The following is a 47,606-nucleotide window of genomic DNA, read 5'->3' on the forward strand; positions in this document are numbered from 1 at the left end:
GGCTCCTACAGGGGTTATGTGTTCACAGGAGTTTTTGTATGTCTCAACTCGTTAATCGCCGCGCCGTGATCACCGGCGCCGGCAGCGGCATCGGTGCCGCCATCGCCCGCGCCTACGCCGCCGAAGGCGCGCGCCTGGTGCTGGCCGACCGCAATGCCGCGAGCCTCGCCGAAACCGCGATCACTTGCCGCAACCTCGGCGCCGAGGTGTTCGAATGCCTGGCCGACGTGGGCACCGTCGAGGGCGCCCAGGCCAGCGTCGACCGTTGCGTCGAGCAGTTCGGCGGTATCGATATCCTCGTCAACAATGCCGGCATGCTCACCCAGGCACGCTGCGTCGACCTGTCCATCGAGCTGTGGAACGACATGCTGCGAGTCGACCTCACCAGCGTTTTCGTCGCCAGCCAGCGCGCCTTGCCGCACATGCTTGCGCAGCGCTGGGGGCGGATCATCAACGTCGCTTCGCAACTGGGCATCAAGGGCGGTGCCGAGTTGACGCACTACGCGGCGGCCAAGGCCGGGGTGATCGGCTTTACCAAGTCCCTGGCGCTGGAAGTGGCCAAGGACAATGTGTTGGTCAACGCCATCGCCCCCGGCCCGATCGAGACACCATTGGTCGGCGGTATCAGCGAGGAATGGAAGCGCGCCAAGGCCAAGGAGCTGCCTCTGGGCCGTTTCGGCCTGGCGGACGAAGTGGCGCCTACCGCCGTGCTGCTGGCCAGCGAGCCGGGTGGCAACCTGTTCGTCGGCCAGACCCTGGGCCCGAACTCCGGCGACGTCATGCCATGAGTGAGGTGTAGCCATGTGCGGACTCTGCGGATTGCTCGGCGAAGACCTGCACTGGAGCGACCCCCTGGGCGAGGAACTGCCCCGGCGCCGCGAACGTCTGCGCCGCATCGCCGCCATCAACCAGGTGCTGGCGGTGTTCCGGCTCAAGGTCGAAGACTTCCAGGGCGCGTCGTATCTGCTGTTGGGCGCCACCGGTAAACAGGCATTGGCCAACGGCTTGGATCAACTCTGGCAGGCCGCCGAGACCATGCTCGGTCGCCCGTTGGACCCCCTCGACCCGCACTTGCTGGATCACCTGGACTTGTAGGAGCCCGGCTTGCCGGCGATGGCATTCTGAAGGACGCCATCGCCGGCAAGCCGGGCTCCTACCGGGGCATCATTGAGGTAGTAAATAATGAGCATGGCTCTGAATGTGATCACCGGCTTCCTCGGCAGCGGCAAGACCACCTTGCTCAAGCGCCTGCTGCAAGGCGAAAGCCTGTGCGACACGGCTTTGCTGATCAACGAGTTCGGCGATGTCGGCATTGACCACCTGCTGGTGGAAGAGGTGGCGCCGGACACCGTGCTGCTGCCCAGCGGTTGCGTGTGCTGCTCGATCCGTGGCGAGTTGAAAGACGCGCTGCTCGGCCTGTTGCAACGCCGCGAGCGCGGTGAAATTCCGGCCTTCAAGCGGGTGATCCTGGAAACCACCGGCCTGGCCGACCCGGCGCCGATCCTCGCGACATTGAACAATGATGTGCAGCTGCGCGGGCGTTTCCATATCGGCCTGGTGATCACCCTGGTCGACGCCAGCCACGCCACCCTGCAAGAACGCCTGCATCCGGAGTGGTTGGCCCAGGTGGCAGCGGCGGACCGCTTGCTGCTGAGCAAGACCGATCTCGCCGGCGACTGCGCGGCACTGCGCACGCACTTGCAGGCCCTGAATGCCGGTACGCCGATCCTCGATACCCACGATATCCACAGCGGTGATCAACTGTTGCTCGGCGAAGGCCTGCGCAGCGCCGAGCCCGCCGTGGAGGTCAGTCGCTGGCAGTTGCATCGCACCACCACCGCCACCCACGGCGCCGCACAAGTGTGCAGCCTGACCTTCGACCAGCCGCTGGACTGGGTGGGGTTCGGGGTGTGGTTGTCGATGCTGTTAAGATGCCATGGTGAACGAATCCTCCGAGTCAAAGGGCTGCTTAACGTGAACGCCAGTAACGCCCCCATCGTCATCCATGGTGTGCAGCATTGCCTGCATGCGCCGGTCCATTTGCCGGCGTGGCCGGGCAGTGACCGTCAATCGCGCCTGGTGTTTATCCTGCGTGGCCTGGACCCCATGCTGTTGCGGCGTTCCTTCGATGTGTTCTCACGGCGGTTCGCGGCATGATCACGCTTCGCGTCCTCGGCACCTCCGTTACCCTGCTGGAGTGCCTGCGCGTGCGGGCTGAGCAGGAACTGGGCATTCGCCTGGTATACCAGGTGCATGACGTCGAACAGGCCCAGCGAATCGCGGTGATGCAGCCCGAGAGCTATGACCTGTACGACCAGTGGTTTCACAACGTCGACTTCGTGTGGCCGGCTCGGGCGATCCAGCCCATCGACACCCGGCGCATTGCGCTGTGGCACGAAATCAATGACCTGCCCAAGCGCGGGCGCCTGTCGGCCGACGACCGTTTGGGCAGTGGCAGCGTGCCCAGCGAGCGACTGTTCGTGCAGCACGATGGCAGCCTCGGCAGCACGGTCACCGAGCGTATCAGCATGCTGCCCCTGACCCATAACGCCGACAGCTTCGCCTACCGCCCCGAACGGTTGCCCGAAGGTTTTTGCCACGGCAACGAAAGCTGGGGCTGGCTGCTCGACCCCGCGTGGCGTGCGCGTACCGCCTTGCAGAGCGACGCGGCCATCGGCGCCCTGGATGCCGCGCTGGCGGTGCAGGGCGCGGGGCTGGCGACGTTCAAGGACATCGGCAATATGAGCATCGAAGAGATCGACGTGCTGGCTGACATTCTCGTGCGCAAGCAGAAGGAGGGGCACTTCGCGGCGTTCTGGTCCGATGATGAAGAGGCGGCGCAGTTGATGCTCAGCCCGAGTATCGATATCCAGAGCCTGTGGTCACCGACCTTGATGCGCCTGCATCGCGCCGGGGTGAAATACCGCCTGGCGGTGCCGCGCGAAGGTTATCGGGCGTGGTTTGGTGGGTTGTCGTTGTCGCGGCATGCCAAGGGGCCGGTGCTGGATGCGGCTTATGCGTATTTGAATTGGTGGTTGTCGGGCTGGCCTGGTGCGGTGATGGCGCGGCAGGGGTATTACATCGGCAACCCGGCGCGCAGTCGTGATCACCTGAGCAGCGCGGAGTGGGATTACTGGTATGCGGGCAAGCCGGCACGGGAGGAGTTGCTGGGCAGTGATGGCTTGCCGTTGATTGAGGTGGGGGAAGTGCGGGATGGCGGGTCGTATGAACAGCGCATGGGGCATATTGCGGTGTGGAATTCGGTGATGGATGAGCATAATTATCTGGTGCGGCGGTGGGGGGATTTTATGCGGGCTCGGTGTTTTTGATTGATTTCTTGATTGATTGATTGAGTACATATCCGTTGCTGCGGTAACGGCCACTTAGGGTTCCGCCCTTACGTCGGCTCAATTTTGGCTGAACCATAAGCAGCCGTTGCCTAAATAACGGATATGCCCCCCTAGCCAACCCATTGTCGCCAAAAAACCGCCACGAAATTCCCAGGTTTTATTGGGTGCACTTACCCAAAGTCCCAGCTAATCTCCTAACACCCAATATTCAATCAAAATAGATATTTTTTTGACGCCAGGTCAGCAGTCGCAGGGAATGCACATGACAAAGGGACGTAGTGGCAGAGAGAGGCGAACGCTGCCAGAGGGCACTGCAATGAGGTGGCGCCATACGTTTCAGACCCGCATTGCCGGGGTGCTGGCGCTGTTGCTGCTGGTGGTGGTCGCCGCCACTTACTTCGCCGTCAAGACCGCTACCTCCCGTGCGGTGGAAAACCAGGCACAAGTCCAACTGCAAACCGGTAGCCAGGTGTTCGAGCGCCTGCTCGACCTGCGTGGGCGTCGCCTGCAATACGGCCTGGACTGGCTGACCGTCGATCTGCCGTTCAAACAGGCGGTGGCCGAAGGCAAGACCGCAGCGATTCTCGCCGCCCTGCGTCGCCACGGCACCGGCATTCGCTCCAGTGAAGTGGTTGTGCTGGGCCTGGATGGCAAGGTCATGGTCAGCACCTTGCCGAACCTGACGCGTGGCCAGGTCTTCCCCTATGACAATGCGTTGCGCCACGCGCGGCGCACGAGGCTGCAGATGCTGATCGTGGCCATGGATGGGCGCCCCTATTTGCTGGTGCAGGAGGAAGTGCTCGACCCGCTGCCCATCGCCCGGGTTGTCATGGGCTTTCCCATGGACAAACTGTTCGCCAATGAGCTGCGCTCCATGAGCAACCTGGAGGTGTCGTTTCTCAGTGTGCAAAACGGCAAGCCCGGGCCGTTGTTCAGCACGCAGCCGGACGCCTACCAGGCCGCCACCCTGAGCCTGTTGCGCGAGGGGCACGTTGATCCCGAACCGCAATTCCACCTGTTCTACGGCCAGCGCGTGCTCAGCCAGGTGCTGCCGCTGGCCAATACCGGCGATGGCGACGAAGTGCGGGTGTTGCTGCAAAGCCCGCTCGACCACGCCCTGGAATCCTTTGCGCCGCTGGACCGGCAGTTCCTCGGGATCGCCCTGGCGGTGCTGCTGGTGTCGTTGGCCGGTGCGTTGTTCCTGGCGCGGCGGGTGTCGCGCCCGCTCAATGCGCTGGTGCAGGCGGCCGAGCGCATCGGTGCCGGTGATTACCGCACGCCGGTGCGGGTGCGCAGCCACGATGAGTTCGGGCTGCTGGCCCGTGCCTTCAACGCCATGCAAAGCGGCATCGCCGTGCGCGAGCGGCAATTGGCGCACAACGCGCTGCACGACCCGCTCACCGGTCTGCCCAATCGAGCCCTGGCCATGGAACGCCTGGGCAGTGCGATCAGTGCGCAGCGGCCGGTGGTGTTGCTGTACCTGGGAATCGAGAACTACCGGGTGATCAACGAAGGTTTCGGCCCCCAGGGCGTGGAAGAAATGCTGCGCGAAGCCAGCCGCTGCCTGTCCATGAGCCTGTTGGCCAGCGACACGGCGGCGCGCATCACCGGCAGCGAGTTCCTGCTGTTGCTGGAGAACACCGAGATCGACCGCGCCGTGGCCCGCGCCGACCGTCTCTACGCGCTGCTCACCGAGCCCCAGCGCATCGGCAATGACGAACTGCGCCACGAAGTGAGCATCGGCATCGCCGCTTACCCCGCCGACGGTCAGCAGGTGGAAGAGTTGATCAGCCGCGCCGCCATCGCCCGGCATGACGCCGCAAGCCTGCCGGGGCATTTGCAGATCTACCAGCAAGATCGCGACCTCGCCCATCAACGCCAGATCACCCTTATCCGAGACCTGCGCCGTGCGGCCATCGAGGGTGAGTTGTTTCTGTGCTACCAGCCCAAGCTCGACCTCAAGCACGGCCATGTCCGCCAGGCCGAAGCCTTGTTGCGCTGGCAGCACCCGACCCTGGGGCAGGTGTCGCCCGCCGAATTCATCCCGCTGGCCGAACGCACGGGTAGCATGAGCAGCCTGACCCTGTGGGTGATCGAGGAAGCCATCCGCCAGATTGCCGAGTGGGCGCAGCGCGGCATGCTGATCCAGCTGTCGGTGAATATCTCGGTGGACGACCTGGCCGATGATGACCTGGCGATCCGCGTCACTGCGCTGTTGATGCAGTACCAGGTGGAGGCCGAGCAACTGATCTTCGAGATCACCGAGAGCGCGATCATGCACAACCCGCAACAGGCGCTCAGCGTGCTGGAGCAATTGCGCGGCTGTGGCATCAGCCTGTCGGTGGATGATTTCGGCACGGGCTATTCGTCCCTGGCGCAATTGCAGCGGCTGCCGGTGCAGGAGTTGAAGATCGACCAGTCCTTCGTGCGCAACCTCGACAGCACGAGCGGCGACGGGGTGATCGTGCGCTCCACCATTGAGATGAGCCACAACCTGGGGCTCAAGGTGGTGGCCGAAGGCGTGGAATTCGCCCCCAGCCTGAAGCTGCTCAAGCAGTGGAATTGCGACACCGCCCAAGGCTACCTGATCAGCCGGCCGTTGAACGCGATGGCGTTCGAGATGTGGATGCGCCGCGAGCGCTCCCCAGTCTGACCCCTCCCTTGTAGGAGCCGGCTTGCCGGCGATAGCGGCGTTGAATGTTGTGGTGATTGTTTGGACGCCATCGCCGGCAAGCCGGCTCCTACGGGTATGAAAAAGGCGGCTACCTGTGAGGGTAGCCGCCTTTGTCTGGCTGCCGGCCAATCTTAATCCGGCAGTTTGAACGCCATCACGTAGTCACCCTGTTTGGTACCCAGGGAACCGTGACCGCCGGCCATGACCAGCACGTACTGCTTGCCGTCCTTGCCGGTGTAGGTCATCGGGGTGGTTTGCGCGCCTGCAGGCAGGCGGCCTTCCCACAGTTGCTTGCCGTTTTTCACGTCGTAGGCACGCAGGTACTGGTCGAGGGTACCGCTAAGGAACGACACGCCACCGGCGGTGGTGAAGGTGCCGCCCAGGCTAGGCACGCCCATGGTCAGCGGGATCGGAACAGGCGAGCTGTCACGCACGGTGCCGTTCTTGTGCATCCAGATGGTTTTGTGGGTGGTCAGGTCGACCGCTGCCACATAACCCCATGCCGGTGCCTGGCACGGCAGGCCCATTGGCGACAGCATGGCTTCGAGGATCACACCGTACGGCGCGCCTTTGTTCGGCTGCACGCCTTCGGTTTCGCTGACGCGTGGACCTTGCTTGGCGATGTCGGCGGCCGGGATCAGTTTCGACTTGAACGCCATATAGCTTGGGTTCACGAAGGCAATCTGGCGAACCGGGTCGACGGAAATGCCACCCCAGTCGAACACGCCGAAGTTGCCTGGGTAAACGATCGAGCCTTGCAGCGAAGGTGGCGTGAAAGCGCCGTCGTAGCGCAGGGATTTGAAATCAATCCGGCACAGCATCTGGTCGAACGGCGTCACGCCCCACATGTCGCGCTCTTGCAGCGGCGGCGGCATGAAGTTCAGGTCGGACTTGGGTTGGGTCGGCGACGTGTGGTCGCCAGCGACTGCACCTTGCGGTACCGCCACTTCGTGGATCGGCACCACCGGCTGGCCGGTTGCGCGGTCCAGCACGTAGATGCTGCCTTGCTTGGTCGACGCCATCACTGCCTGCTTCACGCCTGCGTCGGTCTTGATGTCGATCAGCGACGGTTGGCCGCCCACGTCCATGTCCCACAGGTCATGGTGGGTGAACTGGAAGGTCCACTTCACGTGGCCGCTGTCGATGTCCAGGGCGGTCAGGCCGGCGCTGTATTTTTCCGAGTCTTCGGTACGGTCGCCGCCGTATTGGTCGGGCATCTGGTTGCCCATCGGCAGGTACAGCATGCCGAGTTTTTCATCCACGGCGAACATGGACCACATGTTCGGCGAGTTGCGGGTGTAGGTCTTGCCCTCGGCCAACGGGGTGGTGTCGTCCGGGTTGCCGCTGTCCCAGTTCCACACCAGCTTGCCGGTGTGCACGTCGAACGCGCGGATCACGCCGCTTGGCTCGTCGGTGGACACGTTGTCGGTGACGTGGCCGCCGATCACCACCAGGTTCTTGGTCACGGCCGGTGGCGAAGTGGAGTAGTAACCGCCTGGGGCGAAGCTGCCGATATTGGCACGCAGGTCGACCTGGCCTTTGTCGCCGAAGTCTTCGCACATCTTGCCGGTGTCGGCGTTGAGGGCGATCAGACGGGTGTCGGCAGTCGGTACGAAGATGCGTTTCGGGCAGGCATTCGGTGCAGCGGCGGGGCTGGCGCTGCCGGTCGGGCTCTGCTCGGAAGCGTAGGCAGCGTCATCGTGATACGACACGCCACGGCAGGTCATGTGTGCCCAACCCTTGAAGTTCTCGGCACCCTGGCTGCTGATCTTCGGATCGAAGCGCCAGATTTCCTTGCCGGTGTCCGGGTCCAGTGCAATCACCTGGCTGTGCGGCGTGCACACGTAGAGCATGCCATTGACTTTCAGCGGGGTATTTTCTGCGGTGGTTTCGCCTGGATCGTTCGGGCCAGGGATGTCACCGGTGCGGAAGGTCCACGCGGGTACCAGCTTGTGGGCATTTTCCGGGGTGATCTGTGCCAGTGGCGAGTAGCGATCGCCATGGGCCGAACGGCCGTAGGAATTCCAGTCGCCATCGGCCTGGGCCGGTGCAGCGCTGGCCATGCCTGGGACTGCATCGCGGTCCAGTTGGCCGGTCTTGACCATTTCACCTGGGGTGGTGAATTGGCTGGCCAGGGCGGTAGCACCCGCCAGCACCACGGCCACGCTCAGCGCGCCAGTGCCCAGTGGAGCAGGCTGGCCGCGCAGCAACGGACGGCGAAACCACGGGAGCAACATGACGATGCCCAGGGCGAACAACAGCGCCAGGCGTGGCACCAACTGCCACCAGTCCAGGCCGACTTCCCACAAGGCCCACACGGTACTGGCGAACAGCACCAGTGCGTACAGGCCCAGCGCGGCGCGGCGGGTGGCCAGCAGCAAGATGCCGGTCAAGGTGATGCCGATACCGGCCAGCAGGTAGTACAGCGACCCGCCGAGCATGCTCAGCTTGATACCCCCGGCCAGCAAGGCCAGGCCCATGATCAGCAGCAAGACGCCAAGCAGCCTGGGCAGCAGGCGGCTGGGTGTTGAGGCACCGTCAGTGCTCATAGTTGTGTTTCTCCGTTACGTTGGAATTATGTAACCCCGTGCTTCACTGTAGATGACGATTCAGCGCGGGCTTGGTTCAGCGTTAATTCGGTTTTTCTGGGGATAGCAGGGTTATCCACAGGCGGGCGATTTATCCCCAGGCGCAGGTCGATGTAAGACAGCGCTGTCTTTGAGGCGTGGAGAATTCGGCAAGATGGGGGCGACCGCGGAAGTGAAACGTTTCAGTTTGTTGCGGCAAGGATAAAGGGCTGACGCGCCAAGAGAAAGCGCAAATCGCAAGATGCATCATTTCAGATTTGGTAACAGTGACGAAGTGTCGCTGCAAAAATAGCCTTGTGATCTGGTTTTGTGGTGAGCGGGCTTGCACCCGCGCGAGGCAAGCTCGCTCACCACATGGGTTCCATTTTTCGCCGGGTGGCGGGGGTCAGAAGGTGGTACGCACGCCGAACTGCACGCTACGCCCAGGTGCTGGGGCGATATCGCGCAGGATCGAGCTGGCATAACGCACGGTCTGGTTGGTCAGGTTTTCGCCGTTCACAAACGCCAGCCACTGGCTGCCACCGACATTGAAGCGATACCCCGCGCTCGCACCCAAGGTGGTGTAGCCATCAGTGCCGCTTTCGTTATCCGGCACACGTCCTTGCCCGGCGGCATGTTCCACATCGATGCGCGCCTGCCAGCGGTCGAGTTCCCACAGCAGGCCGCTGTTCAAGCGCAGCGGTGCAATGCGCGGCAAGGCTTCGCCGGTGTCGAGGTTGGTGGCGCGGGTGTAGTCGCCCGACAGCTCCAGGGCGAACTTGCCGTAGGCACCTTCACCCAGCTTCCAGTGATCCTGGGCTTCGAAGCCGGCGAAACGGGCACGCACGCCGGAGTATTCGTACTCAGGGATGCCGGCCGCGTCCTCTTCACCTTCGTCGTTCAAGGTACGACCGGTGCCCAGCAAGCCGATGTAATTGGAGAAGCGGCTGTAGAACACACCGAAGCTGCCCTTGTGGGTGCCATTGTCAAAGCGCAGGGCCAGGTCGCTGGACACGGCTTTTTCTTTCTTCAGGTTGGCGTTGCCCAGTTCATAGGTGCCGGTGGCGACGTGGGCACCGTTGGCATACAGCTCATAGAAGGTCGGCGCGCGCTCGGTGTAGCCCAGGGTCGCGGCCAGGGACCAGATCGGCGTGAGGGTGTAGACCGCCCCCGAGGACAGGCTGCCGGCGGTGAAATCGTTGGATTTGTCCGCACCGGCAAAACGCTCGTTGCCCTTGGCGTCCGGGTCGACGCTGGTGTGCTCCACCCGCCCGCCGAGGCTGAGTTTCAGGCGCTCGGTGGCCTGCATCTCTTCGAGGATAAACAGCGCGCCGGCGTTGGTGTCGGTCTGCGGTACGAAGGCTTCTTCGCCCAGGGCCGAGAACTCGTTGCGGGTCACTTGGGCACCGACCACGCCATCGAATGGGCCGATTGGCTGGTGACGGGCTTCAACGCGGGCTTCGTAGCCTTTGTTCTTGAAGATCGTGCCGGTTTCGCCGCCTTCGATCTCGCGGTGCTCGTAGTCGGTGTAGCCGGCATCGAGTTTCACCGAGGTGAACGGGCCTTGCAGGTTGCGGATCTCGGACGCGAACGCGTAGTGATCCTGTTTCATGCGGATGCGCACGTCCTGTTCGGCGGGCGACCCGTAATTGGCGTCGTAGTTGCTGTAGGACAGCCCGGCGTAACCGTCGTCCCAGGTGTAGGAACCGCCCACGGCACCGCCGTCCTGGCGCCCGTCGCTGTTGCCCAGGCGACCGTTTTTGCCGGGGCCGTCTTCGGTTTCCGGGGCGTGGCGGCTGCGGGCGAAGCCTGGGATTTTCAGGTCGTTGAATTCCCGGGCGTTGGCGTCCAGGTGCAAGGCGAAGGTGCCGTTACCGGCTTCCAGTTTGCCGGCGCTGCTGCGCGTGGTGTCGGCGCCGCCATAGCGCAATTCACCGGCACCGTGGATGCCCTCGATGGCTTCGGTGGGAATGCGATTGTCGAAGGTGTTGACCACGCCGCCGATGGCGCTGCCGCCGTACAGCAGGGCGGCAGGGCCGCGCACGATTTCGATGCGGTCGACGTTGACCGGGTCCAGCGGCACCGCATGGTCATAGGACAGCGACGATGCATCCAATGCACCCACGCCATTGCGCAGGATGCGAATGCGGTCGCCATCCTGGCCACGGATGATCGGCCGGCTGGCGCCTGGGCCAAAGTACGACGACGACACACCCGGCTGCTTGTTCAGGGTTTCGCCGAGGCTGCCTTTTTGTTGCAGGGTCAACTCGTCGCCTTCCAGCACGGTGGTCGGCGAGGCGAGTTGTTCGCTGCCCAGCGGGTTGCCGGTGATGACTTGGGGTTGCAGTTCAAGGGCGTAGGCTTCGGAGCAGATCAGCAGGGCGGCAGCGAGCGGGGACAAGCGCCACAGAGAAGAGAGGGACATCGGACATTCCTTGGCAGAACGGGTCTAGAAGTTTGTCGTTACAATATAACATCTCTTTTTGTCTGCGAGCGGGAACTTTTTTACCTGGCGGGGCAGGGTGATAAGGTGTGCACCTTCGTGAACACTTTTTTCATAGGCCCGGCATGACCGCGACAAGCAACGACCCGCTCCACGGTGTAACCCTGCAACACGTCCTCACCACCCTGGTGGAGCATTACGAATGGGCAGGCCTGGCGGAGCGTATCGACATCCGCTGTTTCAAGAGCGACCCGAGCATCAAGTCGAGCCTGACCTTCTTGCGCAAAACCCCGTGGGCACGGGAGAAAGTCGAAGGGTTGTACGTGAAGCTGATGCGCACCAAACGCCCGCTGGATTGATCCCATGAAGCGGTTTGTCGCAGCGGCGGCGCTGGCCGGCTGGGTGGGCCTGGCGATCCAGCAATACCTGATTTTCTATTCGCGCTGGTCCACCGGCGCCAGCCTGCTGGGTGGGCTGATCAACTTTTTCAGTTTTTTCACGGTGCTGACCAACACCCTGGCCGTGGTGGTGCTGAGTTATGCGCTGGTCCAGCGGGAATCAGCAGCGAAGCGGTTTTTCCTGGCGCCCACGATCAGCAGTGGGATTGCCGCGAGCATTGTCGTGGTGAGCCTGGCTTACAACCTGCTGCTACGGCATCTGTGGAGCCCCGCAGGCTTTCAGTTCATTGCTGATGAGTTGCTGCACGACGTGATGCCGGTGCTGTTTTTGATCTACTGGTGGCGGTATGTGCCCAAAGGCAGTTTGCGGCTCAAGCACGTTGGCGCGTGGGTGATCTACCCAGTGGCGTACTTCGCCTATGCACTGCTGCGCGGGGATCTGCTCGGGCAGTATCAGTACCCGTTCATTGATGTGAGCACCCTGGGTTATCCACACGTGTTTGTGAATGCCGGGGGGATTCTGGTGGGGTTTGTAGTGGTCGCGCTGGCGGTGGTGGGGCTGGACCGATCCCTGAGTCGGGCACGGTAAAAACTGTAGGAGCTGGCTTGCCGGCGATGGTCGTCAACGATGACGCGGCAAGCCGGCCCCTACTGGTCGGAGTCAGGCTTGCCAATAACCGACGGCCTTGAGGAATTCCTCGTTGACCTTGTGCGTGTCCAGCAACACACGCCGCACCTGGCGCGACAGCTTGCTTTCCGTCGCGACGAAGCTGTACAGCGAACCGCTCGGCAGGGTCAGGTTGTGCACTGTTTCGAGCAGGTCATCCTGGCCGCGCACCACCCATTTGACCTGCACATCGGCGGCACTTTCCAGCGTCTGCTGCTCGGCTTCGTCGGCGATTTCAATCACCGCCAGCACCGTGCGCCCGGCCGGCAGTTCTTCCAGACGACGTGCGATGGCCGGGATCGCCGTTTCATCGCCGATCAACAGGTAGCTGTCGAAAATATCCGGCACGATCATCGAGCCGCGTGGCCCGCCGATGTACAGGTGCTGGCCGACGCTGGCCTGTTCCGCCCAGGTGGATGCAGGGCCGTCGCCATGCAGCACGAAGTCGATATCCAGTTCACCGATGCTTGGGTCGAAACGCCGTGGCGTGTAGTCGCGCATGGCCGGCTGCGGCCCTTCGCCCTTGATGTTGAAGGTAGGGCTTTCCAGCGCGGCCTGTTCCTCGGCGTTCTGCGGGAACAGCAGCTTGATATGGTCATCGCTGCCCAGGCTGATGAAGCCCGCCAGTTCCGGCCCGCCCAAGGTGATGCGGCGCATGCGCGGGGTGATGTCGACGACCCGCAGTACCTCGAGGCGACGGCGTTTGATCTCGTGGGTGACGCGATGGATGACTTGCGTATTCATTGAGCTTTCCCCTGGACGGGTGGGACGGCCGGGCCGTCGACAATGGCTTGGGCAGTGCTGTTGAGCAGCGCCGCGACACGAATGATTTCTTCCGGGCTCCAGCGCCCGTGGTGCAACTGCAAGGCATGGCGCAGGTTATGCACCGCCTCATGGATTTCAGGCGGGCGATCATGGCCGCGCAACGAGCGTTTGCTCACATCGATGCGCATGCGCACGCCTTCCAGTGCAATCGCTTGCTCACCTAAAGAAAGACGACCGGCGTCGGTGATTGTGTAGCGTTTTTTTCCGCCTTCGGCGTCGCCCGTGACCAGTTCGCTTTCTTCCAGGAAGGTCAGGGTCGGGTAAATCACACCGGGGCTGGGGCTGTAGGCGCCGTCGAACATGCCTTCGATCTGGCGGATCAGGTCGTAGCCGTGGCACGGCTGTTCTGCGATCAACGCCAGCAACAACAGCTTGAGGTCGCCGGGGGCAAACACGCGTGGGCCGCGGCCACCGCGTTCCCGGCCTGGGCGTTTTTCGAAACCGTCACGGCCATCGCCATGCTCGCGGTGGTGGGGGTGGTGCTCTCTCATCGTTCTTCTCTCCGTCTTGCTTAAGATAGAACTTAAGATATATCTTGTATCGATAAAAGGCTGAGGCGACCAACGGTAGCTCCCTACGTTCGTGGCACCCATGCCGTACGCGGCACTGCCGTGTCTTGACAGTCAATACTAAAACTTTTAATTGTGTTTTTAATTCTATTAGTTATTGTTTTGTCTTGTTGGCATATCTTTTCGTAAAAAACTAAAAAACATTTAATTGTTGTAGGTTGGTTCTTACAGCTGAATTTAAAGTTTTGGCGAAGTGCCATATTTTTCGGTCGGGTGTTGCACATTTAAGCCACGCTATTGTGGGAAATAGTGGACATACCTGTGGGTTGAATTGCTTCATCATTACTCCGCTTTTCATTCATTGATCAGCGCGTAGTACCCACCGTTAGTTGTGCAGCGGGTTGCCCCCTGTCACAACTATCAAGCAATTCATATCAATGCAAAAACAGGTGTCGACTATGTTCAAGAAATTTGCAATTGCCGCCCCCCTGGCTGCCCTGGCGCTGTGTTCCACGGCGTTTGCAGCCGGTGAAGCCAACCACACTGTCAATATCAAGGCGAGCATCCCTACCACCGTGTTCCACGTACAACCGCGCGATCCGAACTGGGGCCGGGATGAGACCATGGCTTACAACTTGGCCAATGGTGAGTTGGCACCGTTGAGCGCGATCTATGACATGCGCAATACCAACGGTTCGATCCATGCCTACATCGACGGTGGCCCGGCCGTGCTGTTCAACGGTGACGCCACTCAAAACATTCCGCTGACCGCCACCCTGAACGGTGTAGTGCTGACGGGGACGCCTCAGGAAGTTGTCAACGAAGCTGATTCCACCCCGGGCCTGGGAGCAGAACTGCGTATCGCCGCTGCCAAGCCGTTGGTAACGCAACGCGGTAGCTACACCAGCGTCATGCCGCTGGTATTCGACGCGGTACTGCCAGCCCTTTGATGCTAGCCCGCGCCTTTTAGTCCAGCGCTCAAGGGCGTCGCATCAGCAGGCCGGCCTGCTTTTCCAGGCGTCGCCGGCCTGGTTTTCATTCTTGTCATTTGGCATTCAGAGTATTAGTTCATGTTCCCGATGACTCACATCGCGGCGGCGCTCGCGCTGCTGATTTGTATGGGCGTCCTGGCGGCGCCGAGTTCTGGTGCTGAGAACCCTGGCAGTCTGATTGCCCAGGCCCAAGGCCTGCCCACTGGGTTCAGTGATCACTTCTTCGATGTCCCACTGGCGGTGCGGGTCGATCTTGACCAGCAATTGCTGGGTGAAGCGCTGATCGTGCTGTCCCGTGATGATCGCGTAACCCTGCTTGAGTTTACCGATGTGGGTGACAGCAAAGTGCCCATGGCGACTCGCGACACCTGGCAGGCCATCCTTGAGAACGGCGTGGCCCTGGGCGCCTGCAGCCAGTCGTGCCCCGAGCAACTGCTATCTACCCACTACAGCCTCGAAAGCTCGCAGCTTTCGATCATCACGCAAAACGTCGAGCACGCTGACGACGCCCCGCGCTATTACGCGCAGCCTGAGGGCGGCAGCCGTGGCTTGATCATCAATAATCAATTGAACCTCAATGGCGGCCAGGACGAAGACCTCGGCGGGCGGTTTGGTTTGCAGGCCAGTGCCAGCCTGGGTAACTGGAGCCAGGTGTTCAACCTGCAACTGGCTCGCCAGAGTGGCGATGAGGAGCAACTGCGCCACGCGATCCACGAGCTGTATACCCAGCGTGAGTTGGAAGGGCGTTTTCTGCGCCTGGGGCATTTCACGCCCAACTCCGATGGCCTGACCCGCCAACTGCGCAGTTTCGGCGCCAGCCCCGACACCGCGTTGGGCGTGATGTACGGCAGCTCCGACACCCTGGCGATCAACGACGCCAAGGCCAGTGTCTATCCGATCTACGTCACGGCCAACCGCCAGGCCGCCGTGGAGATTTACCGCAACGGCTTGCTGATCAATACCCAGTCGGTGGCAGCCGGTTTGCAGACCCTGGATACGCGCCCGCTGCCCGGCGGTATTTATGAAGTGGAAGTGCGCCTGGTGGAGGACGGCATGACCGTCAGCACCACCCAGGAACTGGTGTACAAACCGAGCAACTGGCGCAACGCCGAGGACCGCTGGCGCTACAACGTGTTTGCCGGCCGGGAGACCAAATTATTCAGTAACTGGGACGAGCAGGCTTCCGGTGCGGTAACAGCCGGTGCGTCCGTCAACTACCTGCTCCACCCGCGGGTGATCCTCGGCCTCTCGGCACGTGAAGTCCGTGAGCAACTTCAATACGGCGGTTCGGTGGACTGGACCGTAGCCAACAACACCAGCCTCTACGCCAACCTTTACGAAACTCAGGAACACGGCACCGGCATGGACCTGCAGGCGCTCTACACGTTGGGTGCCACCAACCTGGTGTTCAGCCACAATCGCAGTTGGCTGGACACCCGCGATACCTATGAAACGCTGCCTGACGGCACGCGGTTGCGGCGCAATACCTTCGTCGGCGAAACCAGCAACTCTGCGTTGTCGGTCAACCACCGCGTCGACGCTTTCAACTCCTGGAACGTGCGTCTGTCCCACAGCGAAGGCAACGTCGAGGGCACCGGCCTGGATCTGGGCTGGAACCGTCGCGGCACTTTGCTGGGCAATGACGCCAACTGGCGCTTCTCGGCGTTCGATCGGCCGGGCACCAATGGCACCGACGATCAACGCAATCGTGGCATCGACATCACCTTGAGCCTGGCTCTGGGCACCGACGGTCGGCAAGTGTCCGGCAGTGTTGGCACCCGCACTGCCCGCGATGGCGGTCGCGACAACAATGCCTCGGTCACCTATCGCCACGACCTCACCGACCACGTGCTTCAAAGCGTTTCGGCCACCGCCATCACCGATACCTATGGCGTTGGTCTGTCGGGCACGGCCAGCTTCACGACGGACACGGTCAGCGGTGACGGCTTCCTGCAGCGCAGCTCGTTCAACAACAAATTCACCGGTGGCCTGAACCTCAACAGCACGTTTGTGGCGGGCGCCGACAAGGCGCTGCTGACCAGCCAGTACCACGGCACGGGCGCGGGCATGATCATTGATGTGGAGACCGACCTCGACGCCATCACCCTGCGTGCCGACGACTTCAGTGGCGGTGGCGCTGTGCTGCGCCCCGGTCGCAATTTTGTGCCGCTGTCGGCCTACAAGAGCAGCACCGTCAACTTCGATTTCGAGGGCAACCACCCGCCCGCTGCCAACATCCAGCCGGCGCGTACCAGCTACCACCTGAACAAGGGAGGGGTGGACTACCGCAAAGTCACGGTGATGAAAACCGTCTCGGTGCTGGGGCGTCTGCTCGACGCCCAGGGCCGACCTCTCAAAGGCCATCACGTGATCAACCACGCCAGCCGCGGGGTCAGCGAGGTGGACGGGTTCTTCTCGATGGAAATGAGCGCCAGCTCACCGACCTTGGAAGTGCGCTACCAGAACCAGTTGCTCTGCCAGTTTCGCCTCGACCCGGCCAACGCGCCGAATGAAAGCGATGTGCTGATGATCGGTGACCTGCGCTGCACGCCCGACTCGCTGGCCGAAACCAGCTTCAACGCAAGAACTGCTGGCTGACGGCTGCCCGCACCTTTGAACCGGAGAATGTATGAAGTCAGTTGCCGTAACCAGAAGTGCCTTGGGATCTTGTTGTGTGCTGGTCCTCTTCATGGGCCTGTTCAGCACCTCGGCGCAGGCATTTGTCGAGGAAATTACCGCCGTGTTCCGCCCCGATCCGGGCAACCCGATGGTCAACAAGTTCGAGAACACCACGCCGGAAAGCGGGATTTGCCCCGGGCATATTCCCGCGAAGTGCAAGGCGATGAATATTTTCACTATTCGCAGGAGCTTTCCGTTGGCGGCCTCCAACCAGCCTATTGCGGCCTACGCCGATGACCCACGTAAAGGTGCCTATTTCAAGGTGCCTTCGACATGGCGCGATTTTCAAGTAACCCATCGCACGACCGGCGAAACCGAGACGGTTCAAATGCGTATCGCCGGCGTAGGAGCCCGTTGGAACGTCGCTTATCCTCCGGGTGTCAGTGCATGGAATACCCCTGATGTGTCTTGGTGGACGCCTTGGAACAATGCCCCGGCACCTTGCGAAGGGGTGAATTACTTGGCTGCCGGGGTGAGTTTTGCGTTGTTTTTCTGGATAGTTCCCGAAAACGCCGGGGCCTGCAGTGTGATCGCCGGGACCGACATTCCCTGGATGACCTATAGCACTTTTGAGTATGCCTATGAGCTGAGGACTCCGAATCCACTCACCATGTCTGCCGGGGAATACATCGGCAGCCTTACCTACACCATGGGGCCAGGTGGTGATTTCGATTTCGGTGACGTGATGCAACCTAGCGATCCTGTCGCCACCTTTAACTTCCAGCTGTCCGTGGAACACGCCCTCAAAGTCGACATCCCACCCGACGGCAACCGCATCGAGTTGATTCCCCAGGGCGGCTGGCAGGCCTGGCTCAACCATGGGCGCACACCGGCACGTTTGTACCGTGACCAGACCTTCCGCATCGCCGCCAGCTCGCGTTTCAAGATGCAACTCGAATGCTCGATCGTCATGGGCAACACCTGCGGCCTGCGCAATGCCGAGGGTGATGATGTGCCGCTGCAGGTCGCCGTGACTTTGCCCAGCGGCATGGTCGATCAGTACGGGCAAGCGGTGAACAAATTGCCGCTGCGCCTGGATGGCGTCGGCAGCGAGCTGTTCCAACCGTTGTATTACGTGAACGACCGGCCGGGCAGCCTGCATTTCGAGGTGCAGCGAGATGACATGGACGAAATGCTCAAGCGGCCGGGGAGTACCTATTCGGGCGTGGTGACCGTGGTCTGGGATTCGCAGGTCTAGACGGCCATCCGCAGTACCGGCCCGCGGGCATTGCGCGGGCCGTGTTCAATCATTGAGGCGTAGTCAAACATGAAACATGCAGTGTTATGGATCGGGATGTTCATTTATGCCCTGGGGGCCCAGGCGGCACCGGCAATCAACGTCGGGGTGGTGTATGACTATCTGGAGCAGGACCGCAGCTCCTATCTCAAGCGCGTGTCCAACACCGGCACAAGTACGGCGTTTATCCGGGTCGATGTGCTGGAGATCGTCTACAACGCCGACGGCACGCACCGCGAGGTGCCGGTAGCGTCGCTGGCCGACAACGAGGGTAAGACCACCAGTCGCGACGGCCTGATGGCCAGCCCGGCGCGGCTGATCGTGCCGGCCAACGGGCGTCAGGGCACACGGCTGTTGTATATGGGGCCGCGGGACAAGGAGCGCTATTTCCGGGTGCGTTTCATCCCTGTGGTACCGGAAAAGGACGACAACTTCGCCGTCACCGACGAAGAGCGCGCCGAATACAAGGGCAGCCTGGCGGCGGGGGTCAACGTCATGGCGGGTTACGGCACGGTGTTTTTCGTGCGGCCGAAAAACACGCGTTTTGATACGCAAGTCAAAGAGACGGCCGGCCAGTACCAACTGCGTAACAACGGCAACAGTGTGGTGGTGCTGGATGAGTTCCGCGACTGCTCGGCGACGGCAAAAAACGACTGCCTGCCGACCACCAAGCACCACATCATGCCAGGGCGCCAGTTGGTGTTCGAGAAAAAGGCCGAGCGCACCTACGGCTTTCAAATGATTGAAGGGCAGAAGAAAAAGTTGATCACAGTCGACAGCAACGGGTGATGACGATGTTCAAGCAACTGACAAGGCTTACGGTGTTGGCAGTACTGGTGTGTACGGCCGGTTCTGCTTGGGCGATCGAGGAGCGTCACGCGTTCGAGGTTTCGGTGACGATTCCTGTTCATGAGGCCTATGTCCTGCCTTCGGAGCCCGATTGGATGGGGCATGACCAAGTGCTTGCCTGGAACCTGGTGACCTCCCAGTTGAGTCGCCTGCGCAAGAGTTTCGATGTGAAAAACCTTTCCGGCGGGGTCGCTGCCCGCTTGGGGGCTGAGCCCTACCTGTTCAACGGACGGCACCGGATCGACTTGCAGGTACTGTTCAATCTGGTCCCCCTGACCCTGGACAGTACCGAGGTGGTTAACGCTGCCGAGGCCCGGGCGGGCCGGCGCGCGGAACTGGAGGTCGCGGCCATTGAGCCCGTGGACGGTTACAAGGCCGGGGAGTATTACGGTACGGTCCATATCGTGTTCGACTTCCTCGCGCCTTGAGTCGGGGCCGGCGCGGATAACTGTCTACCGCCGCTTGCCGTCGCGCAGGCATTAGCTTCCTTGCTTCATCGAGTCACCGACTCGTTCAAGCAAGGAAAGCCACTCATGAGTCAACCCGATTCCATTGCAACGCTTCGCCAGCAGCATCTCGATAAAATCCACAGCCTGTTCGCCAACCCACCGTCCCTGAAGGCGGTGGCCCTGGCCAGCGCCCAGTCCTACCTGGATGAACACTTCACGGCGCGCGCGTTGAGCGCCGAGCGGCTTTACCTGTGCAGCCCCGGCGCAGTCCCTGGCGGGCCTTCTGATCACACGGCCTTGGTGGATGTGTTGTTGGCGCGCCTGGCCAAGGGCGAGCCGACGTTGTTCGTCGGTGCCTACCACGATGTGGCCGTGCAGACGGGAGATGAGTCTGTCTTGGGCGGGCTGAGCCTTGCCGAGCTTGAGACGCTGGTCAACGAGCGAGGTGCGGTACTGCTCATTGCTTACCAGGAACACTTGCAGGCCTGGTGGCGGCAACGCAGGCCATCGCTCGTCGCCGCGCTGAGGGACGTTGTCGTCCATACCCCCAAACCTTGCGGCATGCCGGCGCAACGCTTTGATGCGGTTTTTCCGCTGCAGTTCAGCAGCCCTGAAGGGGCGCTGGTTTCCAGCGCCGGTACCCTGAAGGTCTCGACCGTCCATGTTCGCCGTCAGAGTCATGAAGAACCGATACAGACGTTGCCATTGCTGTTGCTCAGCCATGCACAAACCCATACTCATGTGCTCTACAGCCCGGCGTCTGGCCCACAGTGGTTGCAGCGTCCCGACGACATCGGGCCATGGCTGGCTGACCATCTGAGCCCGCTGCTGAATGAACCCGTGGGTGGGTGGTTCGTCTGTGAGTACACAGGAATGGCCATCGACCCCTTGGCGACCTCGTACTTGCAACGCCAGCTCGACGAAATCACGGCCATCGACACTCAGGTGCCCAGGACGGTTGAGCAATACCAGGCGCGGCTCGACGTGATAACCGATACCCGTCGCTGGTTTGCGGCGCCGCTGACCACCTTTCAACAATGCCTCCAGGATGCCATGCCGGGTTGGCTGCTCAATGCGTCACAAGATGACCGGCTGGCGATGGGCCAACTGCTTGCCGATCAGGCGCGCGAGTTCAACCGCGAGGCAACCGCGGACTTCTTTCCGCACATCGTTTCCCTGGTGTCGTTTGCCGAAAGGGCGTTGCAAGAATGTCTGGACGATGAACCACGGGCGATCCACCTGAAACCCCAGGACATTCAACTGGCATTCGAACCGGTCAAGGGCAGTGCCCTCACGTTGACCTTGACTGAATGGGCCCTGGAGACGCTTGCCGGTTTTGCACGCGTGCCTCAATGCGTGCTTCTCAAGGGAGAGCCGGCTCCCGCGTGGCTTACCCAACCGTTGCTCAACGGTTGGTTGGCCCAGGCGGATATCGCCAATGGCTACGGAGCACTGCTCAAACAGGAACTGACCCCGGTAGAAGGGGGATGGAACGTAACGGCCGCTGCGGACTCGCTGTTGTTGCAATTGAAGTTGCGGGCGCTGGAGCAAACCATCACCGGCCGGCACGGGCTGACGCCTGCGGGGTTGAGCATGCTCGGTTCTCTGCGCACACGCCGGGTGATCAGGCCCCTGACGGTGCGAACCTGGCAGGTTGAGGGCATGTACCTCATTGCACCTTGGCCAGGGCAACAGGGCCCGTGCCTGTTGTACCGGCCGTTGCTGGAACCTGCGCTGGTGCAGTACGCCTCCCTGGACGCCTTGCTGGATGCGATCAAGGTGCCCGGTGCTTTACAGGACAGTATCCTGGCCTGGTTGCCTGCCACTGTCAGACCGCTGTTTGCCCAAGGGGAAATGCGCACGCTGGGGAGCGACGCCTTTGTTGTGGCGCCGCCGTCTTCAGTTGCGCATGTCGAGGAGATTGCGTTCATGCGCGGTGTCTTCGCGCCGGTGATACAGGACTTGGCGGGTCTGGATTCATGGAGCAATGACCCGTTGCGCTGGGCAACCCTGAAGGCCGGAGGGTGGTCGCTGCTCAACGGCTTGTTGCCGTTGATCCAGGGCGCAGGACACGTGTCGGGATGGTTGGGGCAACTGCTGCGTGACCTGCGCCAGGACGTCCCGGGATTTGGGGGGGATGACCCGACCCGCCGCACCTCGGCGATCGTTGACATGCTGGGCAACCTGGCGGTGCTGCTGGCGCACCGGGTCTCGCCGGACAATCCGCAAAAAAACCTCAAAGTGGATTCGCTGCTGTTTTCAATGCCCCAGGTGGCTGACGAACGCGCGTTGCCTGTGCGCATCCAGGCGCCCCAGGCATTCGAGCTGCCCAATGCCGACGGCAGGTTGCGCAATGCCGCGGCTGCCATCGAGCAACGCCAGGTACAGGCCCAGGCTCGTCATGCCACGCTGTTGGCAGACTACCAGCAAGCGGATACTGCACGGGCCAAGGCGGATACCCAAGTGACTGCGGTGCTCAATCTGCTGGCCAGTGTCGCCGACACGCTTGACGACACCCAGCGCACCCAAGTGTTCGAGGGCTATATCCAAATCCAGCAAACCAAGCTCGACGCGACGGCGTTGCAGCTGCATAGCCTCAAGCAACTGCGCACGCTGGGAGCCCGGTTGGGCTATGAAGCCCACGTGTGCGAATTGCTGGAGTCGCTGCTGAGCAGCGTACGGTCGCTCGACGAACAGACCCAGGCGCACATCCGAAGACTCCATGCTCGCGTGAGCCTGGACCCCTTGCAGCGCGATGCGCACAGGCGCGAACTGGCGAACCTCAATACGCGAGTGATTGGTTGGCGTGAGCAGCAAGCCGGGGCGTTGCACGACTTGAAAGCGGTGATCGGCTGCGGCCCTGAAAAAGCCCGTAACTTGACTCCGGCAGCGAGCCAGCCCTCTGTCCGGGCATTGCAGGCGTTGCAGGTGAACGGTCTCTGGCAGGTGGCAGGCGGGACCGGATGTGAGGCTTTATCGGCGGCCATGACGCGTGCCCGTTGCGCGAGCCAATCGCACGCCGTGCTGGATGAGCGGGCGCTGTCGACTGTCGAGAGGATCGAGTTGCTCGACAGTATCGTCAAGGCGTATGCCGAGGTCATGGACCGGCTCGAGTTTTACCAGGGCGTGTCGCCTGAGCTGTTTGACCTGGCCTACCTCGGCCAGCTTCAGGCGTTGCTGGCTACCTTGCACGCTCAAGCCAACACCGACCTGACGTTGGCGCTGGAAGCGCCGCGTGAAGCTGCCGCGACCAGCCGTGCTGATCACTACCTGATCCGCACCCGTGGCGGCGATGTGTATCTGGCGCAACGCGTTGAGCCGACGGCCGATCAGCCGGTCGCCACCGCGCAGTTGCGTGACGCCGAACAATCCCTGGTCGCGGCCTTCAGCCTGGCGAGCGATGGTGTGTGGCAACCCATTGGCGAGGACGTGTCAGTGCCTGGCCCCGTGGTGCTGGACGCGCTCATTGAGCAGGGTCAGCGCCAGTCGGCCAGGGCTGAGGCAATGATCGCCCAGGCCGTGAAAATGATCGCCACGGCCCGGCAAGCACATTCACTCCAGGCATTGCTGGCCGAACACGCGTGCACCTTGTTCCACTGCGCCGAAGCCGTGCGGCTGGCGCTCAGTGACATGAGCCACCCCCCTCTGGCATTGACCAAGAAGACCCGCGCCCAGCGTTTCGAGGCCGACTGGCGCGCCGCAGCGGCGCGGTTGTATGAACGCGGTGTCTACGCCCACGTCGAAGCTATCAAGCTCGGCCAGCCGACCACCGTGGCTATCGATTTTCTCCAGGCCAGTCACGAGGTGCAGGTGTACAAACAGGACGGGCGTGTGCGCAGGGGAGACGACTATGTGCAGGTCTACCGAGTGCTGGACGTCCACACTGGCCGCCCTCTGTACTATTTGCATCTGCACTATGACCAAGCCGATGGCCGGGACGACCTGTTCACCGTTGCGAGCCTGAAAACCCCGGCACAGCACCGTCAGGTTTTGCAGGTGGCCTGCGGGCTGGATGGCGCCCGCTGGGTTGACCCTGATGCAACGGCAATCCTGAAGCGCCATCGCGGCGAGGTCGTCCGATGGAGGGTCAACCGCTGGCTGGCAAGTCAATAACGGAGTGCGGCGGGGGGGGGGCGCGCTGCCCCTCGTCAGCGCTGATCTTTTTCATCGAGCATTATTTAATGAGTGAGTTGGCGTGTTCCGCGAATGCTACTGTTCCTGGCGTTTGTAATCCTCTTCTTACAGACTTCAACTTAGTTGAAAAAAACGCCAATCAAGTTCATGTAGTCCTGTTCTTACGTCTGAATCCAAAGTTTTGGCAAAGTGCCATAATTTTCCTATGTGTCTTAGTGTGACAAGACTACTCGATTAAATGAATCGGACGGCTTACTTGCTGGCGTCTGAGGTGGACACTTGCCTGGCTTCGAGCGAACTCCAGATATGCAATACAACTAGTTGGAAAAGTAGAGGGAGTAGGCACGCCAACGTATTGGTACTTGGCGCTGAATGGCACTGGCCATATTCGCTTGATCAATAAGTTCTGCGCACCACGGCAGGGCTCGTTCATGAAACTTATTACTAGGTGAGTGTTTGCAAATGAAAACCAAAATGAAAACTGTGCTGTTGTCGGTCGGGCTTCTGGTGGGGTCGGCGTCGGTTGCCCAAGCGGCGGATGGAACCATCACGTTTCTAGGCTCAGTCCATTCAGGCGCCTGCTCTATCAAGCCTGACTCTGTGGATCAGTCGGTACACCTGGGTGCGATTGCAAAGCATCAGTTGCAATCGGGGGGTAAGTCCGAAGCCCGGCGTGTGCTGATAGAACTTGAAGGCTGTGACCTCACAGGCCTTACCGACAACACGGTGACCACGACCTTCACCGGCGCGCCATCCACCGTTGTTCCTGGTGCGATCGGTACCGTCGGTAGCGCGGGCGGCGTGGGCATCATGATGACCCATGGCAGCAAGCCCATCGAGCTGGGTGTGCCTACGACCCCCCAGGCCATTGTTGCCGGCGATAACACGCTGGAGTTCGGTGCCTATGTACAAGGCCAGCTCACGGGCGACATTGGCCCGGGTGATTTCAGCGCGGTCACCAATTTCACCTTGGCGTATCAGTAAGTTTTTCCCCCGCCACGTTGAGTGGCGGGGGGAAGCTGGCGGGAGATCAAGGTGAAAACATTCATAAGTCTCGCGGTTGCCTCGTCATTGACGATGCTGGTCAGCCCTTGGGTGTTCGCCCAGGCGCCTGCGCAAGGCGACGGTGTCGTCACGCTGGGTGGCGAGGTTGTCGACTCGGCGTGCGGGCTGGAATTGGCCAGTGCCGATCAATCCATCGAGATGACGCCCGAACCCATCGGTCGGCTGTTGCGCAATGCATTGGGCGCGCCACACCCCTTTGAGTTGCGGCTGGTCAATTGCTCGCTGACTCGCCCTGACCCGTCGCGCCCAGGCGTGAATCTGCCGGACTGGGAGCATCTGCGCGTGACGTTCGACGGTCCCCACGACAGGGGAGGCCTCTCCTTCGCAGCCTTCGGTGATTCGCAGGGGGTTGCCTTGCATATCTGGGATTCGGCCGGTGAGGAGAGTGTTCCGGGGCAGCCGATGGCGCTGCGCCCGCTGGCTGAAGGTGACATGACACTTCACTACACGCTTCGCCTGATCGGTAACGGCTTGCCGTTGTCGCCTGGTGCTCACGTCGCCGCAGTGCGGTTCAAGTTGGAATACTTTTGAACAGTAATGGGTTGCCTTCATGTTGAATGCGTCGAAGATCAAAAATACGCTCCGTCCGAGCCTCTTTGGCGGAATGATGTCCCTGGCGGGAACAGTATTGGGTGCTGGCGATATTGAGTTTAATACCGAGGTGCTTGATCTCAGTGATCGCACCAATATTGACTTGTCTCAGTTTGCACGCAGCGGCTTTATTCTGCCGGGCACTTATTCGATGGTTGTACAGATCAATAGCCAGCCTATTGCTGAACAACCGGTGGCGTTTTATCCCCCCGATGATGATCCCAAGGGAAGCCAGGCGTGTTTGTCGCAAGGCCTGGTGGAACAGTTGGGCCTCAAAGAATCCGATGCTGCCAAACTTACATGGTGGAAGGGTGGAGAGTGCCTGGATATTCAAGGCTTGCCGGGTATGGAAGTGAGCGGCGATCTGGCGACCTCCACGCTGAACATCAACCTCCCTCACGCCTACCTTGAATACAGCACCATCAATTGGGACCCGCCCTCGCGCTGGGATGACGGGGTGCCTGGGTTGTTGATTGACTACAACATGACGGCGCAATCGAGTTACCAAAGGGACGACGGCACCCGCAATGACATCAGTGGTAACGGAACACTGGGGGCCAATGCCGGAGCCTGGCGCTTGAGGGCGGACTGGCAGGGGCGTGTCGACAAAGACCGCGAGCGCGTGTCCAAGCGTGCGAAGCTGGAGTGGAGTCGCTACTACGCTTACCGCGCCATTCCTGCGCTGAAGGCGCGCCTTGTAGTGGGAGAGAGCTACCTGTATTCGGACCTGTTCGACAGCTTCCGTTTTACCGGTGCTGCACTCAACTCCGATGAAAGCCAGTTGCCGCCCAACTTGCGTGGTTATGCGCCGGAAGTTGTCGGGGTCGCCAAAACCAATGCAAAGGTCATCATCAGCCAGCAGGGCCGCGTGTTGTATGAAACGCTGGTCGCGGCAGGGCCTTTTCGCATTCAGGACCTTAACGACGCGGTCACCGGCAGGCTGGACGTGCGAGTGGAAGAGCAGGACGGTTCGGTACACACCTCCCAGGTCGATACCGCGGGCGTTCCCTACCTGACGCGTCCTGGACAGGTTCGTTACAAACTGGCGACGGGAAGACCCTCCAATCTTCAGTACGGCGCCGATGGCGACTTTTTCGGCAGTGGCGAGTTCTCGTGGGGCGTGAGCAATGGCTGGTCGCTGTTCGGCGGCGCCATCACCGATAACAACTACCGTGCGTTATCGGCCGGGATCGGTCGTGACCTGTTGGCGTTCGGCGCAATATCGCTGGACGCGACTCAGTCCCACGCAACGGTGTGGAATGAGGCGCTCTCGGGCAAGTCCTACCGCCTTCAATACTCCAAGCATTTCGAGGAGTACGACAGCCAGGTCACGTTCGCCGGCTACCGGTTTTCCGAGAAGAACTACCTGAGCATGAGCGAATACCTGGATGCTCGCCATTACGGCCGCAACGGCGAACTCGCCGGGCTCGACGAGAACGGGGATTGGAAACCCATCGGCGGCAGCAAGGCCCTTTATACGGCGACGGTCAACAAGCAGTTTCGTGATCTGGGCGCCACCGTCTATGCCAGCTACAACAAACAAACGTACTGGGAGCGGCCGGCTACGCAGCGCTGGAACGTGTCGGTGTCACGCTACTTCAATGTGGGTACCGTCAAGAACCTGAGCTTGACCCTGAACCTGTACCGCACGCAGGACTACAACTTTAAGGACAACGGCATGGCGCTGACGGTCAGCCTGCCACTGGGGCGCACCGGCACACTGTCGATGGACGCTAACAGAACCACCGGCGATAACCGTTTTTCGACGCGCTACAGCGATCGCCTCGATGAGCGCAACAGCTACCAGCTTACGGCGAGTAACAAAGCTGCCAGTGGTTATCTGAGTCATATCGGTGACCAGGCCGATATCAATCTTGCCGCCAGTCAGCAAGAAGGCAATTACACCACCCTCAGTGTGTCTGCTCGCGGCGGTGGCACGCTCACGCCTTATGGCGCGGCGCTGCATCGCACCAACAGTACCGGCGGAACCCGCTTGATGGTGGATACCGGTGGCGTGTCCGATGTGCCGGTGCGCGGCTACGGCACGCCAACCCGCAGCAATACCTTTGGCAAAGCGGTCATTTCCGACATCAGCAGCTACCAGCGCACGGCGGCCAGTGTCGATCTGGAGAGTTTGCCGAGCAATGTCGAAGCCACTCAATCCGTCACGCAACTGACGCTGACCGAAGGGGCGATCGGTTATCGATCCCTGGACGTGATCGCCGGTGAGAAGGCCATGGTTGTGCTTCGTCTGCCGGATGGCAGTTCGCCGCCCTTCGGCGCGGTGGTGAAGAACACCAAACAGCAAGACACCGGGATTGTGAATGACGGCGGTCATGTCTACCTGAGCGGCATTCGGGCAGGCGAGGCGATGGTCGTCAGTTGGGGGGGGATCGAGCGATGCATCCTCACCCTCCCGGTCACCTTGCCTGCTGATGCCTTGACCGATGCCCTGCAATTGGGCTGCCAGATGGTGGCCACTGATCAATCCTCGCCCGAGCCAGCCTCGCTGACCGGAACGCCCATCGATACGGAGAACACATCCTCATGATGCTGAACACGCGCCTCACACTCCAGGCTTTCATGCTGCTGGCCCTGGGCTTGAGCCAGGGCGCCAACGCCGCTGTCGGCCTGGATCGTACCCGAGTGATTTTTGATGGTGGCAAAGACGCCACCAGCGTGAACATCACCAACAACAATACCCAGTTGCCGTATCTGGCTCAGGGCTGGATCGAGGATGAGGCGGGTAAAAAAATCGCCTCGCCCTTGATCGTGTTGCCGCCGGTTCAACGCCTGGAGCCTGGGAAGCAGAGCCAGGTGAAAGTGCAGGCGCTGCCTGCGGCCAAGGCCTTGCCACAGGATCGGGAGACGGTCTTCTACTTCAACCTGAGGGAAATTCCGCCGCGCAGCGATAAGGCCAACACCCTGCAGATTGCGCTGCAAACCCGGGTCAAATTGTTTTACCGGCCGCAGGCCATTACCCCGAGCCAGCAAGACGTGTCCAACCCTTGGCAGGAAAAACTCACCCTGACCCTCGAAGGCGAGCATTACCGGGTGAATAACCCTACGCCTTACTACGTGACCCTGGTGGATGCGCGCACCACCAAGGACGGCAAAACCGTGCCGGGCTTTGAGCCGCTGATGGTCCCGCCAAAAGGCGCGCTGACCCTTGGGCCAACGGCCAAGGTACTCGGCACGACGCCCCATCTGGCCTACGTGAATGACTACGGCGGACGCCCGCTGCTGGCCTTCAACTGCAGTGGCGACACCTGCACAGTGAACGCGCAAGTACCCGCGCCTGGTAAGTAGCGCCTGCTGCTGGAGAACGTCATGAAGTTGCACATTGTGAAGGGGTTGGGCGGCCTGTTACTGGCTTTTGTCGGGCGCGTGTACGCCGAGGATGTCGAAGGCATGAACGGGATGTTGAACATTACCGGGTCCATGCATGAAACCCCTTGCAGCCTGGAGATGACCTCGCTGCATCAGACCGTCGAGCTAGGCTCGGTGTCGACCAGCCAGTTGCAACGGCCCGGCGATCAGGCAAAACCCGTGGCGGTCCAACTGCTTTTTACCGATTGCCACCGCACTGCCGGCAGCATCCGGAGTGAGCGTACGGGGAACCTGACCTGGAGTGCCTTTCAACCTGTGCTGTCGGTGGCGTTTCTTGCGCCCGCCGATGCCGATGATCCACGGCTGGTCAAAGTGCAAGGCGTCACCGGAATGGGCCTGCAGTTGACCGATGCGCTGGGACGGGATGTACAGCTGGGATCCAGGGGCGAACCGTTGTTTTTGCCCCTGGGCGGTAACACCCAGACCTGGCTCGTACAGCCCACACGCACCTCCGCGCCGTTGACCAGCGGGGCGTACCGGGCCGTGGTGGATTTCAGGCTCAATTATGAGTAAGGGCAGAACGATGGCAACGTCAACCGGCCTGCGGGCCATGTTTATCGGTAGCGGCCTGTTGTGGGCTGTGAGCCAGGGAGTGCAGGCCGAAACCAGCCTGACGATCCGTGCGGTCATCATCGCACCGCCACCGTGTGTGATTAACAACGGCACGACGCTCAATGTGCCGTTTGGCAATGACCTTCTGACGTCACGGATTGACGGGGTCAATTACCGTCGAGGCGTGCCTTATACCATCCGGTGTGATTCCCCTTTCAGCAACGCGATGACCCTGGAACTCAAGGGCACGGGGGCGGCGTTTGATAACCGCGTGCTGGTCACCCGTAAACCCGACCTTGGGATAAAGCTGTTCGTGAATGGCGCCGACTGGCCGCTCAATACCGCCGTGAATTTTACCCATCCAACTTTTCCGGTGGTGCAGGCGGTACCGGTCAAGCGTGCGGGCAGCAAGCTGACGGGAGGGGCATTTGATGCGACCGCCACTCTGGTGGTCGATTATCGATGAAGAGGAATGAGCAATGACAGTTTGGCAGCAGCGAGCGTTGCTCGCCGTGTGTTCCATCGGCCTCTGCAGCGGTGCGTCGGCGAACTTGAGTTTCAGCGGAACGTTGAACGAGCCTCCGCCCTGCACGATTGACGCCGGCAACACGATTGAGGTCGATTTTGGCGATGTCGGGATCAAGCGAGTCGACGGTGTGAGATACCGCAGGGGCGTCAGTTACACCATCAGCTGTGGCCCCGCCACGCTGCCGTGGGAGCTGAAGTTGAGCGTCAACGGTACACCCACGGCGTTCGACGCCTCGGCGGTACAGACCAGTGTGCCCGCGTTGGGTATTCGGGTGTATCGCAACAGCGTGCCATTTGCGCTCAATACACCATTGAACATCACGCTGTCGTCACCGCCGGTATTGGAAGTCGTGCCCGTCAAACAGCCAGGTGCAACGCTGGTCCCCGCCAGGTTTGCAGCGGTGGCCACACTGTTGGCCGAATACCAGTAGGAGCTGAGTCTATGCGACATGAAAGGGATCATAAACGGTGGTCATGTGCCTGGCTGGGGTTACTGCTGGCCTTGGGCTCGATGCCAAAGGGGGAGGCGGCGAACAACCTGAGTTTCAAGGGCAACCTGGTGGCAGAAGCGTGCACGATCCGCCCCGGTGACGAGGCCATCACCCTGGAACTCTGGGACGTGACCAGCAAGCACCTCTACATCAACACCCGCACGCCGGGCAAGCGCTTCAACGTGCACCTGGAGGACTGCGACACCACGATTGGCAAGACGGTCACCATCACGTTAGGCGGCAGGGAAAACATGGCACTCCCCGGTTTGTTCGCGCTGGACGGTGGAAGTGGCGCCTCGGGTATCGGGCTCGGTGTAGAGACCCTGAACAACAAGCCGTTGCCCCTGAATACGGTCAGCGATGAACAGGTGTTGAGCAATGGCAGCAATGTGATCGAACTCAAGGCCTATGTGCAGGGCGAGCCCAATGCTATCCGGGATCAAACCATCGGGCCCGGTACTTACACGGTGACCTCTACGTTTACGCTGGACTATCCGTAGTCCTGAAACGACCTCAGGCAAACCTTCAATGTCTTCTTGGCGGCTTCAAAACACGGGCTGAGTGTTCGTGGGCGGTGCCTAAGTAAAAAGCGATGAGATATGAAAATGAAACGACTATGTGCCGCCAGTCTGTTTCTTGTCCTGACGAGCCTTGCGACAAAACGACGAGAGATCAAAATGAAACGACTTTATGGCGCCGTGGTGCTTGTCGCCTTGATGGGTGTGACTGTGACTGCGCAGGCTGTCGACTGTCGGGTTAATGGAGGCCCTTGGCAAAACGGCAATCCAAACCTGCAGGTTCCCGTTACGGTGACCCTGAGCGCGGACCGCACCAGGATCATGATGGAAGGGGCAAGGCTGGAGTGCCGATTTACCTACAGCGGAGGCCCTGCTTGGCATGAGGATTACTGGGCATCTGGCAACGCGGCAGGTAGCGCGTGGACGCCCGGTCCCAAGTTTGCCGGCGAACGTTCTGGTTTGCGAATCAACGGGGCTTTCTACAACACCCCGGTTCCGGCGAGTATTCGGATCGTCACGGTGCCCAACAACGGCGTTTTCTATCCGATCAATGTCACACCCTATATTCTGCTGCGCAACAATCCGTCGAACCCGATCGATGTTCGAGTCGGGGATACGCTCGGGATTCTGCGCCTCACTGCCACGAACAACTACAACCAGAGTACGGCGAGGATCTCGGTGACGTACACCGCCGCCAACAACTTCACCATCTCTCCATCAACCTGCACGATCAACAATAACAACCCGATCGTGATCAATTTCGGCAACGTACACCAGCGCGCCATCGGCACCGATCCACTGACAACCACCATCCGTAGAGACCAGCGGCTCAACTATTCATGCCCGGATGGCGGCATCAACACGCCAATCACCATTACCTACAAAGGCACTCGCTCTTCGTTCGACTCACGCCTGCTCGTGATGAGCAATCCGGACGTGGGCACCGCCATGGTCCGGGCGGGCTCTGCGGTGCAAGTCAACGGTTCATTCCTGACCCGTATCACCAATAGCGGGGGCGGGGACGATGTAACGTTCACGCTGGTTCGATGCGCGGGGTCACTGCCTGCTGCCGGCCCCATCAGCGGCAGCGGTGTGCTCGTGATGGGGGTGCCGTGACCCGAGATAGGGTTAAGGCCGAAGCCACCTCAGTCAAACTTCAACCCTCTCTCGAGCGGCGCAAGGCACAGATATATTTGTGGAGGGCGGCGTCTGGGGAGAAAAACGACGAGAGATCAAAATGAAACGACTTTATGGCGCCGTGGTGCTTGTCGCCTTGATGGGTGTGACTGTGACTGCGCAGGCTGTCGACTGTCGGGTTAATGGAGGCCCTTGGCAAAACGGCAATCCAAACCTGCAGGTTCCCGTTACGGTGACCCTGAGCGCGGACCGCACCAGGATCATGATGGAAGGGGCAAGGCTGGAGTGCCGATTTACTTACAGCGGAGGCCCTGCTTGGCATGAGGATTACTGGGCATCTGGCAACGCGGCAGGTAGCGCGTGGACGCCCGGTCCCAAGTTTGCCGGCGAACGTTCTGGTTTGCGAATCAACGGGGCTTTCTACAACACCCCGGTTCCGGCGGGTATTCGGATCGTCACGGTGCCCAACAACGGCGTTTTCTATCCGATCAATGTCACTCCCTATATTCTGGTACGTAACTATCCGGCCAACCCGATCGATGTTCGAATAGGCGATAATCTCGGGCTGTTACGTCTCACCAGTTCCAACAATTATGACGCTACCCGACCACAACTCACCGTCACCTACACCGCTGCCAACAACTTCACCATCTCCCCATCAACCTGCACGATCAACAATAACAACCCGATCGTGATCAATTTCGGCAACGTACACCAGCGCGCCATCGGCACCGATCCACTGACAACCACCATCCGTAGAGACCAGCGGCTCAACTATTCATGCCCGGATGGCGGCATCAACACGCCAATCACCATTACCTACAAAGGCACTCGCTCTTCGTTCGATTCACGCCTGCTTGTGATGAGCAATCCGGACGTGGGCACCGCCATGGTTCGAGCGGGCTCGGCGGTGCAAGTCAACGGTTCATTCCTGACCCGCATCACCAACAGCGGGGGCGGGGACGATGTAACGTTCACGCTGGTTCGACGCGCGGGGTCACTGCCTGCTGCCGGCCCCATCAGCGGCAGCGGTGTGCTCGTGATGGGGGTGCCGTGAAGCCCGCCTGAAGCTAAGCCCCCTGGCCGGTTCGACAACCCACGCAGCTATCGCACCCGGCATTGCGTTGCGCCGCCCGGTTGCAGGTACGGGTTGAGGATCGGCGCCATGCCCTTGAGCACTTGCACCGGCAATGCCGAGGTAAAGGTGAAATGCTGCGCCGATGCGCCGGGAACGAAGGCGGTCAGCGTGCCGAAGTGATGTTCGCCGATGTAGAACACAAACGTTGCCGTGCGGTTGATCGATTTGGAGCTGAGAATACGCCCGCCAGCGCCCATCGCTTCGATGCGGTTGTCGCCGGTGCCGGTCTTGCCGCCCATGGCCAGGGGCGTGCCGTCGGCCAGTGTGAAACTGCCGGCTACGCGTTTGGCCGTGCCCGCATCCACCACTTGCGACAGCGCCCCGCGCAAGGCGGTGGCGACTTCGCTGGGCATCACACGCTTGGCGCGGTTGGGGTCGTTGATCACGTGGGTTTCATACGGTGTGCCGCTGGCAAAGTGCAGGCTGTCGATGCGCAGCACCGGCAGGCGCACGCCGTCGTTGAGGATGATCCCCATCAGTTCGGCGAGCGCGGCGGGGCGGTCGCCGGAACTGCCGATGGCGGTGGCCAGTGACGGTACCAGATGGTCGAACGGATAACCCACGGCCTTCCAGCGTTCATGGATTTCGAGGAACGCTTCGATCTCCAGCATGGTACGGATGCGGCTGTCACGGGCACTCTGATGGCGGCTCTTGAACAGCCAGCTGTAGACCTCCTGGCGTTCGAACTCGCTGGCCTTGACGACCTCGCTGAAGGTCGCGTCGGGGTGGTTGAGCAGGTAGCCCAGCAGCCACAGGTCCAACGGATGCACCTTGGCGATATAGCCCTGGTCCGGCAGGTTGTAGGCGCCGGGGCCGTAGCTCTGGTAGAGCTTGTCGAGGCGTTCGTCCGTGAGCTTGTCGCTCGTCTTGAGATTTTTCAGGTGTGAGCGCACGAAGCTGTTGAAGCTCTCCTGGCTGGCCTGGGGCAGCAGGTAACGGTGCACGGCAGCGAGACGGATCGCGGTGGGATGCAGGCTGTCCATGAAGGTGTCGAGGCGCGCCTGGGTGTCTTTGTTGCGGTACTTCTTCCAGAACTTGAGCAGGAACGCGGTGCCTTCGTGGTCGGCGAACTTGGCCAGGTATTCCTGGCGGCGCGGGTCGTTGTCGTCCTTGAGCAAGCGCGCGCTGTTGTCTTCGCCGGAGTAAGTGGTGTAACGCACCAGGTCGCGCATCAGGCGAATGAACGGCAGGTTGATCGACTCGCGCAACGCATCGCGCAGGGTTGGGCTGCGGCCGTTGTCTTCGTTGCGAAAGTTATGGAAGCGATGCAGGCCGCCACCCGTGAAAAAAGCCTCGCCGGGGCTGGCCGAATAGGTGCGGTTGAGGGCCGCGTCGAGCATCTTCGACAGGTCGCGGTCAGGGTTCTGGATCAGGTAGTCCAGTGCCCAACGAGAGAGCGGATCCTGCTCGGGCACCTCGACTTTCTTCAAGGCGGTGGCAGGCTGAGTGCCATAGCGATCATGCAGCTCGGTCATGATTTGCAGGTAAGTGGTGAGTACCCGCAACTTGGCGGTGGAGCCCAGCTCCAGTTTGCTGCCTTCGTTGATATCGAAGGGCTGGTCGGTATTGTCGGTCTGCACCCGCACGCGGGCGCCATCGGGCGTCAGTTCGAACAGGGTGAAGCTGTAGCGCACCTGAGGCGTGCTTTGCGGGGTGAGCAAGCGTGCACCGAGCAGGCCCATCTGCCCCGCAAATGCCGGGTCAGCCAGGTGCTTGAGGTAATCGGTGGCCTGGGTCTGCAGGTCATATTGCAGCGTGCTGGTGGCGGACAGGTCGAGGCGGTCGAGGTCATACAGCGGGCGGTTGAGCAGACTGGCCAGACGGCTGCGGGCGACGTTGATCGCCTTGTTGGTTTCCACCGGTTGGAGCGTCGGTTGCTGCTGCCAGTCGCGGTAGCTGACATGGCTGGCGAGGGCGGCCTTGGCCAGTGCCGGGTCGATCACGTGGTTCTGCGCCAGCAGGCGGATATGGCTGTCGGTCAGTTGCGCCAGTTCCTCACGGCCCTTGGTCAGGTAATGCGAAGGGCGGCGCTGGGCGATCATCAGCGACAGCACTTGGCGCAGTGCCAGGCCTTTTGCGTCCAGGTCTTTCGGTGCATTGCCAGCCAGCAGGGCATTGACCTGATTGAAGTCGGCGCCGTACCACACGCGCAGCCCTTCGGCCATGCCGTGCACCTCGCCATGGCCCGGCACCGCTGACAGCGGCACGCTGTTGAGGTAATCGCGCACGATGTTCTGCCGGCTGCCCAGGGTTTGCGGCCCCGATTGATAAGCGCGGACGCTGGCGGAAATCATCTGGCGGATTTTCTCGCCACCGGACAGCGTCAGGCCGTCAGGCGAGTGTCGATATTTTTCGAGCTGAGTCGCCAGGGTGCTGCCACCGGCGGTTTGCCCCGGTAAATGCAGGAGTTTGGCCACCTGTGACCCGGCAGCCCTGGCGAAGCGCGGCCAGTCCACCGCCGGGTTGGCGGTGGGCCGCTTGGGGTCGAGCAGGTCGCGGTCTTCGATGAACAGCAGGCTCTGTACCATCAGCGGCGGGATCGCGGCAAAGCTGGCATAGAGTTGCTGTGGGTAGGTGAAGCTGTACAGCGGTGCGGCGCGGCAATCGGTGATGGTCAGGCCGGCCTGGACTTTTTCGGCGTAGGGCACGAACAGGCCGTGCTCGGCGTAGCTCATCAGCGCCGGAGAAAAGCGCGCCTGGGCCTGGACCAGGTAGTTGCGCTTGAGCAGGCGCGGCAAAAACTCATCGAGGGCGCTGTAACCCAGGCGGCGGTCGAATGGGCCGTCTCCCGGATAGATCATGGCATCGCTGGCGCCGGCCTCCACGTGATAGCTCAGTGATTTGGCAAAGGGGCTCAGGTGTTCTGCCTGCAGGCGCGAAGTGCGCATTTCGCGGCTGGCGGCCCAGCCCAGCGCCACCAGCGCGATCAGCAACACCCACCAGACCAGCCGCCACCCTAACCTTCGCGAGCGGGGGCTTTGTGGCAATGGCGGTTGATCCGCGCTGTCGGTGAGTACCACAGCGGGTTTCGAATCGGTTTGCCATAAAGCGCCCATAGTCGATTGATCCATTCACGCAGATTGATCGGACTTGGTTGAAGCTTAGTCGGTGGTGATGGGCTGTGAAGAATTTGTGCGGCGCAATCCCGGTCCAGGACGCGTGGACGGTTGACAGCATCACGCCAGCGTTGCTGCCAGCAACCGAGGGAGGCATGCGCGGGCAAGACGATGCGACGTCGCTGTGCAATACTTGCCGCCCTCGCAGTAACCTGATAAATGCGCAAAGACAGTCGATGCTTCCTCGTAAAAGGCGCATTTACCAAGAGTTATCGCTGAATTTAGTCACTTATAGAGTGAAAGACACTGGGAGCGACTTTTTATACTGCTCCCCCCACTGATCCTGCAGGACGGGCCTGTCCACGAAACCGGCCTGGTTGAAATCCGCCTCCACCTATCGGCTGGAATGCGGAATGCTCAGTGGTTCAATCCAATAACAAGACGAGGTTGTACCCCTATGCCAGTTGGCAACCACCTGCCCCATGGCGAGACCGCTCAGGGCGGCCCGCTGAAACGTGAACTGGGCGAACGGCATATTCGCCTGATGGCCCTCGGCGCCTGCATCGGTGTCGGCCTGTTCCTGGGCTCGGCCAAGGCCATTGAAATGGCCGGCCCGGCGATCATGCTCTCCTACATCATTGGCGGCCTGGCGATCCTGGTGATCATGCGCGCCCTCGGCGAAATGGCGGTGCACAACCCCGTCGCCGGTTCGTTCAGCCGTTACGCCCAGGATTACCTCGGCCCGTTGGCGGGCTTTCTCACCGGCTGGAACTACTGGTTCCTGTGGCTGGTGACCTGCGTCGCGGAAATCACTGCCGTCGCGGTGTACATGGGCGTCTGGTTCCCCGACGTGCCGCGCTGGATCTGGGCCCTGGCGGCCCTGGTCAGCATGGGCACCATCAACCTGATCGCGGTCAAGGCCTTCGGCGAGTTCGAGTTCTGGTTCGCGCTGATCAAGATCGTCACCATCATCGCCATGGTGATCGGCGGCGTTGGCATCATTGCGTTCGGTTTCGGCAATGACGGCGTGGCGCTGGGCATTTCCAACCTGTGGGCCCACGGCGGCTTCCTGCCCAACGGCGTGCAGGGCGTGTTGATGTCGCTGCAAATGGTGATGTTCGCCTACCTGGGCGTGGAAATGATCGGCCTCACCGCCGGTGAAGCGAAGAACCCGCAGAAGACCATCCCGAATGCCATCGGCTCGGTGTTCTGGCGCATCCTGCTGTTTTATGTCGGTGCGTTGTTCGTGATCCTGTCGATCTACCCGTGGAATGAAATCGGCACCCAGGGCAGCCCGTTCGTGATGACCTTCGAGCGCCTGGGCATCAAGACCGCGGCCGGCATCATCAACTTCGTGGTGATCACCGCCGCGCTGTCCTCCTGCAACGGCGGCATCTTCAGCACCGGGCGCATGCTCTACAGCCTGGCGCAAAACGGCCAGGCCCCGGCCGCCTTCGGTACCACCTCCAGCAACGGCGTACCGCGTAAAGCGTTGCTGCTGTCGATTTTTGCCTTGCTGCTGGGCGTGTTGCTCAACTACCTGGTGCCGGAAAAAGTCTTCGTCTGGGTGACCTCGATCGCCACCTTCGGTGCGATCTGGACCTGGGTGATGATCCTGCTGGCGCAGCTCAAGTTCCGCCAGGGCCTGAGCCCGGCCGAACGCGCCGGCCTCAAGTACCGCATGTGGCTGTACCCGGTCAGTTCGTACCTGGCCTTGGCGTTCCTGGTGCTGGTGGTGGGCCTGATGGCGTACTTCCCGGATACCCGCATCGCGCTGTACGTGGGGCCGGTGTTCCTGGTGCTGCTGACGGTGTTGTTCTACGTGTTCAAGTTGCAGCCGACCAATGCGGCGGTGCGCTCCGCGGCCTGACAGTCGGCAGTACAACAAAAAGCCCCTTGATCGGGGCTTTTTGTTTTTACGCGATGGCTGGTTGAGGGCGCTGGCTCAGGCGCTTGTTGAACTCCAGCCAGGCGCCCAGCGCGGCCATCAAGCCGGCACCCACCAGCGCGGTGAATACCTGCATGGCAAAGGCATCGCCGGCCATGGCGTTGACCATGTCCGCCAATGGCGCCAGCAGCACGCCCAGGCAGAACACTTCGAGGGAGAAGCGGCCCATGCGGCAGACTTCGGCGGCCAGTCGGTTTTGCGTCCAGCCGGCACCCGGCAGCAGTTTGGCGGTGACGTAGGCCAACGCGAGGAAGTGCACCAGGCGCACTGGCGACAGGTCGGTCTTGCTGATCGGGTACAGCAGGTCGCTGAGTGTAGAGGGCATGACCGCGTCATGGATCTCGGGCCAGCGCCATGACAGGGTAATCATCCCGGTGACCAGCACGTAAACGGCCGCGGCGACGAACAAGGGTTGGCGCACCAGTGGCCGGGTCTCAATGGGTTTTTCTCGCAGACTGTGAATTGCCGCCGCACCGCCCAGCACAAACAGGAACTGCCAGGTCACCGGGTTGAAGTACCACACGCCGTCGGCAATCGCGCGCAGGTTCCAACCCATCCAGGGCGCAAGCAGGTACACCGTGGCGGACACCGCCACCACCGCCCAGGTCTTGCGGATCATCAGCGGCAGCGTCACCGACAGGCCGGCCAGCAGCACGATATACAGCGGCAAGGGGTCCATCAGGTTAGGCTTGAAGCGCAGCAGCAGCTCATCGGTAAGCGCCTGTTGCGGATGGGTGACGAAATGCGTCAGGCCCATCTCTTCGACCAGGTCACGGGTTTCCACATGGCTGTTGGCGTAGAACACGATGCCCATCAGCATCGCCAGCAGGAAGATATGCACCACGTACAACACCCAGGTGCGCCGCAGGATCTTCAGGCAGGCCATCCAGTAGCCGTCGCGCTGCATGATCTTGCCGTACGCCAATACGGCGGCAAAACCGGCGAGGAATACGAACACCTCGGCGGCATCGCTGAAACCGATGTTGCGCAGGGTGATCTGGCCCAGGGGGTTGTGGGGGACGTGATCCCAGAAAATGAAGATCAACGCCAGGCCCCGAAAAAAATCGATGCGCGGGTCGCGTCCGTTCAGCATGGCTACGAGCTCTTGAACAAGGTGTTAAGTAATGACAAGCGAGCGCGGGTGTTGTCGTACGCCGCACGTCGGGCGGGCGCAGGTTGGCGCTATTTGTAAGCAATTGCAAAGGTTGGGTATTACTGAATGTCTCTAGACATCAAGGATGACCAGCGTGCCATGGCTGCCCGCAAGTACCGCATGGGCGATACCGGCCTCCACGAGGTACATCTGGCCGGCGCCTACCCTGATCTCGCTGTCGCCGATGCTCAAGCGCAACTGACCCTCAATCACCAGCAACCCTTCGTTGTAGGCATGGGTTTCTTCCTCGTAAGCCTGTTCGTCCATGCGCAGCACCTTGATCCGCGCCGGGCCGACCTGGCCCAGGCGCGTCGATTTCCAGCTGTCGGGCAGTTGCCCGGCGATGGCGGCGAAGTCCAGTAACGGCATGTGAATCTCCTTGTTTCAACGATGCCGTCGGTGGTCCGGTTCAGCGATAAGGGTTGAGGTGTTGATATTACGCGGCGCTGGCTTCATGGGGTTCGAAACTGTCCGCCCGCGCCATCTGCCACATGCGCGAATAGAACTCGCCGTTCACTTCGCCGGTGAGCAATTCGCCTGGCTTGAGGAACACATGCAACTGCGAGAACAACTTGATCTCGGTCGCCGACATGCGCCGCACCAGGTGCTTGGCCGACAGCTGCGAGGGGTGATCCAGGCCCGCCGCCGCGAGCATTTCTGCCAGGGCCTTGAGGGTGTTGCGGTGGAAGTTGAACACCCGCTGGGCCTTGTCCGGGACCACCAGTGCGCGTTGGCGCAGCGGGTCCTGGGTGGCGACGCCGGTGGGGCATTTGTTGGTGTGGCAGCTTTGGGACTGGATGCAGCCGATGGCGAACATGAAGCCACGCGCCGAGTTGGCCCAGTCGGCGCCGATGGCCAGCACGCTGGCGATATCGAACGCGCTGACGATCTTGCCGCTGGCGCCGAGCTTGATCTTGTCGCGCAGGTTCAAGCCCACCAGGGTGTTGTGCACGAACAGCAGGCCTTCACGCAGCGGCACGCCGATATGGTCGGTGAACTCCACGGGGGCAGCGCCGGTACCGCCTTCCTTGCCGTCGACCACGATAAAGTCCGGGAGGATGCCGGTTTCGAGCATGGCCTTGGCGATGCCCATGAATTCCCACGGGTGACCCAGGCAGAACTTGAAACCCACCGGTTTGCCGCCGGACAGTTCGCGCAGTTGGGCGATGAACTGCATCAGTTCGATCGGGGTGGAAAAGGCACTGTGGCGCGACGGCGAGATGCAGTCTTCACCCATCATGATGCCGCGGGTGTCGGCGATTTCCTGGGTGACCTTGTGCTTGGGCAGGATCCCGCCATGGCCGGGCTTGGCGCCCTGGCTCATCTTGATTTCGATCATGCGCACTTGCGGATTCTGCGCCTGCACGGCGAAACGTTCCGGGTCGAAACGGCCGTCGCTGGTGCGGCAACCGAAGTAGCCGCTGCCCAGTTCCCAGGTCAGGTCGCCACCGTTTTCGCGGTGGTACGGGCTGATGCTGCCTTCGCCGGTGTCATGGGCGAAGTTGCCGAGTTTGGCGCCCTGGTTCAACGCGCGAATCGCGTTGGCGCTCAACGAGCCAAAGCTCATCGCCGAGATGTTGAACACCGACGCCGAGTACGGCTGTTTGCACTGCGGGCCGCCGACCATCACGCGAAACGCGCTCGGATCGCTCAACGGCGCGGGGCGCATGGAGTGGCCGATGAATTCGAAGCCCGACTGGTACACGTCGATCAGGGTGCCGAAGGGTTTGTCCGCCGTCTCGTTCTTGGCGCGTGAGTAGACCAGCGAGCGCTGGGCGCGGGAGAAGGGCAGGGCATCGCTGTCGGATTCAAGCAGGTACTGGCGGATCTCCGGGCGGATGGCTTCCACCAGGTAACGGATATTGCCCAGGATCGGGTAATTGCGGCGTACCGCGTGGGGGCTTTGCAGCAGGTCGAACAGGCCGATCAAGCTCAGCACGCCCGTGACGATGGTGATGGGCCACAGCCATTCATGGTCGATAAAGGGGAGGCTGGCGAGGGTGAAAATGACGCACACGGCAAAGAAGGCGTAGCGGCTTAGTAACGACAGGCTCATACGGTTTTCCTTGGTTCGGACTCATCGGCTAGGCGTTTTGCGCCTGTAGAAAGATCGAGAACAGCTCCGACTGGGATTTGATCCCTAGCTTGCTGTACATGTGTTTCTTATGGACTTTCACGGTTTCAACAGAGATTTCCAGCTTACGAGCGATTTCCTTGCTGGAGCAACCGCTGAGCATCAAGCGGCCTACATCCAGCTCGCGGGCGGTGAGCTGCGCGCCCCAGTCATCATTCTGGATCGGCAGCTGCGGTGCGCTGACCTGGTTGAGTTCATAGGGCAGGCGCTGGCGCAGCAAACTCAGCACCCAGGGTTGAATCAGCGACAGCAGGGCAATCTGCTGCGGATCGAAACGCTGCTTCGAACCCAACGACAGGCATAGCGTACGCCCATCCGGCAGTTGGCAATTAAATTGGATTTCATCTGCGACCACGTTCAGGCGGAAGTAGCGCTGGTAGTACTCGGTGAGTTCGAAGTGCTCCGGCGCGACTTCCGCCAGTCGCACCAGCCCGGTACGCGAGTGTTCGCGGCTGGCGATGTAGAAAGGGTCGAGCAGGTACAGGCCGTTGAGGTAGTCCTGGAACAGATGGTCCGGCGTGCCGTCGGCACCCGGGCATTCGGCGAACACCAGCGGGCGGTGCGCGCTGCTGAACAGCAAGACCACCCAGCTGTCGAACGGCACGTACTGGTCGAGCAAACGCACCAGTTGGGTCCAGAAATTGGCCTGGTCGAGGGCGTCTATCATTTGCCCCACCGAACGGTGCCAGGCGATGTCTTGCAGCGAGACTGTCATTCGTCTACCCCCATAGGGTTACCCCGGCGGCGTGATTTCCCCGGCGGGTGCGGCTGCGCATACTGCGCCACAGATAAAACAACAGGACTTCCCATGAAGGTCGAATTTGCCCAGTTGGCCGGCCGCGATAACGGCACAGCTTACAACCTTGAGCGCGCTTTGGCGGCGATTGCTGCAAGCGCGAGCGACACGCACCTGATCGTATTCCCGGAAACCCACCTGATGGGCTTCCCCTCGGCCGAGACCGTCGCCGACATCGCTGAGCCTGTGGATGGCCCTACGGTACAGGCCATTATCGATGCCGCCCGCACGCGCAATATCGCGGTGGTGATCGGCATGGCGGAAAGCGACGGCGGTCAATTCTATAACACCACCCTGTTGATCACGCCCGAAGGCATCGCCCTGCGCTATCGCAAGACCCACCTGTGGGCCTCCGATCGTGGCGTGTTCACCCCAGGCGATCGCTACGCCACCTGCCTGTGGAACGGCGTGCGCGTCGGGCTGTTGATCTGCTACGACATCGAATTCCCGGAAACCGCCCGCGCCAACGCGCAACTGGGCGCCGAGGTGTTGATCGTCACCAACGGCAACATGGACCCCTATGGCCCCACGCACCGCACTGCGATCATGGCGCGTGCCCAGGAAAACCAGGCGTTTGCGCTGATGGTCAACCGCGTGGAAGAAGGCGATGGCGGGTTGTTGTTTGCGGGCGGCAGCGCGTTGGTCGACCCGTTCGGCACGTTGCTGTTCGAGGCCGGGCGCGAGGAAGGGCAATTCACCGTCGAGCTGGATCTCGACCAACTGGCAGCGGCGCGCAAGGACTATCGCTACCTGGACGACCAGCGCTTGAAATTGCCGGGAGAGGTGATCGAGCGCAGCGATGGGACACGTGAGCTGCTGATCCCGAAAAACTGACACAACCCTTGTAGGCGCTGTACACCATAACAATTAGTGCATCCGCTTCACCGACTTCAGTTCTGCCATAAATCTAATAAATCAGCGGAGAATCGCTCATGGCTCGTTTGCAACGCACCCTGTCGTTAGGGTCGGTGGTGCTGTTTGGCATCGCCTATATGACGCCGATCATTGTGCTCGGCACCTTCGGCATCCTGGCGCAATCCACCGCCGGCATGGTCCCCGCCGCTTACCTCGCCGCCCTGGTGGCGATGTTCTTCACCGCCATGAGCTACGGGCGCATGGCCTCGGCCTTCCCGGTGGCCGGTTCCGCCTACAGCTATGTGCGCAAGGCCATCAGCCCCAAGCTGGGCTTCATCGCCGGTTGGGCGGTGTTGCTCGACTACCTGTTCCTGCCCATGGCGATCTGGCTGATCGGCGCGGCGTACCTGAATTCGGCATTCCCGGCGGTGCCACAGTGGATCTGGGTACTGGCGTTCATTGGCATCACCAGCGCCATCAACATCGTCGGCCTCAAGCTGGCCAACGGCATCAACGCCTTGCTGATGCTGGTGCAGTTTCTGGTGCTGATCGCGTTTGTCGCGCTGTGCATCCACTACATCGGTGGCGATGCGAGCAAACCACTGTGGACCATCACCCCATTCTTCAACGGCCAGATGCAAATGCCATTGATCATGAGCGGCGCAGCCATCGCTTGCTATTCGTTCCTGGGCTTTGATGCAGTCAGCACCCTCACCGAAGAAACCCGCGACCCAAGGCGCACCATCCCTCGGGCGATCATGTTGATCACCTTGATCGGTGGGCTGATCTTCGTGGCGGTGTCCTACTTTGTGCAGATCGCCCATCCGTCGTTCGAGTTCGCCAATGTGGACTCCGCGGCGTATGAAATCGCGCGCAACATCGGCGGCGACCTGTTTGTGTCGATCTTCCTGATCGGCCTGATCGTCGGCCAGTTCGCCTCGGGGCTGTCGGCTCAGGCCAGTGGTTCGCGCTTGCTGTTCGCGATGGGCCGCGACGGGGTGTTGCCCAAGTCGTTCTTCGGCGCCTTGCATGCGCGCTTCGGGACGCCGGTCAACAGCATCCTGCTGTGTGCCGTGGTGGCGCTGCTGGCGTTGAAGCTGGACGTGACCACCTCCACCTCGTTCATCAATTTCGGTGCGTTCCTGGCGTTCAGCCTGGTGAACCTGTCGGTGATCTTCCACTACTGGATCGGCGCCAAGCAGCGTGGTGTGCGTGAGCTGATCCTGTTCCTGGTATTCCCGGCCATCGGCCTGCTGGCGGATCTGTGGTTGATGGTCAGCCTCGATCACCTGGCGATTTACCTGGGCCTGGTGTGGTTGGCGATTGGTCTGGTTTACCTGGGCGTGCTGACTCGCGGTTTCTCGCAACAGCCGCCGGAAATGGACTTCCAGGAGGCCGCATAGAAGCGGCGGGCCTATTCTTATTGCAATCGGTTCTCGTTTTGGTGCATGATTTGTGTTACTGTATAACACATTAAGTGCACCCAGACGCCCCGGAGGCCTTATGAAAGCTGGTATCCATCCCGACTACCGCACTGTGCTGTTCCACGACACCGCCGCCGACGTGTTCTTCCTGATCGGCTCCACCGCCGACAGCGACCGCACCCATAAACACAGCGACGGCAACACTTACCCTTACATCCCGTTGGACGTCTCCAGCGCCTCGCACCCGATCTACACCGGCCAACAGCGCAAGACCCAAGCCGAAGGCCGGATCGCCGGGTTCAACAAACGTTTCGCTTCGTTTGGTTCGAGCCCGAAAAAAACCGAGGCGTGAGGGCTGTACGCTTCACCTCGAAGGCCGCTCCGGTTTCTGGAGCGGCTTTTTTTTGCGTTGATATCGTAAGGCTATCACCCTGCACAAAACCGGCTAGACTACTGAGTAATCGCCAGGAAGGCAGGCCCAGACAATAAGGAACGCACACCGACGATCCGAGGTGTCCCATGGGAGAGTCAATTACGTTCACCGATGCCGACCGTGCCGTGGTGCTGTTGATCGATGCCCACCCGGACGTACTCCACAGCCTGACGCACCTGCTACGGCTGGAGCCCTTCGATCTGTACAGCGCCACATGCGCTGCCGATGCCCTGACCATTCTTGCCAGCCAACCCGTCGACCTGGTGATGAGCGCCGCGCGCCTGCCGGACATGGATGGCGCCTCGCTGCTGGCGCATGTCCACCAGCACTATCCCCACACCGTGCGGATCCTGCTGACCAGCGAGACCGACCTGACCCTGATCATCAAAGCGATCAACGAAGGTGAGATCTATCGCTACCTGAGCAAACCCTGGAACGATGAAGAGTTGCTGCTGGCGCTGCGCCAATCCCTGGCCCACCAGCATTCCGAGCTGGAGCGCCTGCGCCTGGAGCAACTGATCCAGCAGCAGAACGATGAACTCAAGCAGCTCAACGCCACCCTGGAAAAACGCGTGGCCTCGCGCACCAGCGAACTGCAGCAGACCGCCGACATGCTCGACCTGGCCTACGAGGAGCTCAAGCACAGCTACGCCACCGGCACTGAGGTGTTTTCGCTGTTGGCCAACCTGCGCTTGCCCCGCGCCAAGCAAACCAACCGGCAGATCATCGAACTGGTGCGCACCTGGTGTGTGACCCATGGCGTGGACGAGGCCAGCAACCGGGACCTGACCATGGCCGCCGCGCTCTACAACATCGGCAAGCTGAGCTGGAGCGACAGCATGATGGCCTCGCCGTCGGACCTGTTGCACAGCAGCGACCGCGAACGCTATCGCGCCTATGCGACCCAGAGCGAGTCGCTGCTGATGACCCTGGAACCCATGAAAGACGCCGCGCGGCTGATCCGCCATCACCAGGAACGCTGGGACGGCACGGGTTTCCCTGACCACCTCAAGGGCGACGCAATCCCCGCCGGCTCGCGCCTGTTGAAACTGGCGGTGGATTTTATCGAGCTGCAAAAAGGCCTGATCCTGGAACGGCAGATGAACAGCGACGAAGCGCTGCTGTACATCCGCAAATACGCCGGGCGGCTGTACGACCCGGTGATGGTGGAAGACTTTGTGCTGGTCTGCGCCACCTACCTCAAGGACGTCACCCTGGGCGACCCCAACGTCAAAGTGCTCGGTACCCGGGAGCTGGCGGAGGGTATGGTGCTGGCGCGCAACCTCAATGCCGACAACGGCATGCTGCTGCTCAATGCCGGCAAGGTGTTGAACCTGCCGCTGGTGGATAAATTGATTGCGTTTGAAACCATGGAAGGCGCGCGGTACAGCGTGTTTATCAAGGACACCGGCGAGGCACAGCTTTGCGGTTGAGGCACTTCATGTGATCCTTACATCTTTGCCTTCAAGGAAGACCGTACATGCCCTCCACCATCCGCATCGCCGCCGCCCTCCTGATCGGCAGCGACGGCCAGACCCTGCTGGTGCGCAAGCGCGGCACCCAGGCTTTCATGCAACCGGGTGGCAAGATCGACGCGGGCGAGCAACCTGCCGAGGCCCTGGCCCGTGAGCTGCATGAAGAACTGAACCTGCGTATCGAGCCGGGCGCCGCTGTTTACCTGGGCAAGTTTTCTGCACCGGCGGTCAACGAGCCCGGTTTCACCGTGGAAGCCGAGCTGTTTCAGGTACAGATCGACGTCGCGGTAAACCCGGCCGCCGAGATTGAAGAAGTGCGCTGGATCGACCCGGCCGGCGACGGCGGCCTGGTCCTGGCGCCGTTGACGCGCGATCTGATCCTGCCGTTTTATCGCGCATCGCTGACCGCATGATCATCCGCACGCTGGGGGCTGACGACGCCGAAGCTTATCGGGCCTTGATGCTGGAGGCCTATGGCGCCTATCCCCAGGCATTCACCTCCAGCGTGGCCGAACGTGCCGCAATGCCCTTGAGTTGGTGGCAGAAGCGCCTCGACAACCCGCTGGATCGGCTGTTGGGCGGTTTTCACCGGGATGAACTGGCGGGCATTGTCGGCTTGGCGTTCGAGCCTCGGGAGAAGGCACGGCACAAGGTGACTTTGTTCGGCATGTACGTGACCCAGGCTTACCAGCAGAACGGCTTGGGCCGCCAATTGGTCGAGGCCGCGCTGGCTGAGGCGCGCCAGCATCCGCGCCTGAAAGTGATCCAACTGACCGTCACCGCCGGCAATGACGCAGCGTTCGCGCTTTACCAGCGCTGCGGCTTCATCCAGTACGGCCTGGAGCCGCTGGCGGTGCGGGTGGGCGTCGATTACTTCGATAAAATCCACATGTGGCGCGAATTGCAGGACCAGTGATTTTCACTGTGGCAGGCTTGCCTGCGATCGCCATAAGTCTCTGCACAACGCTGCACCTGTGGTGAGGGAGCTTGACAGACGACCGCTATCTAACTGTTGTCCCACGATCAAATTGTAGGAGCTGGCTTGCCTGCGAAGGCGGTGGTGCGGTGTACATATTCGTTATTTGGGTAACGGCTGGTATTGGTTCCGCCCTTACGGCGGCTCACTTTTGAACAGCGCAAAAGTAAGCA

At 61.2% G+C, this 47,606-nt stretch carries 39 protein-coding genes; 30 read left to right on the plus strand and 9 right to left on the minus strand.

Annotated elements, in window-relative coordinates:
* Positions 1–38 precede the first annotated feature (38 nt).
* The 5 genes from BM70_RS0125385 to BM70_RS0125405 all read left to right on the plus strand — a co-directional run bounded on the left by BM70_RS0125385 (position 39) and on the right by BM70_RS0125405 (position 6,003).
* Positions 39–788, plus strand: coding sequence for an SDR family NAD(P)-dependent oxidoreductase (locus BM70_RS0125385; protein ID WP_025858635.1), 750 nt, complete (start codon positions 39–41; stop codon positions 786–788).
* 13 nt (positions 789–801) lie between these two features.
* Positions 802–1,095: a hypothetical protein gene (locus tag BM70_RS0125390; protein WP_025858636.1), complete on the plus strand. Its 294-nt coding sequence runs from the start codon at positions 802–804 to the stop codon at positions 1,093–1,095.
* 87 nt (positions 1,096–1,182) lie between these two features.
* A complete protein-coding gene (locus BM70_RS0125395) occupies positions 1,183–2,157 on the plus strand; it encodes a GTP-binding protein (protein WP_025858637.1) in 975 nt (324 codons plus the stop codon).
* The gene (locus tag BM70_RS0125400) at positions 2,154–3,329 is read left to right on the plus strand and encodes a PotD/PotF family extracellular solute-binding protein (protein WP_025858638.1); all 1,176 of its coding nucleotides are present in this window, start codon (positions 2,154–2,156) and stop codon (positions 3,327–3,329) included. Before BM70_RS0125395 ends, BM70_RS0125400 begins: the two co-directional genes overlap by 4 nt.
* A 337-nt stretch (positions 3,330–3,666) precedes the next feature.
* Complete coding sequence (locus BM70_RS0125405) at positions 3,667–6,003, plus strand: bifunctional diguanylate cyclase/phosphodiesterase (protein ID WP_025858639.1); 2,337 nt, start codon at positions 3,667–3,669, stop codon at positions 6,001–6,003.
* 152 nt (positions 6,004–6,155) lie between these two features.
* Here the strand turns inward: BM70_RS0125405 and BM70_RS0125410 are convergent, their stop codons facing one another.
* Both BM70_RS0125410 and BM70_RS0125415 read right to left on the minus strand, forming a co-directional pair.
* Positions 6,156–8,573, minus strand: coding sequence for a glucose/quinate/shikimate family membrane-bound PQQ-dependent dehydrogenase (locus BM70_RS0125410; RefSeq protein ID WP_025858640.1), 2,418 nt, complete (start codon positions 8,571–8,573; stop codon positions 6,156–6,158).
* A gap of 424 nt (positions 8,574–8,997) precedes the next feature.
* On the minus strand, positions 8,998–11,016 hold the full coding sequence (locus BM70_RS0125415; protein WP_025858641.1) for a TonB-dependent receptor: 2,019 nt from the start codon (positions 11,014–11,016) through the stop codon (positions 8,998–9,000).
* 143 nt (positions 11,017–11,159) lie between these two features.
* Here BM70_RS0125415 and BM70_RS0125420 point away from each other — a divergent pair, with 143 nt between their 5' ends.
* On the plus strand, positions 11,160–11,393 hold the full coding sequence (locus BM70_RS0125420; RefSeq protein WP_024073644.1) for a VF530 family DNA-binding protein: 234 nt from the start codon (positions 11,160–11,162) through the stop codon (positions 11,391–11,393).
* 4 nt (positions 11,394–11,397) lie between these two features.
* A complete protein-coding gene (locus BM70_RS0125425; protein ID WP_025858642.1) occupies positions 11,398–12,021 on the plus strand; it encodes a Pr6Pr family membrane protein in 624 nt (207 codons plus the stop codon).
* 72 nt (positions 12,022–12,093) lie between these two features.
* Here the strand turns inward: BM70_RS0125425 and BM70_RS0125430 are convergent, their stop codons facing one another.
* Both BM70_RS0125430 and BM70_RS0125435 read right to left on the minus strand, forming a co-directional pair.
* Positions 12,094–12,843, minus strand: coding sequence for a siderophore-interacting protein (locus BM70_RS0125430; RefSeq protein ID WP_025858643.1), 750 nt, complete (start codon positions 12,841–12,843; stop codon positions 12,094–12,096).
* Positions 12,840–13,415 (minus strand): PadR family transcriptional regulator, encoded by a 576-nt coding sequence (locus tag BM70_RS0125435; RefSeq protein ID WP_025858644.1) that lies wholly within the window; start codon positions 13,413–13,415, stop codon positions 12,840–12,842. The genes BM70_RS0125430 and BM70_RS0125435 overlap by 4 nt, the downstream gene beginning before the upstream one ends.
* 476 nt (positions 13,416–13,891) lie before the next feature.
* Here BM70_RS0125435 and BM70_RS0125440 point away from each other — a divergent pair, with 476 nt between their 5' ends.
* The 16 genes from BM70_RS0125440 (at position 13,892) to BM70_RS0125515 (ending at position 33,102) form a co-directional block, all read left to right on the plus strand.
* Positions 13,892–14,383, plus strand: a complete 492-nt coding sequence (locus BM70_RS0125440) for a CS1 type fimbrial major subunit (protein WP_025858645.1) — start codon at positions 13,892–13,894, stop codon at positions 14,381–14,383.
* A 120-nt stretch (positions 14,384–14,503) separates the two neighbouring features.
* A complete protein-coding gene (locus BM70_RS0125445) occupies positions 14,504–17,023 on the plus strand; it encodes a TcfC E-set like domain-containing protein (protein WP_025858646.1) in 2,520 nt (839 codons plus the stop codon).
* Between the two features lie 31 nt (positions 17,024–17,054).
* A complete protein-coding gene (locus BM70_RS0125450) occupies positions 17,055–18,302 on the plus strand; it encodes a hypothetical protein (RefSeq protein ID WP_025858647.1) in 1,248 nt (415 codons plus the stop codon).
* 69 nt (positions 18,303–18,371) lie between these two features.
* Positions 18,372–19,130, plus strand: coding sequence for a pilus assembly protein (locus BM70_RS0125455; RefSeq protein ID WP_025858648.1), 759 nt, complete (start codon positions 18,372–18,374; stop codon positions 19,128–19,130).
* Positions 19,131–19,135: 5 nt separating this feature from the next.
* Positions 19,136–19,618 carry a CS1 type fimbrial major subunit gene (locus BM70_RS0125460; RefSeq protein ID WP_025858649.1) on the plus strand — a complete coding sequence of 161 codons (483 nt, stop codon included), beginning with the start codon at positions 19,136–19,138 and terminating at the stop codon, positions 19,616–19,618.
* A 105-nt stretch (positions 19,619–19,723) separates the two neighbouring features.
* The gene (locus BM70_RS0125465; RefSeq protein ID WP_025858650.1) at positions 19,724–23,752 is read left to right on the plus strand and encodes a hypothetical protein; all 4,029 of its coding nucleotides are present in this window, start codon (positions 19,724–19,726) and stop codon (positions 23,750–23,752) included.
* A gap of 495 nt (positions 23,753–24,247) precedes the next feature.
* Entirely contained in the window at positions 24,248–24,757 is a 510-nt protein-coding gene (locus BM70_RS0125470) for a fimbrial protein (RefSeq protein ID WP_043274372.1), read from the plus strand.
* A gap of 51 nt (positions 24,758–24,808) precedes the next feature.
* Positions 24,809–25,369 carry a fimbrial protein gene (locus tag BM70_RS0125475; RefSeq protein ID WP_025858652.1) on the plus strand — a complete coding sequence of 187 codons (561 nt, stop codon included), beginning with the start codon at positions 24,809–24,811 and terminating at the stop codon, positions 25,367–25,369.
* A gap of 19 nt (positions 25,370–25,388) precedes the next feature.
* The gene (locus BM70_RS0125480; protein ID WP_155952197.1) at positions 25,389–27,980 is read left to right on the plus strand and encodes an outer membrane usher protein; all 2,592 of its coding nucleotides are present in this window, start codon (positions 25,389–25,391) and stop codon (positions 27,978–27,980) included.
* On the plus strand, positions 27,977–28,738 hold the full coding sequence (locus tag BM70_RS0125485) for a fimbria/pilus periplasmic chaperone (RefSeq protein ID WP_025858654.1): 762 nt from the start codon (positions 27,977–27,979) through the stop codon (positions 28,736–28,738). The genes BM70_RS0125480 and BM70_RS0125485 overlap by 4 nt, the downstream gene beginning before the upstream one ends.
* A 21-nt stretch (positions 28,739–28,759) precedes the next feature.
* Positions 28,760–29,332 (plus strand): fimbrial protein, encoded by a 573-nt coding sequence (locus BM70_RS0125490; RefSeq protein ID WP_025858655.1) that lies wholly within the window; start codon positions 28,760–28,762, stop codon positions 29,330–29,332.
* A 10-nt stretch (positions 29,333–29,342) separates the two neighbouring features.
* A complete protein-coding gene (locus tag BM70_RS0125495; RefSeq protein WP_025858656.1) occupies positions 29,343–29,837 on the plus strand; it encodes a fimbrial protein in 495 nt (164 codons plus the stop codon).
* Between the two features lie 13 nt (positions 29,838–29,850).
* Positions 29,851–30,330 carry a fimbrial protein gene (locus BM70_RS0125500; RefSeq protein WP_025858657.1) on the plus strand — a complete coding sequence of 160 codons (480 nt, stop codon included), beginning with the start codon at positions 29,851–29,853 and terminating at the stop codon, positions 30,328–30,330.
* A gap of 11 nt (positions 30,331–30,341) precedes the next feature.
* Positions 30,342–30,890, plus strand: a complete 549-nt coding sequence (locus BM70_RS0125505; RefSeq protein ID WP_025858658.1) for a fimbrial protein — start codon at positions 30,342–30,344, stop codon at positions 30,888–30,890.
* Positions 30,891–31,067: 177 nt separating this feature from the next.
* Positions 31,068–32,024 carry a fimbrial protein gene (locus BM70_RS0125510; RefSeq protein WP_025858659.1) on the plus strand — a complete coding sequence of 319 codons (957 nt, stop codon included), beginning with the start codon at positions 31,068–31,070 and terminating at the stop codon, positions 32,022–32,024.
* 121 nt (positions 32,025–32,145) lie between these two features.
* Positions 32,146–33,102, plus strand: coding sequence for a fimbrial protein (locus BM70_RS0125515; RefSeq protein ID WP_025858660.1), 957 nt, complete (start codon positions 32,146–32,148; stop codon positions 33,100–33,102).
* 47 nt (positions 33,103–33,149) lie between these two features.
* Here the strand turns inward: BM70_RS0125515 and BM70_RS0125520 are convergent, their stop codons facing one another.
* Positions 33,150–36,239, minus strand: a complete 3,090-nt coding sequence (locus BM70_RS0125520) for a transglycosylase domain-containing protein (protein WP_025858661.1) — start codon at positions 36,237–36,239, stop codon at positions 33,150–33,152.
* Positions 36,240–36,696: 457 nt separating this feature from the next.
* Here BM70_RS0125520 and BM70_RS0125530 point away from each other — a divergent pair, with 457 nt between their 5' ends.
* Complete coding sequence (locus tag BM70_RS0125530; RefSeq protein ID WP_025858662.1) at positions 36,697–38,109, plus strand: amino acid permease; 1,413 nt, start codon at positions 36,697–36,699, stop codon at positions 38,107–38,109.
* A 46-nt stretch (positions 38,110–38,155) separates the two neighbouring features.
* Here the strand turns inward: BM70_RS0125530 and BM70_RS0125535 are convergent, their stop codons facing one another.
* From BM70_RS0125535 to BM70_RS0125550, 4 genes are all read right to left on the minus strand, one after another.
* Complete coding sequence (locus BM70_RS0125535) at positions 38,156–39,280, minus strand: OpgC family protein (RefSeq protein ID WP_025858663.1); 1,125 nt, start codon at positions 39,278–39,280, stop codon at positions 38,156–38,158.
* Between the two features lie 132 nt (positions 39,281–39,412).
* Positions 39,413–39,709: a cupin domain-containing protein gene (locus BM70_RS0125540; RefSeq protein ID WP_025858664.1), complete on the minus strand. Its 297-nt coding sequence runs from the start codon at positions 39,707–39,709 to the stop codon at positions 39,413–39,415.
* Positions 39,710–39,776: 67 nt separating this feature from the next.
* Complete coding sequence (locus BM70_RS0125545; protein WP_025858665.1) at positions 39,777–41,396, minus strand: FMN-binding glutamate synthase family protein; 1,620 nt, start codon at positions 41,394–41,396, stop codon at positions 39,777–39,779.
* A 28-nt stretch (positions 41,397–41,424) separates the two neighbouring features.
* Complete coding sequence (locus BM70_RS0125550) at positions 41,425–42,189, minus strand: LuxR C-terminal-related transcriptional regulator (RefSeq protein ID WP_025858666.1); 765 nt, start codon at positions 42,187–42,189, stop codon at positions 41,425–41,427.
* Between the two features lie 93 nt (positions 42,190–42,282).
* Here BM70_RS0125550 and BM70_RS0125555 point away from each other — a divergent pair, with 93 nt between their 5' ends.
* The 6 genes from BM70_RS0125555 to BM70_RS0125585 all read left to right on the plus strand — a co-directional run bounded on the left by BM70_RS0125555 (position 42,283) and on the right by BM70_RS0125585 (position 47,373).
* Complete coding sequence (locus BM70_RS0125555; protein WP_025858667.1) at positions 42,283–43,104, plus strand: carbon-nitrogen hydrolase family protein; 822 nt, start codon at positions 42,283–42,285, stop codon at positions 43,102–43,104.
* A gap of 98 nt (positions 43,105–43,202) precedes the next feature.
* Positions 43,203–44,528, plus strand: a complete 1,326-nt coding sequence (locus BM70_RS0125560) for an APC family permease (protein WP_025858668.1) — start codon at positions 43,203–43,205, stop codon at positions 44,526–44,528.
* A gap of 100 nt (positions 44,529–44,628) precedes the next feature.
* Positions 44,629–44,901 carry a type B 50S ribosomal protein L31 gene (locus BM70_RS0125565; RefSeq protein ID WP_025858669.1) on the plus strand — a complete coding sequence of 91 codons (273 nt, stop codon included), beginning with the start codon at positions 44,629–44,631 and terminating at the stop codon, positions 44,899–44,901.
* Positions 44,902–45,068: 167 nt separating this feature from the next.
* Positions 45,069–46,415: an HD domain-containing phosphohydrolase gene (locus BM70_RS0125575; protein WP_025858671.1), complete on the plus strand. Its 1,347-nt coding sequence runs from the start codon at positions 45,069–45,071 to the stop codon at positions 46,413–46,415.
* 47 nt (positions 46,416–46,462) lie between these two features.
* Positions 46,463–46,870, plus strand: coding sequence for an NUDIX domain-containing protein (locus BM70_RS0125580; RefSeq protein ID WP_025858672.1), 408 nt, complete (start codon positions 46,463–46,465; stop codon positions 46,868–46,870).
* Entirely contained in the window at positions 46,867–47,373 is a 507-nt protein-coding gene (locus BM70_RS0125585) for a GNAT family N-acetyltransferase (protein WP_025858673.1), read from the plus strand. The genes BM70_RS0125580 and BM70_RS0125585 overlap by 4 nt, the downstream gene beginning before the upstream one ends.
* Positions 47,374–47,606: the final 233 nt, after the last annotated feature.

It is taken from the genome of Pseudomonas sp. CHM02 (genome assembly GCF_000612585.1).
Taxonomy (GTDB): Bacteria; Pseudomonadota; Gammaproteobacteria; order Pseudomonadales; family Pseudomonadaceae; genus Aquipseudomonas.

Coding starts and splice junctions, on each gene's coding strand:
- BM70_RS0125575 (WP_025858671.1), top strand. CDS start 45,069: ATGGGAGAGTCAATTACGTTCACCGATGCCGACCGTGCCGTGGTGCTG.
- BM70_RS0125450 (WP_025858647.1), top strand. CDS start 17,055: ATGAAGTCAGTTGCCGTAACCAGAAGTGCCTTGGGATCTTGTTGTGTG.
- BM70_RS0125505 (WP_025858658.1), top strand. CDS start 30,342: ATGCGACATGAAAGGGATCATAAACGGTGGTCATGTGCCTGGCTGGGG.
- BM70_RS0125580 (WP_025858672.1), top strand. CDS start 46,463: ATGCCCTCCACCATCCGCATCGCCGCCGCCCTCCTGATCGGCAGCGAC.
- BM70_RS0125410 (WP_025858640.1), bottom strand. CDS start 8,573: ATGAGCACTGACGGTGCCTCAACACCCAGCCGCCTGCTGCCCAGGCTG.
- BM70_RS0125400 (WP_025858638.1), top strand. CDS start 2,154: ATGATCACGCTTCGCGTCCTCGGCACCTCCGTTACCCTGCTGGAGTGC.
- BM70_RS0125470 (WP_043274372.1), top strand. CDS start 24,248: ATGAAAACTGTGCTGTTGTCGGTCGGGCTTCTGGTGGGGTCGGCGTCG.
- BM70_RS0125435 (WP_025858644.1), bottom strand. CDS start 13,415: ATGAGAGAGCACCACCCCCACCACCGCGAGCATGGCGATGGCCGTGAC.
- BM70_RS0125515 (WP_025858660.1), top strand. CDS start 32,146: ATGAAACGACTTTATGGCGCCGTGGTGCTTGTCGCCTTGATGGGTGTG.
- BM70_RS0125535 (WP_025858663.1), bottom strand. CDS start 39,280: ATGCTGAACGGACGCGACCCGCGCATCGATTTTTTTCGGGGCCTGGCG.
- BM70_RS0125485 (WP_025858654.1), top strand. CDS start 27,977: ATGATGCTGAACACGCGCCTCACACTCCAGGCTTTCATGCTGCTGGCC.
- BM70_RS0125420 (WP_024073644.1), top strand. CDS start 11,160: ATGACCGCGACAAGCAACGACCCGCTCCACGGTGTAACCCTGCAACAC.
- BM70_RS0125555 (WP_025858667.1), top strand. CDS start 42,283: ATGAAGGTCGAATTTGCCCAGTTGGCCGGCCGCGATAACGGCACAGCT.
- BM70_RS0125465 (WP_025858650.1), top strand. CDS start 19,724: ATGAGTCAACCCGATTCCATTGCAACGCTTCGCCAGCAGCATCTCGAT.
- BM70_RS0125545 (WP_025858665.1), bottom strand. CDS start 41,396: ATGAGCCTGTCGTTACTAAGCCGCTACGCCTTCTTTGCCGTGTGCGTC.
- BM70_RS0125415 (WP_025858641.1), bottom strand. CDS start 11,016: ATGTCCCTCTCTTCTCTGTGGCGCTTGTCCCCGCTCGCTGCCGCCCTG.
- BM70_RS0125530 (WP_025858662.1), top strand. CDS start 36,697: ATGCCAGTTGGCAACCACCTGCCCCATGGCGAGACCGCTCAGGGCGGC.
- BM70_RS0125395 (WP_025858637.1), top strand. CDS start 1,183: ATGAGCATGGCTCTGAATGTGATCACCGGCTTCCTCGGCAGCGGCAAG.
- BM70_RS0125510 (WP_025858659.1), top strand. CDS start 31,068: ATGAAACGACTTTATGGCGCCGTGGTGCTTGTCGCCTTGATGGGTGTG.
- BM70_RS0125480 (WP_155952197.1), top strand. CDS start 25,389: ATGTTGAATGCGTCGAAGATCAAAAATACGCTCCGTCCGAGCCTCTTT.
- BM70_RS0125390 (WP_025858636.1), top strand. CDS start 802: ATGTGCGGACTCTGCGGATTGCTCGGCGAAGACCTGCACTGGAGCGAC.
- BM70_RS0125445 (WP_025858646.1), top strand. CDS start 14,504: ATGTTCCCGATGACTCACATCGCGGCGGCGCTCGCGCTGCTGATTTGT.
- BM70_RS0125490 (WP_025858655.1), top strand. CDS start 28,760: ATGAAGTTGCACATTGTGAAGGGGTTGGGCGGCCTGTTACTGGCTTTT.
- BM70_RS0125425 (WP_025858642.1), top strand. CDS start 11,398: ATGAAGCGGTTTGTCGCAGCGGCGGCGCTGGCCGGCTGGGTGGGCCTG.
- BM70_RS0125550 (WP_025858666.1), bottom strand. CDS start 42,189: ATGACAGTCTCGCTGCAAGACATCGCCTGGCACCGTTCGGTGGGGCAA.
- BM70_RS0125385 (WP_025858635.1), top strand. CDS start 39: ATGTCTCAACTCGTTAATCGCCGCGCCGTGATCACCGGCGCCGGCAGC.
- BM70_RS0125460 (WP_025858649.1), top strand. CDS start 19,136: ATGTTCAAGCAACTGACAAGGCTTACGGTGTTGGCAGTACTGGTGTGT.
- BM70_RS0125430 (WP_025858643.1), bottom strand. CDS start 12,843: ATGAATACGCAAGTCATCCATCGCGTCACCCACGAGATCAAACGCCGT.
- BM70_RS0125405 (WP_025858639.1), top strand. CDS start 3,667: ATGAGGTGGCGCCATACGTTTCAGACCCGCATTGCCGGGGTGCTGGCG.
- BM70_RS0125560 (WP_025858668.1), top strand. CDS start 43,203: ATGGCTCGTTTGCAACGCACCCTGTCGTTAGGGTCGGTGGTGCTGTTT.
- BM70_RS0125440 (WP_025858645.1), top strand. CDS start 13,892: ATGTTCAAGAAATTTGCAATTGCCGCCCCCCTGGCTGCCCTGGCGCTG.
- BM70_RS0125495 (WP_025858656.1), top strand. CDS start 29,343: ATGGCAACGTCAACCGGCCTGCGGGCCATGTTTATCGGTAGCGGCCTG.
- BM70_RS0125540 (WP_025858664.1), bottom strand. CDS start 39,709: ATGCCGTTACTGGACTTCGCCGCCATCGCCGGGCAACTGCCCGACAGC.
- BM70_RS0125520 (WP_025858661.1), bottom strand. CDS start 36,239: ATGGGCGCTTTATGGCAAACCGATTCGAAACCCGCTGTGGTACTCACC.
- BM70_RS0125585 (WP_025858673.1), top strand. CDS start 46,867: ATGATCATCCGCACGCTGGGGGCTGACGACGCCGAAGCTTATCGGGCC.
- BM70_RS0125455 (WP_025858648.1), top strand. CDS start 18,372: ATGAAACATGCAGTGTTATGGATCGGGATGTTCATTTATGCCCTGGGG.
- BM70_RS0125500 (WP_025858657.1), top strand. CDS start 29,851: ATGACAGTTTGGCAGCAGCGAGCGTTGCTCGCCGTGTGTTCCATCGGC.
- BM70_RS0125565 (WP_025858669.1), top strand. CDS start 44,629: ATGAAAGCTGGTATCCATCCCGACTACCGCACTGTGCTGTTCCACGAC.